The sequence below is a fragment of the Clostridium sp. DSM 17811 genome (assembly GCF_018861905.1).
Lineage (GTDB): Bacteria > Bacillota > Clostridia > Clostridiales > Clostridiaceae > Clostridium_AD > Clostridium_AD frigoriphilum.
This window is the reverse complement of record NZ_JAHLDU010000022.1, coordinates 1-57,671: the sequence shown is the minus strand read 5'-3', so window position 1 is coordinate 57,671 and position 57,671 is coordinate 1. Positions and strand designations below refer to the sequence as shown.

The 57,671-nt window shown below is 30.5% G+C and carries 47 protein-coding genes, 1 pseudogene, 1 riboswitch and 1 other annotated feature (1 of these 50 running past the window's edge); of the genes and pseudogenes, 37 read left to right on the top strand and 11 right to left on the bottom strand.

Features of this window, described 5'->3' with window-relative positions; translation table 11 throughout:
* A protein-coding gene (locus tag KPL44_RS19840; protein WP_216253658.1) for a MarR family winged helix-turn-helix transcriptional regulator crosses the window boundary here: on the bottom strand, window positions 1-34 show its start. Its footprint begins 383 nt before the window's first position; the window shows 34 of its 417 coding nt (coding positions 1-34); the start codon lies at window positions 32-34; the stop codon falls past the left edge of the window.
* A gap of 241 nt (window positions 35-275) precedes the next feature.
* The gene (locus KPL44_RS19835) at window positions 276-2,255 is read right to left on the bottom strand and encodes a methyl-accepting chemotaxis protein (protein ID WP_216253654.1); all 1,980 of its coding nucleotides are present in this window, start codon (window positions 2,253-2,255) and stop codon (window positions 276-278) included.
* A 326-nt stretch (window positions 2,256-2,581) separates the two neighbouring features.
* On the opposite strand from KPL44_RS19835, the gene KPL44_RS19830 reads away from it, so the two are divergent.
* Complete coding sequence (locus KPL44_RS19830) at window positions 2,582-3,310, top strand: ABC transporter ATP-binding protein (RefSeq protein ID WP_216253651.1); 729 nt, start codon at window positions 2,582-2,584, stop codon at window positions 3,308-3,310.
* Window positions 3,303-4,487 carry an ABC transporter permease gene (locus KPL44_RS19825; protein ID WP_216253649.1) on the top strand — a complete coding sequence of 395 codons (1,185 nt, stop codon included), beginning with the start codon at window positions 3,303-3,305 and terminating at the stop codon, window positions 4,485-4,487. Before KPL44_RS19830 ends, KPL44_RS19825 begins: the two co-directional genes overlap by 8 nt.
* A gap of 29 nt (window positions 4,488-4,516) precedes the next feature.
* Here the strand turns inward: KPL44_RS19825 and putP are convergent, their stop codons facing one another.
* From putP to KPL44_RS19810, 3 genes are all read right to left on the bottom strand, one after another.
* Complete coding sequence (gene putP, locus KPL44_RS19820) at window positions 4,517-6,001, bottom strand: sodium/proline symporter PutP (protein ID WP_216253647.1); 1,485 nt, start codon at window positions 5,999-6,001, stop codon at window positions 4,517-4,519.
* 153 nt (window positions 6,002-6,154) lie between these two features.
* The gene (locus KPL44_RS19815; protein ID WP_216253644.1) at window positions 6,155-6,781 is read right to left on the bottom strand and encodes an ankyrin repeat domain-containing protein; all 627 of its coding nucleotides are present in this window, start codon (window positions 6,779-6,781) and stop codon (window positions 6,155-6,157) included.
* A 104-nt stretch (window positions 6,782-6,885) separates the two neighbouring features.
* Window positions 6,886-7,758 (bottom strand): AraC family transcriptional regulator, encoded by an 873-nt coding sequence (locus KPL44_RS19810; RefSeq protein WP_216253641.1) that lies wholly within the window; start codon window positions 7,756-7,758, stop codon window positions 6,886-6,888.
* A gap of 188 nt (window positions 7,759-7,946) precedes the next feature.
* Between KPL44_RS19810 and KPL44_RS19805 the strand changes: the two genes are divergently transcribed.
* The 3 genes from KPL44_RS19805 (at window position 7,947) to KPL44_RS19795 (ending at window position 12,843) form a co-directional block, all read left to right on the top strand.
* Window positions 7,947-9,692 (top strand): ABC transporter ATP-binding protein, encoded by a 1,746-nt coding sequence (locus tag KPL44_RS19805; protein ID WP_253201859.1) that lies wholly within the window; start codon window positions 7,947-7,949, stop codon window positions 9,690-9,692.
* Between the two features lie 2 nt (window positions 9,693-9,694).
* Window positions 9,695-11,479, top strand: a complete 1,785-nt coding sequence (locus KPL44_RS19800; RefSeq protein WP_216253638.1) for an ABC transporter ATP-binding protein — start codon at window positions 9,695-9,697, stop codon at window positions 11,477-11,479.
* Window positions 11,480-11,853: 374 nt separating this feature from the next.
* Window positions 11,854-12,843, top strand: coding sequence for a 3-oxoacyl-[acyl-carrier-protein] synthase III C-terminal domain-containing protein (locus tag KPL44_RS19795; RefSeq protein ID WP_216253635.1), 990 nt, complete (start codon window positions 11,854-11,856; stop codon window positions 12,841-12,843).
* Between the two features lie 29 nt (window positions 12,844-12,872).
* Here the strand turns inward: KPL44_RS19795 and KPL44_RS19790 are convergent, their stop codons facing one another.
* Together KPL44_RS19790 and KPL44_RS19785 are read right to left on the bottom strand one after the other, a co-directional pair.
* Complete coding sequence (locus KPL44_RS19790) at window positions 12,873-13,241, bottom strand: hypothetical protein (RefSeq protein WP_216253633.1); 369 nt, start codon at window positions 13,239-13,241, stop codon at window positions 12,873-12,875.
* Window positions 13,242-13,357: 116 nt separating this feature from the next.
* A complete protein-coding gene (locus KPL44_RS19785; RefSeq protein ID WP_216253630.1) occupies window positions 13,358-14,170 on the bottom strand; it encodes a flagellin N-terminal helical domain-containing protein in 813 nt (270 codons plus the stop codon).
* 342 nt (window positions 14,171-14,512) lie between these two features.
* On the opposite strand from KPL44_RS19785, the gene KPL44_RS19780 reads away from it, so the two are divergent.
* From KPL44_RS19780 to KPL44_RS19765, 4 genes are all read left to right on the top strand, one after another.
* A complete protein-coding gene (locus tag KPL44_RS19780; protein ID WP_216253627.1) occupies window positions 14,513-14,953 on the top strand; it encodes a hypothetical protein in 441 nt (146 codons plus the stop codon).
* Window positions 14,954-14,978: 25 nt separating this feature from the next.
* Window positions 14,979-15,611, top strand: a complete 633-nt coding sequence (locus tag KPL44_RS19775; RefSeq protein ID WP_216253622.1) for a DUF1292 domain-containing protein — start codon at window positions 14,979-14,981, stop codon at window positions 15,609-15,611.
* A gap of 46 nt (window positions 15,612-15,657) precedes the next feature.
* On the top strand, window positions 15,658-16,317 hold the full coding sequence (locus KPL44_RS19770) for a PspA/IM30 family protein (RefSeq protein WP_216253620.1): 660 nt from the start codon (window positions 15,658-15,660) through the stop codon (window positions 16,315-16,317).
* Window positions 16,318-16,538: 221 nt separating this feature from the next.
* Window positions 16,539-17,045 carry a nitroreductase family protein gene (locus tag KPL44_RS19765; RefSeq protein ID WP_216253617.1) on the top strand — a complete coding sequence of 169 codons (507 nt, stop codon included), beginning with the start codon at window positions 16,539-16,541 and terminating at the stop codon, window positions 17,043-17,045.
* 88 nt (window positions 17,046-17,133) lie between these two features.
* On the opposite strand, the gene KPL44_RS19760 is transcribed toward KPL44_RS19765, so the two are convergent.
* Together KPL44_RS19760 and KPL44_RS25890 are read right to left on the bottom strand one after the other, a co-directional pair.
* Window positions 17,134-18,174 carry an AI-2E family transporter gene (locus KPL44_RS19760; RefSeq protein ID WP_216253614.1) on the bottom strand — a complete coding sequence of 347 codons (1,041 nt, stop codon included), beginning with the start codon at window positions 18,172-18,174 and terminating at the stop codon, window positions 17,134-17,136.
* Window positions 18,175-18,467: 293 nt separating this feature from the next.
* Window positions 18,468-18,590, bottom strand: a complete 123-nt coding sequence (locus KPL44_RS25890) for a hypothetical protein (protein WP_301182985.1) — start codon at window positions 18,588-18,590, stop codon at window positions 18,468-18,470.
* A 306-nt stretch (window positions 18,591-18,896) separates the two neighbouring features.
* Window positions 18,897-19,065, top strand: a riboswitch (M-box (ykoK) riboswitch).
* Window positions 19,066-19,268: 203 nt separating this feature from the next.
* On the opposite strand from KPL44_RS25890, the gene KPL44_RS19755 reads away from it, so the two are divergent.
* From KPL44_RS19755 to KPL44_RS19645, 23 genes are all read left to right on the top strand, one after another.
* Entirely contained in the window at window positions 19,269-20,495 is a 1,227-nt protein-coding gene (locus tag KPL44_RS19755) for a magnesium transporter MgtE N-terminal domain-containing protein (RefSeq protein ID WP_216253611.1), read from the top strand.
* A gap of 16 nt (window positions 20,496-20,511) precedes the next feature.
* The gene (locus tag KPL44_RS19750) at window positions 20,512-21,801 is read left to right on the top strand and encodes an NRAMP family divalent metal transporter (RefSeq protein WP_216253593.1); all 1,290 of its coding nucleotides are present in this window, start codon (window positions 20,512-20,514) and stop codon (window positions 21,799-21,801) included.
* A gap of 606 nt (window positions 21,802-22,407) precedes the next feature.
* Window positions 22,408-25,434, top strand: coding sequence for a glycoside hydrolase family 2 TIM barrel-domain containing protein (locus KPL44_RS19745; protein WP_216253590.1), 3,027 nt, complete (start codon window positions 22,408-22,410; stop codon window positions 25,432-25,434).
* A gap of 247 nt (window positions 25,435-25,681) precedes the next feature.
* Entirely contained in the window at window positions 25,682-26,467 is a 786-nt protein-coding gene (locus tag KPL44_RS19740; RefSeq protein ID WP_407935021.1) for an ABC transporter ATP-binding protein, read from the top strand.
* Window positions 26,468-26,469: 2 nt separating this feature from the next.
* Window positions 26,470-28,131, top strand: coding sequence for an ABC transporter permease (locus tag KPL44_RS19735; protein WP_216253585.1), 1,662 nt, complete (start codon window positions 26,470-26,472; stop codon window positions 28,129-28,131).
* A gap of 121 nt (window positions 28,132-28,252) precedes the next feature.
* Window positions 28,253-28,891, top strand: coding sequence for an ATP-dependent Clp protease proteolytic subunit (locus tag KPL44_RS19730; protein ID WP_216253582.1), 639 nt, complete (start codon window positions 28,253-28,255; stop codon window positions 28,889-28,891).
* 130 nt (window positions 28,892-29,021) lie between these two features.
* Entirely contained in the window at window positions 29,022-29,408 is a 387-nt protein-coding gene (gene gloA2 / locus KPL44_RS19725; RefSeq protein ID WP_216253579.1) for an SMU1112c/YaeR family gloxylase I-like metalloprotein, read from the top strand.
* Between the two features lie 291 nt (window positions 29,409-29,699).
* Window positions 29,700-30,425: a LytR/AlgR family response regulator transcription factor gene (locus KPL44_RS19720; RefSeq protein ID WP_253201858.1), complete on the top strand. Its 726-nt coding sequence runs from the start codon at window positions 29,700-29,702 to the stop codon at window positions 30,423-30,425.
* Window positions 30,426-30,460: 35 nt separating this feature from the next.
* The gene (locus KPL44_RS19715) at window positions 30,461-31,771 is read left to right on the top strand and encodes a sensor histidine kinase (RefSeq protein ID WP_216253576.1); all 1,311 of its coding nucleotides are present in this window, start codon (window positions 30,461-30,463) and stop codon (window positions 31,769-31,771) included.
* Window positions 31,772-31,916: 145 nt separating this feature from the next.
* The gene (locus tag KPL44_RS19710) at window positions 31,917-32,840 is read left to right on the top strand and encodes an ABC transporter ATP-binding protein (RefSeq protein ID WP_253201857.1); all 924 of its coding nucleotides are present in this window, start codon (window positions 31,917-31,919) and stop codon (window positions 32,838-32,840) included.
* A 1-nt stretch (window position 32,841) separates the two neighbouring features.
* Window positions 32,842-33,834, top strand: a complete 993-nt coding sequence (locus KPL44_RS19705) for an ABC transporter permease subunit (RefSeq protein WP_216253574.1) — start codon at window positions 32,842-32,844, stop codon at window positions 33,832-33,834.
* Window positions 33,835-34,189: 355 nt separating this feature from the next.
* Window positions 34,190-36,373, top strand: a complete 2,184-nt coding sequence (locus KPL44_RS19700; RefSeq protein WP_216253571.1) for a methyl-accepting chemotaxis protein — start codon at window positions 34,190-34,192, stop codon at window positions 36,371-36,373.
* Window positions 36,374-36,864: 491 nt separating this feature from the next.
* A complete protein-coding gene (locus KPL44_RS19695) occupies window positions 36,865-37,218 on the top strand; it encodes a response regulator (protein ID WP_152752073.1) in 354 nt (117 codons plus the stop codon).
* 64 nt (window positions 37,219-37,282) lie between these two features.
* Window positions 37,283-39,658 (top strand): HAMP domain-containing methyl-accepting chemotaxis protein, encoded by a 2,376-nt coding sequence (locus tag KPL44_RS19690; RefSeq protein WP_331702621.1) that lies wholly within the window; start codon window positions 37,283-37,285, stop codon window positions 39,656-39,658.
* 102 nt (window positions 39,659-39,760) lie between these two features.
* Window positions 39,761-41,845, top strand: a complete 2,085-nt coding sequence (locus KPL44_RS19685; protein WP_216253568.1) for a chemotaxis protein CheA — start codon at window positions 39,761-39,763, stop codon at window positions 41,843-41,845.
* Between the two features lie 23 nt (window positions 41,846-41,868).
* Window positions 41,869-42,363 carry a chemotaxis protein CheW gene (locus KPL44_RS19680; protein ID WP_216253564.1) on the top strand — a complete coding sequence of 165 codons (495 nt, stop codon included), beginning with the start codon at window positions 41,869-41,871 and terminating at the stop codon, window positions 42,361-42,363.
* A 14-nt stretch (window positions 42,364-42,377) separates the two neighbouring features.
* The gene (locus tag KPL44_RS19675; protein WP_216253561.1) at window positions 42,378-44,600 is read left to right on the top strand and encodes a methyl-accepting chemotaxis protein; all 2,223 of its coding nucleotides are present in this window, start codon (window positions 42,378-42,380) and stop codon (window positions 44,598-44,600) included.
* Between the two features lie 71 nt (window positions 44,601-44,671).
* Window positions 44,672-45,484: a CheR family methyltransferase gene (locus tag KPL44_RS19670; RefSeq protein ID WP_216253673.1), complete on the top strand. Its 813-nt coding sequence runs from the start codon at window positions 44,672-44,674 to the stop codon at window positions 45,482-45,484.
* Window positions 45,485-45,490: 6 nt separating this feature from the next.
* Window positions 45,491-46,528 (top strand): protein-glutamate methylesterase/protein-glutamine glutaminase, encoded by a 1,038-nt coding sequence (locus KPL44_RS19665; protein ID WP_216253557.1) that lies wholly within the window; start codon window positions 45,491-45,493, stop codon window positions 46,526-46,528.
* A gap of 122 nt (window positions 46,529-46,650) precedes the next feature.
* Window positions 46,651-46,887, top strand: a binding site (T-box leader).
* Between the two features lie 62 nt (window positions 46,888-46,949).
* Window positions 46,950-48,560 carry a biosynthetic-type acetolactate synthase large subunit gene (ilvB, locus tag KPL44_RS19660; protein ID WP_216253554.1) on the top strand — a complete coding sequence of 537 codons (1,611 nt, stop codon included), beginning with the start codon at window positions 46,950-46,952 and terminating at the stop codon, window positions 48,558-48,560.
* A gap of 15 nt (window positions 48,561-48,575) precedes the next feature.
* A complete protein-coding gene (gene ilvN, locus KPL44_RS19655) occupies window positions 48,576-49,064 on the top strand; it encodes an acetolactate synthase small subunit (protein WP_216253551.1) in 489 nt (162 codons plus the stop codon).
* 192 nt (window positions 49,065-49,256) lie between these two features.
* Entirely contained in the window at window positions 49,257-50,606 is a 1,350-nt protein-coding gene (locus KPL44_RS19650; RefSeq protein ID WP_216253536.1) for a citrate/2-methylcitrate synthase, read from the top strand.
* A 148-nt stretch (window positions 50,607-50,754) separates the two neighbouring features.
* The gene (locus KPL44_RS19645; RefSeq protein ID WP_216253532.1) at window positions 50,755-51,579 is read left to right on the top strand and encodes a metallophosphoesterase; all 825 of its coding nucleotides are present in this window, start codon (window positions 50,755-50,757) and stop codon (window positions 51,577-51,579) included.
* Between the two features lie 117 nt (window positions 51,580-51,696).
* Here KPL44_RS19645 and KPL44_RS19640 read toward each other — a convergent pair whose 3' ends face one another.
* A complete protein-coding gene (locus KPL44_RS19640) occupies window positions 51,697-52,182 on the bottom strand; it encodes a ferritin family protein (protein WP_216253529.1) in 486 nt (161 codons plus the stop codon).
* A 499-nt stretch (window positions 52,183-52,681) separates the two neighbouring features.
* On the opposite strand from KPL44_RS19640, the gene speE reads away from it, so the two are divergent.
* Together speE and KPL44_RS19630 are read left to right on the top strand one after the other, a co-directional pair.
* Window positions 52,682-53,554 carry a polyamine aminopropyltransferase gene (speE, locus tag KPL44_RS19635; protein WP_216253526.1) on the top strand — a complete coding sequence of 291 codons (873 nt, stop codon included), beginning with the start codon at window positions 52,682-52,684 and terminating at the stop codon, window positions 53,552-53,554.
* Between the two features lie 65 nt (window positions 53,555-53,619).
* A complete protein-coding gene (locus tag KPL44_RS19630; RefSeq protein ID WP_216253523.1) occupies window positions 53,620-55,011 on the top strand; it encodes an amino acid permease in 1,392 nt (463 codons plus the stop codon).
* 57 nt (window positions 55,012-55,068) lie between these two features.
* On the opposite strand, the gene KPL44_RS19625 is transcribed toward KPL44_RS19630, so the two are convergent.
* Window positions 55,069-55,971, bottom strand: coding sequence for a 3'-5' exoribonuclease YhaM family protein (locus tag KPL44_RS19625; protein WP_216253520.1), 903 nt, complete (start codon window positions 55,969-55,971; stop codon window positions 55,069-55,071).
* Between the two features lie 235 nt (window positions 55,972-56,206).
* On the opposite strand from KPL44_RS19625, the pseudogene KPL44_RS19620 reads away from it, so the two are divergent.
* The 3 genes and pseudogenes from KPL44_RS19620 to KPL44_RS19610 form a co-directional block, all read left to right on the top strand.
* Window positions 56,207-56,317: pseudogene (locus KPL44_RS19620) on the top strand (MBL fold metallo-hydrolase); the annotation flags it as partial.
* A gap of 173 nt (window positions 56,318-56,490) precedes the next feature.
* Window positions 56,491-57,378, top strand: a complete 888-nt coding sequence (thrB, locus tag KPL44_RS19615; protein WP_216253516.1) for a homoserine kinase — start codon at window positions 56,491-56,493, stop codon at window positions 57,376-57,378.
* Window positions 57,379-57,491: 113 nt separating this feature from the next.
* Window positions 57,492-57,671 (top strand): DegT/DnrJ/EryC1/StrS family aminotransferase (locus KPL44_RS19610; RefSeq protein WP_216253513.1); only part of this gene is annotated, 180 nt, incomplete at its 3' end.

Sequence of the window (57,671 nt, the reverse complement as noted above, 5' to 3'; positions counted from 1 at the left end):
AAAGCCGTAATATGTAATGCAGCTCTTTGTTCATGTTTAGTACCTCCTTTTGATTAGAAATATAACAGTTAGAAAGCTAACTATTATATTATATACCTAAATAAAAAGTGAGTCAATCTTCAAAAGCCAAAGCGACGACGCCTCGCTTTTTAATGAAGAAAAGTATAGAAAAGTTAAAATAAAAGGTGAAGACCAGAAGAAATGATAAATTACTACTTCTGGTCTTTACCTTTTATATATAAATTGTAAGATGGTTTTTTAGATGTTTCATTATATTAGACTTTAAATTTGTCCACTGCATTTTCTAGTTTATTCACTAACTGTTTCAAATCTTCTGCATGAGATTCTGCCTTATTTATTGCTGATAATTGTTCAGCAGTAACAGCTGAAACTTCTTCTGTAGCTGCGCAAGTTTCTTCAGCAGCTGCAGAGATATTAGTTATATTAGCAACTATAGCTTCTTTTTTATTTGTCATATTCTCACTAAATTTACTTATCTCATTCATCTTATCCATTAACTCTTTAAAAGATTCAGATATATCTTTAAACTGTTCTCCGGTTTGATATACAGCCTCGTTTTGTTCTTCGACTATGATTTGTGTGTTTTCCATAACTGTTACAGCAAATTTTGCGTTGGTTTGAACTTCCGTTATCAAGGTTCCAATCTGATTAGTAGCATCAGAAGATTGTTCCGCCAATTTACGAACTTCATCTGCTACAACTGCAAAACCTCTACCACTTTCTCCAGCTCTTGCAGCCTCTATAGCAGCATTTAGTGCTAGTAAGTTAGTCTGTTTAGCTATATTATCTATTGTTTCTATTATTACACCTATCTTCTGGGAGCTTTCATCAACCCTCTGAATTACTTCACTTACATCTTTGTTAGCCTTATTATTTTCATTATTTTTATCTGAAAGTAATTTAACTACAGACCTACCTTTTGTAGTGATTTTAACAGTGTGGTTAGAAATGTCCTTCATTTCACTAGCAGCTACAGAAACATGTTCAATATCTTGAGTTATACTAGAGATTTCACTTACACTGCTTTCAGTATCTTTAGCTTGCTCCGTAGCTGTTATAGCTATGTCTTCAATAGTTTTGGCAACTTCCTCTGAAGCAAGTGCAGTCTGTTTAGTTATGGCCGTAAGGGAGTTAGATGAATCTAGTAGAGTACCAGAAGAATTTTTTATTTCTCTAACTAAATCACCAATACTGCCTATCATATAATTAAATTTATTAGAAATTTGACCAAACTCGTCATTCCTTTTTAAAATATTCCCCTGTAATGTAGATTTATCTAGATGACCTTCCGACGCAAGCGAAATTTTTTCGGTTATGTTTTTAAGTGGAGTTGTAATATAAATTGAAAGGAAATTCGCTATAATTAAGGATAACAATAATGCACCTGCAATAATAACCAGCATAATCATTATAATCAAATTCAATTCATTAAAGGCCTCACTGGAATTTACTTCAACTATTACACCCCAATTAATTTTATCAATAAATTTATAGGTAGATAGTTTAGCGACATTGTTACTTGTGTATTCGATTTGTCCAGTTTGCTTTTTTATAACCTTAGCTACAGGGCTAAGCTTTGTTAAATCCGTAAGTTGGTCAGCCAATTTCTTATTACTATGGCCAATTGCTTTTCCAGTTCCATCAACTAAATAAACTTGTCCTGATTTTCCGTAACTTTCTTTTATAACTAAATCACTAAAAACACCCAATGAAAGGTTAGCTGCGAATACACCTACAACCTTTCCATTTTTTAAAATAGGGGTAAAACATATTATTATTGGTTTCTTTGTAGTACCAGACAGCAATACATTAGAAAAACCAGATTCACCTTTCATTCCCATTTTATAATAATCTCTATTAGACCTATCTGCTAGCTTATTTTTCCCCATAGAACTATAAAACATCATACCTTTTGGGTCTAATGCTGTAAAATCTAAAATCATTGGGAATTGTGTTCTAAATGTTTTACATATACTATCAAGTTTGTTGAAATTCATAGATTGAACTTCATCCGTAGAGACTAGACCAGTCATCAAACTTTGAATATCATTTAGTGTTAATTTTATTTCTTTTTCAACAGCATTTGCCTTATCCATTTGTTGAGTATAAGCATTTTTCTTCATAATGCTTGAATTCTTTACTCCAATAATTGCAGTAGATATAATAAGTGGTATTATAATAATAATTACGATAATAATTGAGATTTTAAATTTAAAACCTCTTATAGCTTTCATTTCAATCACTCCCAGTAAAATATTTTCAGTAGAATTTATGATTATCTTTCATTTTTATAAGCTTACAGAATAGCTTATAAATACAAATTCGACATAATATTGTAAAATCCTTTTAAAATTTTACGGCTAATAAAGAAATAAATAGTTGTCTATCATATTTATTTCTTTATTTTCTTCATTAATAAGTCTACATTCCTTAAAACTATTTTAAAGGAATGTGGACTTATTATGTGGAATGTATTAAGAATGAGTTAATGGTATATTAATAATTTGTCAAGATACTATTTAAATACATATTACAATGTTTTACAGGAGGGGGAATTAAATTGTTAGAGGTAAAAAAACTTACTAAAAAGTTTAAAAATTTTACTGCAGTGGATGGAGTTTCTTTTGAAGTTAATGGGGGAGAAATACTAGGGCTTATCGGAGAAAATGGAGCTGGAAAGACCACTATAATGAGAATGCTTGCAACTATGCTTAACGTAACCGCGGGAGAAGGAAAGATTTCAGGACATGATTTGGTGAATGAGCCTGAAAATATTAGAGGAGAAATCGGGATTTTGTTTGGTGGAGAGGTTGGTCTATATGACAGGCTTACAGCAAGAGAAAATATAATGTATTTTGCCCAATTGAATGGGATGAGTGAAGGCGATGCAAAAAAAAGCATAGAAGAACTTACACGAGAACTTGAAATGAGTGAATTTATAGATAAAAGGGTAGGTAAATTCTCAAGAGGTATGAAACAAAAGGTAGCGATTGCAAGAAGTATTGTTCATAAGCCTTCCGTTATGTTATTTGATGAACCAAGCACTGGCCTTGATGTTTCTGCCACAAGACTTATCCAAGATTTTATATTTAAATGCAAGTCAGAGGGCAAGGCTATAGTTTTCTCAAGTCATAGTATGAGTGAAATTGAAAGGCTTTGTGATAGAGTTGTAATAATACATAAGGGTAAAGTCGTGGAACACGGGATAATAAGCGAGCTTAAGGTTAAATATGATAATGAAGATATGGAAGAAATTTTTGTAAATCTTATTGGAGGTAATCATGAATAAATTAGTTAGTGTAATATTACTAAAAGAACTTAAGGATATGCTAAGAGATAAAAAGACAATAATAGTAAGTTTGCTTATTCCTCTTTTGTTAATGCCAGTACTTAGTTTTTTTATGGGAAAAACTATGAATAGTGCTAAGGATGATGTTAATCAAAATACCAAGATTGTAATGGTGGATAAGGGGAATAGTAGCCTTGGTAAAATATTAAAAAAAGATAAGTCTATAAAATTTATAAGTGGCACTGATGGACAAGGAGCAGTAAAGGATGGAAAGGCACTACTGTACATCGAAATACCAAAGGATTTTGACTCATTTATTTCAAAGGGTAATAATTCTGGTATAAAGATTTTTTACGATAATACAAGTCAAAAGTCATCAATTGCACTCAGCAAGGTAACTGGTATAATAGATGAATTAAGCAAGGAAATAGTGGGAAGTAGATTAACAAAAAGAAATATCGATATAAGGATATTAACACCTATAACAGTTGCTAAAACAAGTTTTCAAAAGGAAGAAAATGCAGCGGGACAGATAGTTTTAGGAATGCTTATTCCTGCATTCGTGCTCCTTTATAGTGCAACAGGGACTATTGCATCGGCTACAGACCTAGGGGCGGGTGAGAAGGAACGTGGAACGCTTGAACCACTTTTAACTACCAAAGCTGGAAGGCATTACATATTAACAGGAAAACTTTATGCAATAACAATAATGGGATTTATAGTATCAGTATGTTCTATGATTGGTATTCTAGTTTCCATGAAAATTCCTGGTGGGATGTTCGGAAATGGAAGTTCAGCAATTACTCTAGGGTATAAAGCAATTGCCTTAATTGGAGTAATATCAATAATAACAACAATGTTTTTTGGTGCTCTTGAACTAGCGGTAAGTGTATATGCTCGTTCTTTCAAGGAAGCTCAAACTTATTTGACACCATTTTCAATTGTTCCTATACTCGCTATTTATGGAACTATGTATATGGATGCAAAAAATATACCTTTTATTTATTTCAACATACCACTACTTAGTGTAAGCTCTGTGATTAAGGAAATTACAAGTGGAGTTTACAATTATGGTCATATAGGAATAACAATAGGATGGTCCATAGTTTATACTATATTAGCTATTATTTTTGCAAGACATATGTTTAATAAGGAAAGTGTAATATTTAGGTCTTAGAATTTAAATATAGATATAACAAAAGCACCCTAGGGTGCCTTTGTTATATCTATTAAGTTTTTTTCCATAGTATTAAATTCACATATTACTGATTCATCAGGCTGTTTTGTTAAAAGGCTTCCAACGATAACAGCTATAAGAGATAGACTAAAGCCTGGAATCATTTCGTACAAATGGGCTGATAGTCCAGTAAGAATCCATATAATAACGGTTAAACCACCTACAACCATACCTGATAATGCACCCCACTTAGTCATTCTCTTCCAGTAAAGACTAAGTAAAAGCATTGGTCCAAAAGCAGAACCAAAGCCGGCCCATGCTTGACCTACTATATTAAGAATAGTTTTGTTTGGAACATATGCAAATATAACTGCAAAAGCTGCAATTATAAGGACTGATATTCTTCCAACAAACATTTGAGTTTTCTCTGTGGCTTCTTTATTAAGAAACGTAAGATAAAAATCCTTTGTTATAGAGCTTGAACAAACCAAAAGTTGAGAAGAAATAGTACTCATAATGGCAGCAAGTACTGCTGAGAGTATTATCCCAGTAACAAAGGGATGGAATAGTACATCACCAAGGCGAAGAAAAACCATTTCAGGATCTTTTAAGGGTTGACTTATAGATGTAAAATATACAAGCCCTATAAGTCCACTTGCCATAGATCCGAGAAGTCCAATGGCCATCCAGCCTATGCCTATTCTTCTTGCTGATTTAAGTTCTTTTGCGGATTTAATAGCCATAAAACGAACTATAATATGAGGTTGACCAAAGTAACCAAGGCCCCAGGCTAAAAATCCTATTATTGTAGATAAACTTGTTCCGCGAAGTACATCAAATAATGCAGGATCAATATGTTTTACCTTATTAACAAAAGTACCAGGATCTATTCCTAGATTAGTATAGGCTACAATAGGCACGATAACTAGTACAATAAACATAAGACTGCCTTGAAAAAAATCTGTTAAAGTTACAGCTAAAAAGCCTCCAAAATATGTATATATTACAACTATAGATAATGTCACTACTACACCAGAAGTATATGTGAATCCAAATAAGTCCCTAAATAATTTTCCACCAGCGACAATACCAGAGGAAACGTATAATGTAAAGAAAACAAGTATTATTATGCCGGATACAATTCTTAGCATTTTAGAGTTATCTTTGAATCTATTTTCAAGATAATCTGGTACAGTTAAAGAATCACTAGCAACTTCAGTATATATTCTAAACCTTGGAGCAAGCAAGCGATAATTAAAATAGGCACCTATAGTTAATCCGACACTAAGCCAAATGCTTGAAATGCCTGTAGCATATACAGCTCCAGGTAGACCCATAAGCATCCATCCACTCATATCACTGGCACCAGCAGATAAGGCTGTAACCATAGGCCCTAAACTTCTTCCTCCAATCATATAATCAGAAATATTATTGGTTTTTCTGTAGGAATAGTATCCTATTACAAGTAAGATGATTAAATATAAAACTATTGCTAAAAGCGAGTAAAATTTCATTCAGAATCTCCTTTATTCTAATTTAGGTTTTTTAATGTGCATAAAATGTAGAAATATATAAATATATTATCATATTTATGGAAAAATTGGAACAATAATAGTAATATAATCAGAAAATCACCTGTAAAATGTACAGGTGATTTTCTGATTATATTACTTGCTCCCATTATATTTTATTAAAATATCTGCAATTTTTTTATTCTCACAAAGATCTAAGGGAGTGTAGCCTGTGGAATTTGTTGAATTTATGTCAAAGCCTAACTTTATTAGTGACTTTAAAAATTCTTCGAAATGTTCATCAAAACAGTTGATATAATCATCGTGAAGAAGAGTGTTTTTATATTTATCCCGCATATTTATATCTGCTCCATACTCTACAAGTAAATTCAGAAGTTCCACAGAATAATTAAAGCTACAGTAAAATACAGGAGTTTTACCAGATATGTTGATGGCATTAACTTTAGCACCTTTTTTAAGTATCATAGTTATTACATCTATATGAGGTTTTATCCTTGCACAAAGTTTATGAAGAGGGGTTTCTAAAAGTTCACTATTATGAGCGTTAATATCGGCACCGTTATTTATCAGAAGTTCAATTGTTTTAAAATAATTATTTTGGCAATTATCAATAGCATAATAAAGTATGTTTTCAAGTTTAAGATCAGGATTTAAATCTTTAGCTTTATTCAAATAATCTTTTATGGCATCTACGTTGCCCTCATCTATAAATCTATAAACTGATTTAGGTTTTGCCGCAAATAAACCTTCGAATATTTTCATGTTGCACCTCCTGTTAATTTTATAGCTAATATTATTTTAACATAGCAAGGCTTAAATGAAAATTAATATAATTAGAACGACATTTTTGCCATAAAAGTCCTAATTTATGTATTTAATTTGATAAGTTGATTATCATCTGATTTACGTTTTAATTTTGACGGAGGATAGCCATAATATTTTTTAAAAAGTTTGCTAAAGTGATACATGTCAGGATAACCGACTGATAAAGCTATTTTTTTTATAGATTGGTCTCCAATTTCAAGGGAGTGTTTTGCTTTTGAAAGTCTGAGTTTTATTAGATAATTTATTGGTGAAGTACCTGTACTTTCTTTAAAAAGCTTAGAAATATAAGCGGGACTAAGGTACATGTTTTGCGAGATTACTTCTAAAGAAAGACTATGCATAAAATTTTCGTTTATAAACTCTAAAACTGTATTTACTATAGCAGTGTTATCATAGTTATCAAGATTTAATATTCCTTTTTGTTTTAGAGTCGAACTTTCAAAAGTTGCGTTAAAAAGAATGGAAAGAAGTTTAATACCCAGACCTTTTAGAGATAACTGTAGGGCTGGTTGGTTTTTACTTTGCTCTGAAATAACGTCTGAACAGAGTTTTAGAAGTTCAGTTTCATATTTTGATACATTAATAATAGGTGATACATGGTTTTCGAGAAAATGATCTGGCAAAAGTCCTTTTATGTGAAGGTTTTCATAACCTACGTGAAATTCATGAATTTCACTACCCATGGGAAGAATTTTTCCATGATATGCATGAGGATTGAAAACAAGCAGGTCGCCTTTTTTAACAATGTGTGGAACACTGCTAATATTGTAAGTACATGTGCCTGCTAAAACATATATTATGGATAGGAAATCATGGCAATGATAGGTTACATCACTTTTATGATTGAATTTTTTTGTGAAAGTATATAACATTTTCGGGTTGAAATCATCTAAATCAATTTTCAAATTGCACATAATCTACCTCTGTAAAATTATTCTATATCTTAAGTATATTATAAGTCATTACATACAAATAATCAAAGCATAATTAAATCTTTATTCTATAAAATGAGAATTGACATTAAATTAGTATGGATAGTACATTTTATTATATAAGCATATACATGATAATAGTATAGAGAAAAAAATAGGGGGTGGTAATTATGGCTTTTAGATGGGTGTGGAAGTATGCAAAAAAATACAATATTAAAATAATAATAGGTTTTATACTAGTTATTATATGTTCTGCTATGAATATGGTGGCACCATATTTATCTGGAACAATTGTAGATAAGGTTATTATGGGAAAAGAAAGTAATATATTAATTCCGCTATTAGGAGTTATTACAGCAGTAATATTGCTTAGGTCTATATTAAGGTATATTTTTTTGATCCTACTCGAAAATATGTCTCAAGATTCTATATTTGATATTAGAAATGATATTTATAGTAATCTTCAGAAACTTGATTTTGACTTTTTTGATAAAACTAGTACGGGCGATATAATGAATAAAATGACTGGTGATATCGATGCAGTGAGACATTTTCTTGCCTGGGTAGGCTATAACGTTTTAGAGAATTCATTTATATTTTTGTTTGGAATAGCAATTATGTTTTCAATTAATTATAAACTTACATTGATTTTACTTATGTTTACACCTCCAATAGCTTATTTTGCAAGAAAGCTAGCAATAGATGTAAAACCAACTTTTTTTAATGTAAGGCAGCAGTTCTCAAAACTTAACTCAGTAGCACAAGAAAACATAAGTGGTAATAGAGTAGTAAAGGCTTTTGCTAAGGAAGAATTTGAAATTGGAAAATTTGGAAAAGAGAATGATGAATTTAGAAAAAGAAATATCGATTCTGCAAAAGTTTGGGGAAAATACCTTCCTATTATAGATTCGTTATCTATAAGTCTTAATATAGTAATTATTCTTGTAGGTGGCATTATGGTAATTAACCAAAGCATAACCATAGGAAATTTGGTTACTTTTAATGCTATGATATTTACAATAAATAACCCAATGAGAATGGCAGGTTGGTTAATTAATGATATTCAAAGGTTTTCAGCGTCCGGTGAGAAAATAATTGAGCTTATGAATACTAAACCTAAAATTAAAAACTCGGAAAATCAAGTGGAGGAAGATAGGATAAAGGGTAATATAGAGTTTAAAAATGTAAACTTTAATTATGGGGATGAAGAAGTACTTGAGAATATAAATTTGAAAGTAAGCCCTGGGCAAACCATTGCAATAATAGGACATACGGGTTCTGGTAAGTCTACTTTCGTAAGTTTGTTATGTAGATTTTATGAATGCACAAAAGGAGAAATATTAATTGATGGTTATGATATAAAAGATTTTAATTTAAGGCGGCTACGCAAAAACATAGCGGTAGCGATGCAAGATATATTTCTTTTTTCAGATACTATCGAAGGAAATATAGCCTATGGGTTACCTACAGCATCAATGGATGAAGTTAGATGGGCAGCTAGCATTGCTGGCGCTGATGATTTCATAAACAAGATGGAGGAAGGATATGATACGATTGTTGGTGAGAGAGGAGTGGGACTTTCTGGAGGGCAAAAGCAAAGGATTTCACTTGCGAGAGCTCTACTAAAAAATCCATCTATAATAATACTTGATGATACTACCTCTAGCCTTGATATACAAACAGAAAATAATATAAGACATTCACTGGACAAATATTTTAAGGATAAGACTACATTTATTATTGCGCATAGAATATCTTCGGTAAAAAATGCAGATATGATATTAGTACTCAATAATGGAAGAATTGTAGAAAGAGGAACTCATAGTGAATTGCTCGTAAAGAAGGGTGAATATTATAATGTGTATATTAACCAATTTGGTAATTTTGATGATGCAAAGGGGAAGGAGGTAGGTTGAAAATGGCTAGAAACAAGTATGATGTAGATGAAAAATTAGAATCAGAATTTAATATGGGACACGTTAAAAGACTTATGAGATATGTTATACCTTATAAGAAAAAAATGGTTATAACTATAATAATTATGCTAATAGCATCAGTTGCAAATCTCATTGGGCCATACCTTATTAAGGTAGCGCTGGATAGTAAGATACCCAATAAAGATGTAACAGGGCTTATAATACTTAGTTTAATATATTTAGTTACAGTAATTGTTAATGGAGTTTGTTTAAAGATAAAAATAAAGTCGATGACAGATATAGGACAAAGTGTAATTTTAAACATAAGAAAAGATTTATTTAGACACCTGCAAAAACTTCCATTTAGTTATTATGATAGTAGGCCACATGGCAAGATATTAGTAAGAGTGGTTAATTATGTAAATTCGTTAAGTGATCTTTTATCAAATGGTATCATTAATTTAATTACAGATAGTTTTAGTTTGATTGTAATTATTGTATTTATGTTTTTAATAGATGTTAAACTTACAATGATTGGTCTTGTGGGACTTCCAATACTCGTAGGAGCTGCTTTTACTATTAAGTCACTTCAAAGAAAAGCATTTCAGGTTTTAAGTAGTAAATCATCAAACGTAAATGCGTATATTCATGAAAGTATATGTGGTATGAAGGTTACTCAATCTTTTTCTAGAGAGAAAGAAAATTTAAAAATATTTAATGAACTTAGTGATAATTACAGGAAAGCTTGGATGCATGCCATAAAAATTCAATTCTTAATGGGACCTTTTGTTGATAACATTGGAAATTTAGTTGTGGTTGCAGTTTACATTATGGGAGTGGCATGGATTGCAAATGGGGCTATAACAATAGGTGTACTTATTGCTTTTATAGCATATATAGGAAGGTTCTGGGGACCGATAAATAATATTGCAAACACATATAATGCTATTATAAATAACATGGCTTATTTGGAAAGAATATTTGAAACTATGGATGAGGAACCTAATGTTAAGGATTTACAAGATGCATACGAAATGCCTGAAATAAAGGGATTGGTAGAATTCAAGAATGTTAATTTTTGTTATGATGATGGGCAAAGAATATTAAATGATGTAAACTTTAAAGCAAATAAAGGAGAGTCCATAGCATTAGTAGGTCCTACGGGGGCAGGTAAAACCACTATAATTAATCTTATAAGCAGATTTTATGATCTCGAGAGTGGAGCGGTGCTTATAGATGGAGTAAATGTTCGGGATGTATTACTTAATTCATTAAGAAAACAGATGGGTATTATGCTTCAAGATTCATTTATATTCTCAGGTACTATAATGGACAATATAAGATATGGCAAGCTTTATGCAACGGATAAAGAAGTTGTTGCTGCTGCAAAAGTAGTTAGAGCTCATGAATTTATATCTACATTAAGTGAAGGATACAATACCCAGGTAAATGAAAGAGGGTCAAGACTATCAGCTGGTCAAAGGCAACTAATATCTTTTGCAAGAGCATTACTTGCAGACCCAAGAATTTTAATTTTAGATGAGGCAACTTCAAGCATAGATACAGAGACAGAAATGTTACTTCAAAAAGGGCTTGAAGAACTTTTAAAAGGAAGAACTTCATTTATAATAGCTCATAGGCTTTCTACTATAAAAAATTCAGATAGAATAATGTATATTGATCATGGAAGCATTGTTGAATCGGGAAGTCATGATGAACTTATGAAATATAAAGGTGAATATTATGATCTTTATATGAGTCAATATAGGATGCTTGAAGCTATATAAAAAGGTTTATAATTGAAATAGACATAGCTTTAAATATTATAATTTAGAGAGCGAAGTAAATTTATTTGATAGGAAAGTAAAATGGGATTGAAGTTAACTTCAACCCCATTTTACTTTGTATAATACAGTTTAATGACTTATAGGAAAGTGGTACTATTAAATTTAATTTAGCATTTTTAAATGTTTACATTTTAATATATTATAAGTAAATCTACTATAAAATTCAATTTTATAGTAAATTTTAAAGTACTTTAACCGATAGTAGAAAGTGGGCAAAGATATAACTTTGAAAAAGCAAAGAAACATCGCAAGTTAATTATTTTTAATATCAAAACAAAAGATATATTTAGTTACACTAAGGAGGAATTACATAAATGGAAAATGTAAGAATTTTAACGGTAGAAATTTATCATCCTGAGAATGAGGTATATAATAGTTTCTATTTGAAGCATTTTAAATCTCAGGGAAAAGATATCAAAGGCTTGTTAAAAGCGTTTGGGCGAGATAAGAGATATATAATCGATGATGATAATGAAAATACTGTTACTATGGGCATAAAAGTAGCTAATAAAGTATTGAAAAGTGCAGGTCTAGAAGGAAAGGATATTGATATGGTTATGTTTTCATCTCAATTTCCTGAATATACATTTCCAAGTCAATCGCTAATAGTACATAATGCAATAAATGGGAAAGAAGATTGTATGTGTATGGATACAAATACAAATTGTGCAGGAATGCTTGTTACCGTTGAGCAGACTATAAGAGCTATGATGGGCAATCCTCATGTAAAACGAGCTTTAGTGATAGGGTCTGATTATACTTCAATACATTGTAGGGACGACGATGAACTAACTTACCCTAATTTTGCAGATGGGGCTGCCGCTATTATTTTAGAAAAGACAGAAGAGGGCGGGTTTATAGATAGTATGTGCAAAAGTAATGGTGATACATGGGAGGCAGTTAAATATCCAGCTTGTGGTATGTCAAAGGTATATAAAGAAGAATTATCAGTTAGAGATAGAAGATTACAATGGACACCTTTTGAAGGTTTATTTATAATTGACAAAGCAGTAACTTCAATTCATGACTTACTAAATAGGAATAGTTTAAAAATAGAAGAAATAAATAGCTATTGCTTTTCTCAATATTCAAAAGCATTTTCAAACCTTGGTTCAGAAAAATTAGGTGTAGATATAAACAAGTTTATTTATATAGGCGATGTATATGGATATACAGGAACAAGCAGTCCATTTATATCATTTTATGAGGGAATTAAAACTGGTAGGATAAAAAGAGGAGACATTGTTTGCCTCTGGACAGTTGCAATTAATTGGACTATTTGTACTATGCTTATAAGATATTAAAAGAACGTGGGATTCCCACGTTCTTTTAATTATTTTACTGTAGCAGTTGAAAGGCCAGCTTCCTTACAGAGCCTTTGAAGTTGCATTTTTAGTACTATATTTTTTGTACAATCAAATATAATATTCTTAAATCCCTCTTTTTTATACATTTCTAAACAACCTTTTAACATATTTGTCATATCGACACCTGATTTAGTATCTTTTCCTGAAACTTTTAGCTCTTTGCAATCAAATTGAAGTTCATATTCTTTTGCATTAACAGGTTTAAGAATTATTGTGTAATCGCGTACAAAGTCATCAGCATCGGAAGGACCGAATGAACCCAAAGCCTTTGCAAATAGTATTTGCTTTGTTTTGTCTAATTTCAATTCATATTTCTTATCGTTAGCTGTTGTCATATAAAACACATCCTTATTATATAGTTATAAACTTAAGTTAGTAATCATTTACTCTATTTATAATAATATTCTATTTTAGTACAATTTTCAACAAAAATATACTTTTTATACTAAAATTATTTCAATAATCGTAATACATTTTGGGCTTGTTGATTAGATTGCGATAGCATAGCTTGGGCTACTTGATATAGAATACTATTTTTTGAGTATTCCATCATTTCCTTTGCAATATCTACGTCTCTTATTCTAGATTCCGCAGACTGTAGATTTTCAGCAGTAATATCATTTATTGAGATTACGTGTTCTAATCTATTTGTGTATGCGCCTAACGTTCCCCTAAAAGAAGAAGTCTTTTCAATTGCATTCTGTACAGTTTTTATTGCATTAGAAGCATTTTCTAGAGTTGATATATTAACATCATCTAAATTTAATGCAGTTCCAGTCATAGATTCTAGATTTATAGTCAGTGATTGATTTGAGTTAGCACCTATTTGTAGTATAAGTTCATTATCATCTTTACCCAATAAAGGTATAGTATTAAATTCAGTTTGATTCGCACTTCTTGTAATTTCTTCTTTTAATTGCCCAAACTCTTTATTTAATTGAAGTCTATCATCATCAGAGTTTGTACCTGTAGCTGCTTGAACAGCTAATTCATTCATTCTTTGAAGCATAGAATGTGTTTCATTTAGGGCTCCCTCAGCTGTCTGAAGTAATGAAATACCGTCCTCGGCATTTCTAGAGGCCTGCCCTAAACCTCTAATTTGACCTCTCATCTTTTCAGAAATAGCAAGACCGGCGGGATCATCTGCTGCCCTATTTATTCTTAGACCCGAAGATAATCTTTCCATAGACCTACCCATTTTATTTTGAAGAATAGACATTTGTCTACATGCAAACATTGCGCTAATATTATGAGCAATTATCATAATGAATTCCTCCCTAAAATTCTCGTCTCCTTTTATTATAGGTTTGTATTGATAAACAGTTATATTACAAATAAAGCTTTAATTAAAAAGAAAAATATTTATGCAAGAATTATATATTGGTTTTATTATACAATTTTTATAGCGAATTGGATACAGTGTTATGTTTGTATTTTATAACATATTTATTAATATTTTAGACTTAAATAATATTATATATGGCAAAGTAATAAATGCAGTTAATTTAACTTAGCTTAGCTATTAATAATACTTTATTCATGTTATCATATAATTATAAATATATTAGTGATAAAGAATTTTCGCTAAATGGGGGATGAGATAAGCTTGAAGAAGTTATCAAAGATATTATCGATACTACTGATGGTGGCATTACTTGTAACAATTAATTTCGATGTATATGCTAAATCAAGGTCTGGTGGATTTAAATCAAGTGGTAGTCATAGTAGTTCAAGTAGTAAAAGTTCGAGTAGTAGCAGTAGTGGAGGATTTAAATCAAGCAATAGTTATACAAAACCTTCGACTGCAACAACGGATAAAACATCAACATCGACTGATAAATCAACAAGTACAAATAGTAATAGTGCAACCCAAACACCGATTGTAGGTAGTAATAATAATTATAGTAACAACAATCATAGAAGTTTTATACCAATGATGTTTTTTGGAAATTCATTTGGTAGTTCGATATTTAGGTATGCAGGTTTAATTATTATTTTATTAATAATGTTTTATGCGTATAGATTTATTAAAAGAAAACGTAAATAAAAGGTAAGGGTGGGTTAAAAAAATAATGGGTAATGAAAAAGAATACTTAAGTAAAATGAGTGATACTTATGTAAAAGCTCATGGTGATTTATTTTTAAAGATATATTCTAATGAGTTTCGTGATGATACATTAAAGAATAAAGTTAAAGCCTTAAAATTCGAGAAAATATCAGAGGAGTTTATTGATATAATAGACAAATCTATTAAAGCGTCTAATAAGTTAATGCATTTTGCTGTAGATGACACTAAAGAAGTCAGTCAATATTATAATAAGTATAGAAGTCAATTAGATCAAGTTCAAAATTGTTCTAAGTGCGAATGTATAGATTGTGCATACGAGTGTAACTTTAGTTCTTGTGGTAATTGTTTATCAGGATGCAGAGTTAAGACTTGTGATAAAAAAGAAAATTGCATAATAGAAAGCACTAAGACACTTGAATTGTACGATGATAATAAAGAAAGAAATGTTGAATTTGAGATATTAGCAATAGTAGAAAGCAAATCATATGATAAAAAGTATATATTACTACAAGAAAAAGAAAATGAGGATAATAAACAAATGTATATTATGACTGATGGACTATCAGATACTGAGTATATAAATATAGAGAATGAGGAAGAACTGGAAAATATAGCTGGACTATTCATGGAGAGCTAGTATACAATGTATATAATCATTAAAGATACGAGGAGGAATATAAACAATGGGAATATTTGATAGATTAGGAAATAGCCTAAAAGCAGGAGTTAACAAGATAATAGATGCAAATGAGGATACAGCAGCGCTTATAGACCAAGCCATAAGAGATAAAGATGCATCTTTAAATGAAGCAAAGACTAAATCAGCTGTAGTTTTTGGAAATGTAAAAAGACTTGAAAGAGAAATGAATTCAGCTAAAGAAGATATGACTAATTGGGAATCTAAAATAAAACTAGCTATAGAAAAAGGTAATGATGAATTAGCTAGTAAAGCAATTGCTAAACAAAAGGAATGCGAAGCTACTAGCGTCTCATTATCAAAATCTTATAATTCAGCTAAAATTACTGCAGATAGCTTGAAGAAAAGCTTAGTAGATTTAGAAGATGACTTAAAAGATTTAAGAGGTAAGAGAGATGGTTTAATAGCTAGACTTAAAACCGCAGAGGCTGCAGAGCAAGTTAATGCAATTACAGCTAATATTAAAACAAAAGGTAATAGTATTGATTTAGATAGATTAGAACGTAAGATAGAGGAAAAAGAATGCTTAGCAGAAGGCTTAGAGGAACTTAAAGTTGATTCTTTAGAGGATGAATTTGAGGCACTCGAAAAAACATCTGTAAGTGATGATTTAGCAGCTTATAAAGCTAAATATGCTAAACAGTAATTAACAGTAAACAAAGACATGACAATATTTCTAATAAAAATGTTGTCATGTCTTTTTTATTTTTTGATTTATAAAGTGAAAGGTATCATTTTAGTTACTATGTAATAAAAAAAGTGCGTACTTGTAATTAAGATATAATGAAGTAAAATAGTAACATAGAGAGAATGATAATCAATATAATGAATTATCGAAATAATCTTAATTAATATGGAGGTAACAAAATGGAAGCAATATTTAATAGAAGAAGCATAAGAAAATATGAGGATAGACCTATTGAAAAGGAAAAAATAGAAAAACTTCTAAGAGCTGCAATGCAAGCACCATCAGCAGCGAATCAACAACCTTGGGAATTCTTGGTTGTTGAAGATAAAGAAGTATTAAAAAAATTATCAGGAGTAAGCCCTTATTCAAAGATGGTTGCTACTTCAGCTGTAACATTTGTTCTTTTATCTAGAAAAGATGGGTTATTAGCACCGGGTTGTGTACCCCAAGATATGGGAGCGGCATCAGAAAATCTTCTTTTACAAGCAGTAGAACTAGGGCTTGGAGCAGTTTGGCTTGGTGTAGCATCTATTGATGAAAGAATGAGTTATATAAAAGATTTGTTTAACTTACCTGATAATATAGAAGCCTTCGCGTTAATACCAGTAGGATATCCAGATGGTCAGCAAAATAAGTTTGTAGATAGATTTGATAAGGCAAGAGTTCATTATGAAAGTTATAAATAAATAAATAAATAAATAAATAAATAAATAAATAAATAAATAAATAAATAAATAAATAAACCTTCGATTAATTAGTTGAAGGTTTATTTATTTAGTTTCCTTCATACAATTTAGAAAAAATTGTTTTAATAATAGCGTAAGTAGGGACAATAGTAAAGGCTGCTAAAGGTCCACCAACCGCAACTGCACCTATTACCAAGAAGATGTCAGTTAAAGGGTGGATATTCATTGCCTTAGACATAATTGAGGGAACAACAACTCTTCCTTTTAAGGTTTGTATAATGATAAACACAATTACAAGTTTTCCGAACATGAAAAACCCCATGCTTAAAGCAAGAATAGTTGGGATAATCATGGAAATAAAAAAACCTATAAAAGGAATGAAAGCTAAAATGAAAGTTATTGAGGAGAAAAGAAGAGCATTTGGAATTCCTATTATTTTGTAAGCAACAAATATCATAATGGACAAACAAATAGCTACTTTTGCTTGACCTGTAACATAAGCATCCAATATTCTATCACTATCTATTAAGGCTTTTAATACAAATTCTTTATATTTTTTAGGGACTGTATATATGATTTTATCTTTGAATTTATGACCATCCTTAAGTAAATAAAATAATATTATTAAAACAAGAAATAGAGTCGAAAATGTATATATTGTATAATTTACGGCTAACAGTAGATTTTGAACCAAGTTTTGCATATAAGTATTGGCCATTTTAGTAAAGGTTCTATAAATACCTAGAGTTGGTATAACGCTATTAATTTTATTTAGAATGTTATTCATAGAATCTTGGTTTTTGACAATATCGGTTAGTTCTTTTATTATCCCATTAAACTCAATTGCTATATAATTACTAAAAAAAGTGATAACACCTATGGTGATGGATAATCCAAGGGTTAATGTTAATAAAGCTGAAGCGGTTGCTTTTAACCCGTTTTTTACAAAGAGTGTATTTAATGGTTTTATAATATAAAATAAAAAGACCGAAAATACCAAAGGTATTAAAAATGACTTAGAAATTATTTTTATAAGTTTATGAATAAAAAGCATTTTGCCAAAAAGAATTATGCCTAAAAAAACTAAGTTAATAATTAGTAAATTTCTTAGTATGTTGTTTTTAAACATAGCTAGTCACTTCCTTCTTCAAACTACATAAAATATAGTTTGAGCATATAGCTATGAACTTATTCAGAACTAACAAACTTTAAAAGAAACTAAAAGTATTTTTTACTTCTCTGTTGGTATTGCATAAAATAAGCATACTAAGCCTCCTATAACAATTAATAAACCTAAAATTGAGGACAGCTTCATAATTTTCACCCCTTTTTATTTTAATTTTATCTACCTATTGTTATCATATATTTTATTGATATAAGAAATATCTTAATTGATAATAATCGAAAAGGTATAATGACGAGTTACATAGTAGTTAACAGTATTTTAATTCCAACGAGTGCTAGAATTGGAGTTGTAACACAAAGAGAAATTAAGATAGCTTGAATCCAGGATATTTCAGGACTGTTTTTGTATTTAGATTCCATGATAAATTGACCCCATTTCTTCATTAAATACTATATTTTTATAACTGTTTTGTAATGATATAAATTTTATTTACTATATATACCATTTAGTAAAAAGAATACCATAAAATCAACTCCATTGCAATAAAACATTTTTATACTATTTTTTATTCTAATCTTATAGGATTAAATTTGTATTAAATTTAAATTAAGAAAACATTAAAATAGAAGTAGTTATGTTTTGACTAGTTCATAAAAATTATTGACAATATTGGACTTGATGCATATTATGGTATTATAAGAATAATATTAATTAAAAATACAATTTAATATTCTTGTTAGGTGAGGTTACTGTATAAGACACACGCTACTGCCCAGAAATGTCGAGAGACGCCAATGGGTCAGCAGGTATTACCGGATTAAGGTTTTACTTAATGTAGCTGAGTATCAAATCTCTAAGCTGTACAGTGCTAAAACTCAACGAGTGGGGATGATCTATTTTTTGCGGCTTTATTTATTACGCACTTTAATCTCTTCACTTCGTTGTGGAGAGTTTTTTTTAGTCTAAGTTTAGGAGAGTGATTATTTAATGGATAGTGGTCCCGAACATGTAAAAAATTTAATATACTGGAAGGGATGTCACTTTATTATACTGTTTTATAGTTGGTACAACATCCCTTTCTAAAAGGAGGATGTAATATGAAAAATAATTTTTATTTAAGTAGAATCTTAGGAAATAAAGTATATACATCAGATATGAAAGTTATTGGAAGGTTAAATGATCTGGGGGTTATAAATGAATTAAAAAGTCCTCATGTTACAACTGCAAAAGTAAAAACTAATAGTGGAATTAAAGATTATGACTTTAAATACTTTTCAGTTACAAAACAAAAGGGTCAGTATGTTATAGTATGTAACAAAATAGAGGAATATACTTCAACTAATACCTTGTTTTTAAGAAAGCATATTTTGGATCAACAGATTATAGATGTTAATGGAAGAAAAGTAGTTCGTGTAAATGATATTTCATTATCATATTTAGCAAAAGGGGCTTTTGTAGTTGCGGTAGATATAGGTGTAGATGGACTTTTAAGGAGAATTGGAATAGCTAAACTACTTAAGATGATAGGGCTTAAAGTTCCTGCTAGGCTAATGTTATGGAATGATGTAGAGGCTATTATAACTTCTAATGAAAATATTGTTCTATCGAAAACCTATGATTCTTTATCCATTCTTCATCCATCTGATTTAGCTGATATTATTGAAGATTTTGATGCTAAAACGGGTCTTACCATTTTTTCATCACTAGATAATGCAAAGGCTGCGGATGTTTTAGAACAAATGGAAGAAGATGCACAAGTTAGTTTTATTGAAAGCCTATCCGCAGATAAAGCTGCAGATGTTTTAGAAAACATGCCTGCGGATGAAGCGGCAGATATTCTTGATGATATGGAAAAAGAAAAGGTAGAAGAACTGCTTAATAACATGGAAAAAGAAGCTTCGGATGAAATTAGAGAATTATTAGAATATGATTCTAAAGCAGTCGGTAGTCTTATGAGCACGGATTTCGTATCATTTAAAAACAATGAAACTATAGATTATGTAATTGAAACTCTAAGGAAATTAAAACCGGAAGAAGATGAAATTTTAAATCTTTATGTAGTAGATAAAAATTATAAATTGATAGGAACCATTTCCCTTCGGGATCTTATTATATCTGATCCAACTAGCAAAATAGGTGACATTATGAATAAAAAATTCAAATCAATGTTTGATACAGATAATATTAATGACCTTATAAAAAATGTTTCGAAATATAATCTTGTAGCTATTCCTGTTACGGATCATGAAATGAAGTTACTCGGCAATGTTATTATAAATGATATTATTTATGAATTACTTAAAAATAAAAGAAAGATTAGTTAGATAAGGAGGTGTTAATATGTATGAAAAAACAATTTCAAATAAAAAACCTTGGATGGTAGGATTAATGCTGTTTCTATCAGTTGTGGGTCCAGGCTTAATAACAGGAAGCGTGGATAATGATGCTGGTGGTATTTCAGCCTACTCAGTGGCCGGAGCTCACTATGGATACCTTTTACTTTGGACATTGATTCCCTGCTTCATTGCATTACTTGTAGTACAGGAAATGAATGCAAGAATGGGCATCGTTACTCAAAAGGGTTTAGCTGATTTAATAAGAGAAAATTTTGGTGTAAAGATAACTTTCTTTATATTCCTAGGATTATTAGTAGCAGATATAGGTAATACTGCCACTGAATTTGCGGGTATTGCTGGAAGTTTGCAGGTGTTTAATCTTTCAAAATATATAACAGTGCCAATTGCAGTGGTTTTAGTATGGTTACTGGTTGTAAAAGGAACCTATAGATCAGTGGAAAAAATATTCTTGGTATTTAGTGTATTTTTACTTTCTTATGTTTTTTCTGCACTCCTCGCTCACCCAGACTGGCATCAAATTGGAACTTCATTAATTAATCCTATACCTTCATTTAAAGGTGCTCATGGGGAAGGGATAGATGCTGGGTGGATTAGTACTGTAATTGGTTTAATAGGTACTACTATTGCTCCTTGGATGCAATTTTATATGCAGTCTTCGGTAATAGAAAAAGGTATTAAAATCTCTGAGTATAAATATGAACTTATGGATGTTATCCTTGGATGTACAGTAACAGTTGTAGTAGCTTTCTTTATTATTGTAGCTTGCGCTGCTACTTTAAATAAACAAGGTATTTCTATAAATGAGGCAAAGGATGCGGCAATTGCATTAAAGCCTTTAGCTGGAGATTTAGCATCAAGTATCTTTGCCTTTGGTCTCTTGGTTGCTTCCGTATTTTCAGCAACAATTCTCCCACTAGCAACTGCATTTTACATATGCGAAGCCTTTGGGTTTGAAGCTGGTATAGATAAAGCGATGAAAGAAGCACCAGAATTTTACTGGTTGTTTACAGCAATAATAATTATAGGCGCTGCAATTATTCTAATCCCAGGTGCACCCTTACTTCAGATTTCTCTTGGATCTCAAGTGATTAATGGAATGCTTTTACCGGTAGTTTTAATCTGTATGATGATAATGGTAAATAAAAAGGATCTTATGGGGGAATATACAAACAATAAATTTAAAAATTGGGTTGGTTGGGTTACTATAGTTATTTTAATAGCATTAACTATGGTGTTATTATTCCAGTCTTTAATTAGAATATTGGGTTTTTAATTAAACGGACTATATTAAAGGCAAATAAACATCAATTCTATTGTCTACATTTTTAATTCCTATTCTATAAAATGTATTTATTAATAATCATTGTAATATCATCCCTTTATTAAAATTATAAGTATAATATTTTCTATACTATGTTTAAACAATTGAAATTTATTCCAAGTTTATTTTATATAGTTATCAATAATTTTATAATCGGCAATCAAGATTTTTAGCATGCTTCATGCAATAGAGTTTCAATGGTTTATCTGTTAACATTATGTTTTTTTGAAATCTTGGACAGTTTATCTTGAAAGTACAAACGTGTTAAAAAACATTGCATTTCTACATAATATTTGATAGTATGTAATTAATGTATAGAAAACCTTTTCTTATTCTATATATTAAATAAGAAAAAAGTCATCTAGTAATATAGACATCTATATAGAATCAGTAACAAGATAGGGAAATATTTTTATTTACAATGTATGTAAAGGTTTTTATAAAGATAAGCTTAAAATGTTTTATCTGTTCTGTAGTAGAATTTTAATGATGTTAATAGCTTATTATTTCATCAAGCTATTAATATGTATTTATCAATAGAAAGTAGGGGATGAAATTATGAATTTTAAAATACCAAGTTTAGATTGGCTTTCTGATACATCAGTTTTTGCTGTTAACAGAATTGAGGCTCATTCAGATCATAAATATTATTTGACAAAAGAAGAAGAGTCAATTGGTGAAATGAATCTTCGTCAAAGTTTGAATGGAAATTGGAAGTTTAGTTTTGCGGTAAATCCAAGCTCTAGAATTAAAGATTTTTATGAACCTGAATTTGATTGTCATTGCTTTAAGGATATAGAAGTTCCTGCACATATACAACTTCAAGGTTATGATAAACCCCAATATATAAATACCATGTACCCTTGGGATGGGCATAGTGAGTTATTACCACCAAAGGTATCTAAAGAATATAATCCAGTGGGAAGTTACGTAAAGTATTTTGATATTGATGAAAATATTAAAGGGGGACCTGTATATATTTCTTTTCAAGGAGTGGAAAATGCATTTTATCTTTGGTTAAATGGTGAATTTATAGGGTATAGCGAGGATAGCTTTACTCCAGCAGAGTTTAATTTAACTAAGTTTATTAAAGAAGGAGAAAATAAGCTGGCTGTGGAGGTGTATAAGAGATCTACTGGAAGTTGGCTAGAAGATCAAGACTTTTGGCGTTTTTCGGGAATATTTAGAGATGTGTACTTATATTCTGTTCCAGAAACTCATATTCAAGATTTATTTGTGAAAACAAACTTAGACAAGTCTTATAAAAATGCAGTTTTAAATCTAGATTTAAAAATAAAGGGAGAAATTAATTCTACCATAGATTTAGAACTTATGGATAAAGATGGAATAGTGGTAGCAAAAGAAATAGGAACATCTTTAACAACGAGCATATCATTATCTTTAAATGTTAATAACGTAGAGCTTTGGAGCGCTGAAAATCCATATCTTTATACATTATTTGCTTTAATTCGAGGAACTGATGGAAAAGTAGTGGAAGTGGTCAGCCAAAAGGTTGGATTTAGAAGTTTTGAAATGATAAATAAGATTATGACCATAAATGGCAAACGTATAGTGTTTAAGGGCATAAATCGTCATGAATTTAACTGTAGAAAAGGTAGAGCTATTACTAAAGAAGATATGTTATGGGATATAAAATTCTTAAAGCAAAATAATATAAATGCTGTGAGAACTTCTCATTATCCTAATCAAACACATTGGTATAATCTTTGTGATGAATATGGAATATATTTAATAGATGAAACAAACCTCGAAACTCATGGATCTTGGCAAAAAATGGGTAAAATCAAACCTGATTGGGTTATTCCTGGCAGTAAAAAACAGTGGTTAGACATTGTAATTGATAGGGCTACGTCTATGCTTGAAAGGGATAAAAATCATCCGTCCATTTTAATATGGTCTTGTGGGAATGAATCCTTTGGTGGAGAAAATATATATAAGATGTCAAAGTATTTTAGAGAAAAAGATCCTTCAAGATTAGTTCATTATGAAGGTATATTTTGGGATAGGAGCTTTAACGAAACTAGCGATATGGAAAGCAGAATGTATGCTAAGGTTTTTGAAATTGAAGAGTACTTAAATAATGCTCCAGAAAAACCATATATAAGCTGCGAATACATGCACGCTATGGGAAATTCCTGTGGAGCACTGCATAAATATGTGGAGTTAGAAAACAAATATCAGCTTTACCAAGGTGGTTTTATTTGGGATTATATTGATCAGTTTTTAATTAAAAAGGATAAGTTTAATCAGGAAGTTATGGCTTATGGAGGCGATTTTGATGATAGACCAACGGATTACAACTTCTGTGGAGATGGTATAGTTTATGCAGATAGAAAACCATCTCCAAAGGTTAGCGAAGTAAAAAAGCTTTATCAAAATATAAAATTAATTACTGGCAGAGATGGAGTTTTGGTTAAAAATGAAAATCTGTTTATAGATACTTCAGATTACATTTTAGAGTACTGCCTAGATCTTAATGGAAAAGAAATCTACAAGGACTTTATAACAGTTATTGTTAAACCTTGTGAAGAAAAATATGTAAGGTTTAAACTTCCGCAGGTGAAAACTTCCGGGGAATATGCTTTGAATGTTTCATTTAAGCTTAAGAATAATAATATTTGGGCAGAGGCTTTGCATGTGGTAGCATTTGATCAGTATGTATTTGATGTGGAGGGAACTATTGACACTAAAAAGTTAACTAAGATTGAAGTTGTCAATGGAGATGTAAATATTGGAGTTAAAAATGATGATTTTAGTGTCTTATTTTCAAAACAAGAAGGTGGAATGGTATCTCTTAGATATGATGGCATAGAAATGATAACTAGGGCCCCAATGCCTATTTATTGGAGAGCTATGACGGATAATGATAAGGGAACTAATCATGGATTTAGGTGTGGACAATGGCTTCAAGCAAGTATGTTCCAAAGTTGCATCGATGTACAGGTAATTCAAGATGATTATAGCATTATCGTAGAATATACATACGCACTTCTAGCAACAACACAGGCTGAAGTTAAGATAGCCTATACTGTATATTCTAATGGTGAAATTAAAGTAAGCTGCGATTATAAAGGTATTAAAGGAATGCCTGAGCTTCCTATATTTGGAATGGCATTTAAATTATCCTCGGATTATGATAAATTCAAGTGGTATGGTAAGGGACCAGAAGAAAATTATGTGGATAGGCTTCATGGAGCAACACTTGGAATTTTCGAGAAATCAGTAAAAGAAAATGTTTCTGGGTACATAGTACCTCAGGAAAGTGGAAACCATACTGGAGTTAGATGGGCTAAGATAAAAGATGAAAATGGATTTGGTATTGAGTTTGAAGCAAGCAAGGTACCATTTGAATTAGGAGTATCTCCATATACAGCATGCGAGCTTCAAAATGCATATCATCACAATGAACTACCAAAAGTTAACTATACAGTAGTTACAATTGCAGCAAAGCAAATGGGAGTTGGTGGGGATGATAGCTGGGGAGCACCAGTTCATAAAGAATATCTTATAGATTCTTCAAAGGATATTAACTTTGAATTTGTAATGAGAAAATGTTTAGAATAGTGAATGTAAACAACAAATTTAATTGATTCATTTAAAAACCTCTTATACTGTTAGGCTTTGATACTTAACATTGTATAGGGGTTTTTTATTTTTTTATAGTATTACAATAAAATGTTTTCAAATATAATAATTTGACTATAAATGCAAAAGAATTTGCATATTATAAAAAGTTCTTATATTTAAGTTACAAAATTATGTAGTATAATAAGGAACATAAACATATAAAACATTTTAAGGGGTGGGAATGATGGAAAATTCGGAAAGTATAATATCAATAAAAAATTTACAGATGAGATATGGTAACAAGTTAGTGCTTAATGGTATAAATTTGGAGATTCCTCGCGGCCAGATTATAGGATATATAGGGACTAATGGTGCTGGTAAAAGCACTACTATAAAAATAATGTTAGGTATATTAGAAGGATACTCTGGAACGGTTGAAATACTCGGACAAGATATTAGTAATGGAAGTATAGAGTATAAAAAGAAAATAGGTTATGTACCAGAACTTGCTGATATATATGAAAATTTAACTGCTTATGAGTATATAAGCTTTTTAGGCGGAATATATGGTCTAGAAGAGAAAAAACTTATAGAGAGATCGGAAAAGCTAATGGGACTATTTGCAATGGACAATGTTATAAATTCTAGAATATCCTCATATTCAAAAGGCATGAAGCAAAAACTACTTATAATATGTAGTTTAATTCATAACCCTGATATATTATTTTTTGATGAACCGTTAAGTGGACTGGATGCTAATAGTGTTATGGTGTTTAAAGAGGTTATGAAAACTCTTGCAAAGGGAGGGAAAACAATATTTTATTCATCGCATATAATGGATGTTGTAGAAAAGGTAAGTGATAGAATAATACTATTAAATGCTGGACTAATAGTTGCTGATGGTAGTTTTGAGGAACTAAATAATAATCAAATGGAGGGTTCACTTGAGGAGATATTTAATCAGTTAACAGGGTTTAATGAGCATACAGCGATTGCTGAAGAATTTGTTTCTTTGGTTGAAGAGGTGTAGGTATGAAAAATTTCACGGTTCTTAAGATATTGGATAAATTCCAATTTATATATGTAAAATTAGGAGTTAACTATAAAGTTATGAGAATGATTCTAAAGGTAAAATTAACAATGGATGGCAGGCGGGTAAGCAATGTCATGGGAAAAAACAAAAAGAGTGGCGAGAGCCGCGATAAAAATAATTATTTGAGTTTGCTTATGTTTAATGCTTTCATAAGTGTTTTTATTGGTCTAATAATGAATAGTGATATGCCTGCAATGAAAGCTACAAATATTGTAATAGGTATAAATTTATTTATGATGATTTCACTTATGATATCTGACTTTTCAGCAGTATTATTAGATGTAACCGAGAAAAGTATATTATTACCAAAACCTATTGATAATAAAACCTTTAATGCAGCAAAAACCACTCATATATGTATATATTTAGCAGGCCTCTCGCTGTCATTAAATTTAATCCCCCTTGTTATTGGTACAATAAAATATGGGGCTTTATTTTTCGTAATATTTTTTATAGAAAATATTCTTTCGGTTTTAATAGTTATAACTTTAACATCTTTATTATATACCATAGTTTTAAAGCTTTTTGATGGAGAAAAACTAAAGGATATAATAAACTATTTCCAAATATTATTAGCTTTTGTATTTGCATTTGGATATCAATTAGTTGCTAGAGTTTTTAATGTTTCTAATATGAATAGTGAATATATACCTAAGCTCTGGCATGTAATATTACCATCCATGTGGTTTGCAGCACCATTTGGAATATTGATAGATGGTAATAAGCAACCTATATTAATGTACTTACTAGTACTTGCGGTAGTGGGGCCAATTGTTTTAATTGTGCTTTATTTAAAAAAGGTAGTACCATATTTTGAAAAGAACCTTCAAAAATTAAATGCTAAAGGAGGAACTGTAAGCAGAAGGAGTGAAAATAGAAAAGAATTTATAGCAGGGATTGTATGCAAGGATAATATTGAAAAGAGTATGTTTAAATTCACTCAAAATATGATAGCTACAGAACGAAGCCTAAAGCTGAAGGTATATCCAACCCTTGCAATGGCAGTGTTTATGCCAGTTCTATTTGTATTTATGGACAGAAATGATAAATCGCTTCTGGATAATATTCAAAATGGTTTTGGTGGAAAGATTCATTTATTAATATATATAAGTATATTCTTATTATGTTTTTGTACAGCATTTATAAATAATAGTGATAGTTTTAAGGGAGCTTTTATATACAAGGTATTACCAATAAAGAATCCGGGAGTAATATTAAAAGGAGCAGTAAAAGGAACTATATTTAAACTTATAATACCACTTTATTTATTGGATTCTATTGTTTTCTTAATACTAAAAGGTCCATTGATAATTATAGACTTAGTTGTAATGTTTTTAGTTCTATTAATATTATCATTAGTGTATTTTAAATTATCAAATAAGGCAATGCCGTTTAGTGTAAAATTTGCAACAACAGATAGTGGAAAACTTATATTGCCATCGATAGTAACTAGCTTGCTACTTGGCATATTTGCTGGAATTCATATAGCTATTAGAAATAATATAATATTTATATGTGTCTATGGAATAGTGCTTTTAATAGCTAATGTAATTCTCTGGAAAACTAGTTTTAATGTAAGTTGGAAGGATATAGAAATGTAAAATTGTAAGAGGAGACTAATAAAAATAAAATATATTTATATGAGGTTGAATGTGGAAAAGAATATCCGCATACATATAATATAATATACGATTTAATAATATGAAGGAAGCAGGGGGAATTATGAGCGCAAATAAAAACTGGGATATATTTTTTGATGATGAGGTTAAGGAATTAACAAAAATGAATCTACCAGACCCAGAAACCTTAGATTATTATGAGAGGACTAGAAATAGAGAAATTTTTTGGAATTTTGATATTGATGATAGTTTGGTTGATTTTTCATTAATGATTATAAAGTGGAATAAACAAGATAAAGGTAAATCGCCTGAGGAGAGAACTCCAATTAAGATCTTTATAAATTCTAATGGAGGTGAATTACCTGCGGTGCTCAATTTCATAAATGTTATACAACTTTCTAAAACACCAGTGTATACAATAGGCCTCGGAAAGACGTACAGTTCGGGTGGATTAATGTTACTTGCTGGTTCAAAAGGCCACAGATATGTGTTTCAGGATACAACAGCACTAATCCATTCTGGTAGTACAGGGGCTATGGGTAATACGGATAAAGTTTTAGATAATTTTGAATTTACTCAAAGACAAGAGAAAAGAGTTAAAGATTTTATTGTCGCAAATACAAATATTACAGATAAGCTCTATGCAAAAAATTATAGAAAAGATTGGTGGTTAATGTCTGATGAAATCATTACACTCGGACTTGCGGATAAAATTGTAACGGATTTAGAAGAGATATTTTAGCTACATTATATTGAAAATATTTATAACTAGGGGATGCTCGACTATTGGGTATTTCAGAGTTATAAATATAATGGGACAAGCTATTATTTAAAGTATAAGAAAAGTATTATAGAAAAAAGGAGGTTTAATAATGAAGTTAAATAAAATTCATCATATAGCTATTATTTGTTCGAATTATGAAAGGTCTAAAAAATTCTATGTTAATATTTTAGGGTTAGATATAATTAAAGAGGTATACAGAAAAGATAGAGAGTCATATAAACTTGACCTATGTGTTTCTGGGAATTATCAAATAGAATTATTTTCTTTTAAGCAATCACCAAGAAGGCCTAGTTACCCTGAAGCAAGAGGATTAAGGCATCTTGCTTTTGAGGTAGACAATATAGATGAGAGTATAAAAGAACTAAATGATAAAAATGTTATTACTGAGGATATTAGAATTGATGAAATTACGGGGAAAAGATTTACTTTTTTTAGTGATCCAGATGATTTACCTATAGAATTATATGAAAAATAGAAATAAAAGATTAAAATAGCTAATTAGGTTACATGTACAAATAAAAAGATCCCTAAAAATAAAAATTTAGGGATCTTTTTAATAAATGATAAACAATAAGTTATGAAACATATTAATCATCTCTATTATATAAGAGCATTTTTAATTGGTAATGTGACAATATATATCTAATTTAGCAAAAGTTTATGATATAATGATATTGTTATAAAATAAGACTATGGTGAGTATTAAGTTTTAAATTTCGACTTGCCACTTGCCACATGGGTGGCACCATGATTAAAGGGGATACCAATGAATGTGTTAATAGTAGAGGATGATATGCTGCAGAGAAAAAGTTTGAAAATGATGATACAGCAAATAGATAAAGGTATAAATATATATGAATCTGCTGATAAAGATGAGGCTTTGGAAATTACAAGCATCTATAGTATAGATGTTTTTTATGTGGATATATGTTTAAACAGTTCATCTGGAGTAGATTTCGCAATAGAGATTAGGAAGATACCAAAATATGAGTTTAGTTTTATTATTTTCTTAACAACTCATGTCGAATATTTAACTAAGGCATTTAAAGAAGTGCATTGTTATGATTATATTCTAAAACCATATAATATGTCAGATGTAGTAAACATGACAAAACACTTTAAAGCGCATATTGAAAAAACAAATGAAAAGTCCGAAGTAAAAAGATATGTAATAATTGAAGTTAAAAGTGGTGTCAATGTAAAAATATATGTTGATGAGACTATTTTTATAGAGGTGTATCTTCGTAAATGTATGATACATACAGTAAATGGCATTTTTAAAGTTAATAACTTACCGCTTAGTAAAATTCTTAAAATTATAAATTGTAATAATATAGTTCAGTGTCATAAATCTTTTGCGGTGAACGTTAACTATATAAAGAAGATAGAGAATGTGGATAGTAAATTGAGTGCAATTTATTTCGAAAATTATGATGAAAATGCTCCTTTAGGTTACAAATTCAAAAATACGATAATGGAACAATTTCAGTAATTAAATTGAATTTGTTATGAAAAGGAGAGTATGGTATGATAGTTGTGCTACAATATGCCTTAGTTAGTTTTATTGAATTGTTTATATTTATGTTATTATGGTCGCAATTTTGTCTTAAGGACAAAAATAATTTGTTAAAGAATTTATCTGTAATACTAATAGAAATAATTATACTTATCATAATAAACAAAACAAATGTTTATGTGGATTTTTTTATTAGGTATATGAGTATGGTAATTTTAATAAAGATTATTTATAAGAGATCATATATGAGGACAATAGTAGAATTGATTGTATTATCGTGTATAAATATGATTTTACAAATAATTATAATTAGTTGTGCAAATTTAATTGGATTTCCGTATTCTGGAAAATATGTAATGAGAATCGTTTTTCTTTTGATAGAATTAGTTTGTGCCATTATTATAACGAGATGTAACTTTAGTAAAATAGCAAAGAAAATTATGAAAGTGGATTCTAAGATACTATATTATTTTGCAATTAATTTAGGGTTATATATTATCTTTTCTAAATTTATATGGGAATATAATAAAAACATAATATTAGATAATCTCTTAGTATACATTTTTATTATAGTATCGATGATATCGTTAAATATATTTTTATATTATTATATTATTAAAATAAGTGAGGATAAAAAGGTTTTAGAAGTTCAAAACATGTACAAGCCTATATTACTTGATATAGTAGAGGAGACAAGGCGAAGACAACATGATTTTAAAAATCATTTGAACACTATAAATGCAATAGTAGAAGTAAGTAGTGAAAAGGAAGTTAAAAATGAATTAAGAAAGTATATTATGTCACTTAAATATTCAAATGATATTATAGAAGATATCATATATATAGACAATATTATAATAAAAGCTATAATATACAATAAACTCTGTGATGCAGATAGATTAAATGTAAAATTCTTATTTAATGTTACAAATAATTCATTGGATAATAGTCTGAATGATTATGAAATTTCAGATATACTAAATAATCTGCTTGATAATGCTTTTCAAGCTGTTAAAAATGGTACGAAGGATAAGACTGTTATATTAAATATATGTGAAGAAGGAAATGATAATATTGTAGAGGTTAAGAATAGTGGAAGAACAATAAAACCAGATAATATAGAAAATATATTTAAAAGAGGATTTTCAACTAAAAAAGGTGATAATAGAGGTTATGGTCTTTTCAATATTAAAGAAATAGCTAAAAAAAAGGGTAGTGATATTCAACTATCATTTGAAGATGATTATACTGTTTTTAAAATGTCATTTAACCAAATATCTAAAAGAAGTAAAAACTCGAAGATAAGTAAAATAAGTTCTTGATTTTCAACTCGCCATTTGGGTGGCACTGTTTTTTTTGCTTTTTTATTCCGTTTATGAGGAAAAATGTACGTTACGGGAATTTTATCTTGTTTTATATAAAAAGTATAGTAAAATTTAAAGGTGAAGTTACAAAAGGAGGCATATTATGATTAATGAAGTATTAAAAATCGATAATCTTAAAAAAATAATTGGCAAGCGTACAATAGTTTCAGATATTTGTTTTGAACTTAAAAAGGGAGAAATATTTGGGTTTCTAGGACCTAATGGAGCTGGAAAATCTACTACTATCAAGATGATTGTTGGGTTATCAAAAATTACTGAGGGAAGTATTTACGTTGGCGGATGCTCGGTGAAAGATGATTTTAAAGGAGCAATGCGCAATATTGGGTGCATAGTTGAAAATCCAGACATGTATAAATATATGTCTGGTATGGATAATCTTAAGATATTCGCTAAAATATATGAAGGTGTAGATGAATCACGAATCAATGAAGTAGTAAAAATTGTGGACCTTGAGAGAGCGATAAATGACAAAGTAAAAACTTACTCGTTAGGTATGAAGCAACGTTTAGGAATTGCCCAAGCACTACTACATAGTCCTAAACTTCTTATACTTGATGAACCTACAAATGGGCTTGATCCAGCAGGGATTAAGGAAATGCGTGTGCTACTTCGAAAGCTGGCATCAGAGACTGGACTTACAGTACTTGTATCTAGTCATATTTTAGGAGAAATGCAGCAGATGTGTGACCGGGTTGGAATAATCAATAAAGGTAAAATTATAACTATAAAATCAGTTGAAGAACTCCTTAACATGACTAAAGAAGATGATAAAACAATTATTGTATTAGAATCTGATGATAATGATAGGGCAGTTTCACTTCTAACAAGCATTAATATAAATAGTAGTCTATTAGGTGATGGAGTACATATTGAAACAACCAAGGAGCGTATACCTGAAATAGTTACAACATTAACAACTGCTGGTATTGCTATTTTGGGTATGGATAAACAAGAGACACAATCACTTGAAGATGTATTTATGAAGCTTACAGGGGAGGGCAAATAAAATGGGTAGTTTTTTTACACTTGTTTCAATAGAAAATACAAAATTGTGGAAAAGAGTTTCTGCGAAAGTAATGTTTTTAATAATGATTATACTTATATTGGCAGCAGCGGGTATTTATAAATATTATACTGTATCTCAGAAGGTTCCAAATGAAGTAAAGGTTTCGCAAAATTGGAAACAAGAATTGCAAGCTAATGTGGTACTTCAAAAAGTTCAGTTAAAACAGGCTGAGGATGGTAAGAAAAATGTGGAAAAAGCATTTACGGGATCACTTAAAAAGGGGATCGCTGAAGGTGAGTACAGAATTAGTAATAATATAAAACCAGAATCACAAAAGAGTGTTTGGACAAGAAGTACAGAGTTTTCTGCTAATGCTGGTTATAGTGGACTTATTGCGCTTTTTGTAATAATAGCGTGTTCAGCCTTAGTTGCAGGCGAATTTTCAGAAGGTACAATGAAAATGATGATATCAAGGCCTTATAAACGTTATGAAATTCTTTCTGCAAAATTAGTAGCTACAATAATTTATGGCCTTGAACTTTTGGTAGCAACATTTTTATTGAACTTTATAATGATGGGAGTATTATTTGGGTTCAATGGAATAGGTGCTAAGGAAATGTTATGGACAAGTAGTAGTATAATGTATATTCCGGCCGCATTAAAAACAATTATTGTATTTTTACTTGATTATGTTCAAGTACTTGTATATGTAATAATAGCGTTCGCAATTTCAGCAATATCTCGTTCTCGATCAATAGCTACAGGATTTTCACTGTTTTTGCTTTTCGTTGGTAGTTCTATAATAAATATGGTAGCTATGTATTTTAGTTGGGGTAAATATCTTCCACTTGGAATGTCTAATTTCTCTAGATATGTTACTTTAGGCTCATCTATTGGTGGAACAACACTTGCTTTTGCTTTAGGTTTATCCATTATATATTCCATAATATTCGCTTTTGTGGGTTATTATGTTTTTGAAAAACGAGACATTTAAATATTTTAAGAAAAATGATTGAATCCTTAAGGATGAAATGGTAAGTATAGATATTTTAAAAGATAATAATGAAAAATTAAAAAGAAGGATAACAAATTGCCATAAGGGCAAAGATGTTATTCTTCTTTTTATTAAGTTTTATATTTGCTAATAAACTTTTGAGTCCTGTAGATACCTCCATATGTTTTTTTTGCAATTACTACACCTAAACTGGATATATGTACAATATTAAACATATTAATCATATTAATGAGTAAATATAAGGACTTATTGGAAATTTTTATTGATGAATTTTACATTTTATTGTACAATTAGAAACATATATAATTTAAACTAAAGATTATGGGGGGATATTATGATTTTTTCAAATTTTCACAATAAAAGATTGAGAATAAATTCAGAAAAAATATTCGAAGGGATTGCTAAAGGAAGGAAAAAAGCTTTGGAAACTTGGTTTAAAGATACTTGGATTGCGCTTGAACTTACAAGGGACTCCCTTTTGGCTTATTTTGATGAAAATGAAATTGATTTTAAGGAATTAACAAAATTATTAGAGAAAAAAAGGTTGCGATTTCAAGATTTTTCAGAATTATTCATCCTTAATAAGGATGGAGTTAATATTATATCTACGTCAACATTGAATCTGAAAAAAGAAATGAAATCTCTTCCTAATTTTATTGAGGGAATGGAAAATAAACCTCTGATGTATGGTCCCTACATTGACATTGATACTCAGCAAATTGGAAACTTTAATTCTGAATTTTCTGATGAGGTTACTTTAATGTTCTCCTTGCCTTTTGAGAATAAACATAATGGTAGAAAAGGTGTACTTTGTGGTAGAATTCCTAATGATGTAATGTCGGATGTTATACAAGATGAGGATACACATATCTATAAGGAATCCGGAGATAATTACATTTTTATGCTGAAATCAAATAGAAAAGTTCCAATGGGTACAGCGATTTCTAGAAGTCGTTTTGAAGACGATACTTTTACTTTAGGAGAGAACTTAAAGCAAGGTATAAAAACAAAAAAGTGGGGTAGTATAAAAATAGAAAAACACACAGAATTTGAAATTATTTTTAATGATCCTGAAAGTTCAGAATTACATCTTGGAGTTAAAAATACTGTTGAAAATGGAGAAAATCTAAATACATGGCCAGGCTATCCTGATTATAGACATATATTAGTTGGTGGAAAAGGTATAATTATAGAACCTCCTAATTGTGGTGAAACGTGGGGTATGATGTGTGAAGGTGATATTTCTGAAATTTATAACTTTAAGAGCTTAAACTTTAAGTTACCACTGTTATCAGGACTTGTAAGTGCAGTATTTATATTTGGAAATTATTTATTGTCATTATCTAATAATTCATATGCACTGCCAAGATTAGTATTGGTATGGATTCTTATCTCTTTATTTTTAAGTTACACTATAAAAAAATTAGTAGTTAAACCATTAAATTCAACCATTTCTATTTTGAAAGAAATAGCTGAAGGTGAGGGGGATCTAACGCTTAGAGTTGGTAAACTATCAAATGATGAAATTGGAGATCTTGCGACATGGTTTAATAAATTCGTTAATAATCAGATGACAATTATTAAGAGAATGGGAAGAGCTTCAAAAGATTCATCTGGGTCTGCTTATTCACTGCTTGCATTGTCTGAAAATGTTCAAAAAAATACGAGTACCATAGAAAAATCTATATCTCATTTTTTATCTTCATCAAAGAAACAAAATGAAATCTTCAAAGGTACAAATGATAATTTTAACCATATTTCAGACTCAATTAATGATATGAATGAATTAATTACAAATGTAAGTGTTAAAATACAAGACACTAATGATTATGCTAATTCAAGTACGCAGGTGTCTAAAGATGTTATTATTAGCATGAAGGATTTAGAAGCTGGTATGAAAGATACACTTAAGAGTATAAGCGTTTTACAAAAATATTCAGAGGAAATTACAGAAGTAACTAGTGTAATAAGTGGTATTAGTAACCAAACGCATATGTTAGCATTAAATGCATCCATAGAATCTGCTCGTGCAGGTGAAGCTGGCAAAGGGTTTAATGTTGTTGCACAAGAGGTATCAAAACTTGCAAGTGGATCCGCAGAAGCTGTAGTATCCATTGGAAGACTTATCTCCTCACTTCAAAAAGAAACAGAAATTACAATAAATAATGTGCGTAGCATAGGCACAAAGATAGAGGAAGAAAGTGGGAATGTCTCTGAATCTATGAAAGCTTTTAACAAGATTCAAAGCGAAATTACACTTGTAACTATTGATGTTCAGTCAATTACAAAGCTAATTAAACTTCAAGCAGATGAAATAAGTGTGATAAAAGAAAATATTGGTGAATTTGCAGCTAAGATTGATAAGGATACTTCTAAAAATAGTGATAGGAGTGAAATAGTTTCAGAATTAATAAGTTCTACTTTAAAACAAACAAAACAAGTTGAACAAGCATCAAAAATACTTTCGCATTCAGCTGGCAATCTAAATGAAATTGTAAATGCATTTAATATAAAATAAGCAGAAAATTTAAACTGGTACCTATAGCTAATATACTTTTTAAAGTGTTTAGTCTGTAGGTGCCATTTTAATTAACTTGCTTATTTTTTATTATAATATTTCAGCACTACAGAGGGGGATTTAACAAAAGTTCCTATATATATTAGTAAATGCAATCGGTTTAAAACGATTACATGCATTATAATGGAAAACACTTTCAAACATAAATTAGGAACAAATGTAAAAAAATATAAAAATAATTATAATTTTCAATATATTTTACTGAATAAGTGAATATGATGATGGTAAATCATTATAAGAAGTTGTAAACAAATGATGAATTATAAAGGAATTTAGGTTTGGATATATGTTGAAATATGTCAGTATAACTATATAATAAGAGTAATAGTAGTTAATTGCAATTAATATGGATGTATTTTGTGTAGAAATATATACAATAAAAAGGAAAAAATGTTGAAAGTATAATAAATATTTAGTGGGGGATGGATTTTATGAAGAGAGTTTTAATTACAGATGATGCAACATTTATGAGGATGTCATTGAAAAGTATGCTTGAAAAGTGTGGATTCGAAATAGTTGGAGAGGCTGAAAATGGATTAGTAGCGATAGAAAAATATAAGATTCTTAAACCGGATATCATAACTCTTGATATTACAATGCCAATAATGGATGGGCTTGCCGCATTAAAGAATATAAAGGCGTTTGATAAAAATGCTAAAGTTATTATGATATCTGCTATGGGGCAAGAGTCGATTGTTAGAGAAGCTATAATTTCAGGTGCAATGGGGTTTGTAATAAAACCTTTTACTCAGGAAACAATTACAAAAGCTTTTAGTAAATTCTAATAGAATTATCAGCCTTTAAAAGTGAAAAATTTCACAAACATGGATAATTGAGGGGGAATAGACTGTGCAGTGGTTTTATAATATGAAACTTAGTAAAAAGTTAACGTTTGGATTTATTATAGTTGCAGTACTTGCGGGTTCAATAGGGATAGTTGGTATTTTTAGCCTTAAGGCAACACAAGCAAAATCGGAAAATATCATAACTAATTATGGGAATTCACAAGGTGAATTAGGGTTTATATCTGAAGCATTTCAAAAAACTAGAACAGTTGCAAGGGACCTTATAATAGAAACTAAGGATACTAATTATAAAAAATATCAAGATCAAATAGTTGTAAATGATGAAATAATAGTGAAATATATGACGGAGTTTAAAAAAACTGAAAAAACTCAAGATGAACTTTTAAACTATGCTAAATTAGAAAAATCAATAAGTGATTATAACACTTCTCGGGATAAGGTTATAACATTAGCTATTAATAATAAAAATGCAGAAGCCTATATATTATTAAAGAGTGAAGCTGGAACACTCGGGGAAATAGCAGCAAAAAATATTGATGACAATATAGAGCAGAATTTAACAATTGGAAGTCAACTAACTAAGGATGCACAAAATTCTTCTAATCGAATAATAGTAATACTTATTATTAGCGTTGCATTGTCAGTGATTTTATCGTTATTACTTGGGCATTTTATATCAAGGATAATAGGAAATTCAATTAAAAAACTACTAATAGCTGCAGATAATATTTCAGAAGGTAACCTAAATGTTGAGGTAGATATAAATACTAAGGATGAAGTGGGGGATTTAGCAAAAGTATTTGAAAAAATAATTGTAGCTATAAAATCACTTACAAGTGATGCAAATATGCTAGCAGATGCAGCAGTAGCGGGTAATTTAGATACAAGAGCGGACATATCTAAACACAGTGGGGATTACAGAAAAATAGTAGAAGGAGTAAATAGTACTCTTGATACAATTACTGAGCCAATTAATGAATCTAGAAGAGTACTAGCAAAGATGGCATTAAATGATCATACTTTGAGTATGACGGGCTCTTATAAAGGCGCTATGAAGGACTTTGCAGAAGATATTAATTCTGTTCATGCTAGGATTTCAGCTGTAGTAAAATTGTTAGTGGAAATATCTGTTGGCGATATAAAAGGGCTTGAAGGACTTATAAGTGTTGGCAAAAGGTCTGAGAACGATGAATTAATGCCTTCAATGATAGTAATGATGTCAACAATTCAAGATCTTGTAGCAGAAGCAGGTATGATAGCAGACTGCGCATCAAGAGGTGATCTTGAGACAAGAGGGGATTCCTCAAAATTTAAGGGTGGATATCGTGAAGTTATAGATGGATTTAATAAGGCACTGGATGCTATGGAAGAGCCAATTAATGAGGCTGCCGGTGTATTGGAAAAAATGGCAAATGGAGACTTAGCTGTTAATATGAATGGTAATTATCAAGGTAGTTATTTAGTTATAAAGGATTCTCTGAACCATACTTTAGAGGCTTTTAATGAACTATTAGGAAGTATTACTGACGCATCTGATGAGGTTTTATCTGGATCTAACCAAGTATCTGATGGTAGTCAGGCCTTATCACAGGGAACCACAGAACAAGCAAGCTCAATAGAAGAATTAACTGCTTCAATAACACAAGTAGCAGCTCAGACTAAACAAAATGCAGTTAATGCTAGTCAAGCAAATGAATTGGCACTTAATGCTAAAGAAGGAGCAGTACTTGGAAATTCTCATATGAAAGAGCTGCTTAAATCTATGGGGGATATAAATGAGTCATCCTCTAATATTTCAAAAATTATTAAAGTTATTGATGATATTGCTTTTCAAACTAATATGTTAGCATTAAACGCTGCAGTTGAAGCAGCAAGAGCAGGACAACATGGTAAAGGGTTTGCGGTAGTAGCAGAGGAAGTAAGAAATCTTGCAGCAAGAAGTACTAATGCAGCTAAGGAAACTGCAGATTTAATTGAAGGGTCTATTAAGAAAGTGGAGAATGGAACAAAAATTGCTAATGATACTGCAGAATCTCTTGATGAAATAGTTGTAGGTGTATCTAAGGCGGCTACTTTAGTTGGGGAAATAGCAGCGGCTTCAAATGAGCAAGCAACTGCGATATATCAGATAAATAAGGGCATAGAGCAAGTTTCAGATGTTGTTCAAACTAATTCAGCAACTGCAGAGGAAAGCGCCGCATCTAGTGAGGAGCTATCAAGCCAAGCTTCATTACTTAAGAGCATGGTAGGGAAATTTAATCTAAAAAGAGGAATGGCTTCAAATTATAATGAAGTATCTTTAGGATCACGAAAGAATCAAACTCGTTTTAAAAATAAATCACTTGCTTATGATGAGGTGGCAGTAGCTAAAAACAAACCCAAAATATCATTGAGTAATGAAGAGTTTGGAAAATATTAAAACAATTATTATTAATCTATTATGAAGGATGAAGAAAAAAATTGAAAAGGTTAATTAAAAAGAATGTAATAATTCGACGCAAGGCAGGGGGGGGGGATATTTATGTCAGATGATGGAACAACTAGAGAACCAATGCTTGAAATATATCTTTTTGAAGCCACGCAACTAATGGAACAACTTGAGGAAATTAGTATTGAGTGTGAAAAAAATAAAAGCATTGATACAGAATCAATAAATGAAATTTTCAGAATAATGCATACCATAAAGAGTTCATCAGCTATGATGATGTTCAATAATATATCTGTTTTAGCACATTCGGTTGAGGATTTATTTTACTTTATTAGAGAAAATAAAGCAGTAAATATAGATTTTGAAAGCTTATTTGATTTAGTACTCTTAGGTATTGACTTTATAAAAGATGAGGTTTCAAAAATTGAAAATGATGAGAATGCTGACGGATCTAGTGAAGAATTAGTGCTAAAAAGTTCAAATCTTCTAATTACTATGAAAGAAGTTAATAGTGTTCCTTTAGAGGAAGTAGCACCACAGCCAAAGGAAGACACTAAATTTTATATAAGTACTTATGCAAATCAGGATTTAGAGGCTAGACAGAAATACACTGTAAGAATTTTTTATGAAGATGGTTGTGAGATGGAAAATGTACGCGCATATACTGTAATTCATAATCTTAAGGATATAGTATCAGAAATGTACTACATTCCTGAAGATATAATAGAGAGTAATGAAAGTGTAGAGGCTATCCGTAAAAATGGTTTTTTAATAGGATTTGCTACCTCTATAGAGCAGGAAAAAATTGCAGAAAAACTAAATGAAATTATTTTCTTAAGAGATTTGGAACTTCTTCAAGTGGAAGAATATCCAGAAGAAATTAAAAAGGTAAAGGCAAAAAGCATAATTCAACTTGAAGGGCCTTTAGAGAATGTAGAGCTTTTGGGGGATAAAGAATCAATTCAAATAGAACAAATAGATACAAATAAAGAAGTTGAGCATATTACTAAAGTATCAAAACAACAAAGTATAATAAGTGTAAATATTTCTAAATTAGATATGCTTTTAGATTTAGTAGGTGAAATTGTTATATCAGAGGCAATGGTTACAAAAAATCCGGATTTAGAGGGCCTTTCCCTAGATAGTTTTAATAAAGCCTCTAGGCAACTTAGAAAACTTACTAATGAATTACAAGATGTTGTAATGTCTATTAGAATGGTGCCAGTCTCTATGACTTTTCACAAAATGAATAGAATAGTAAGAGATATGAGTAAAAAGCTAAATAAAGATGTTGAACTTGAGATTATAGGTGAGGAGACAGAGGTAGATAAAAATATAATTGATCATATATCAGATCCACTTATGCATTTAGTCCGGAATTCATTAGATCATGGTATAGAAGACAAAGAGGAGAGAATAGCTTCCGGCAAACCTCCAATTGGAAAAATTACCTTGGAGGCGAAAAATGCTGGCGGTGATGTATTTATAATTGTTAGTGATGATGGACGTGGTCTTGATAAAAGCAAAATATATGAAAAGGCTAAACTTCAAGGATTAGTTACAAGACCTGAGGAGGAACTAACGGATAAAGAAATTTTCTCGAATATTTTATTACCTGGATTTTCTACTAATGAAAGTGTTACAGAATACTCAGGACGTGGAGTTGGGATGGATGTTGTTAAAAAAAACATTGATAGTATTGGCGGATCCATTTCAATTGAAAGCGTGATGGGACGCGGAAGTATAATATCTATCAAGATCCCCTTAACACTCGCAATAATTGATGGACTTGAGGTAGCTGTTGGAATGTCTAAATATACAATACCTATTACATCAATTAAGGAGTCATTTAAACCAAAAGAGAATGAAGTGATTGCAGATAGTGATGGAAATGAAATGATAATGATAAGAGGAGAAGCATACCCCATATATAGACTTCATCGAATATTTGATATAAATACAAAAGTGACATCATCAACTAATGGGATCATGATTTTAATTGAGGATAATACAAAATCAGCATGTTTATTTGTAGATTCATTAATTGGAGAACAACAGGTTGTAGTTAAGGCTCTACCTACTTACATTAAAAAAGCCAAGGGAATTGCTGGATGCACAATTCTTGGAGATGGTAATATAAGTCTTATTATAGATGTAAATGGAATTTTAGATAGATAAAACAAAAAAAGGTGGTTAAAAAAATGGCAGAAATTTTAGAAGAAATTATGGAAACAGCTGAGGATACTCAAAGGGGAAAATTTTTAACATTTTCTGTTGGTAAAGAGTCTTACGGTATTGAAATTAAGTTTGTAACAGAAATAATTGGTATACAGGAGATAACAGAGGTACCTGAATTACCTGATTATGTAAAAGGGATTATAAATCTTCGTGGAAAAATTATACCAGTTATTGATGTAAGACTTAGATTTAGAAAAGAGCCAAAAGATTATAATGATAGGACATGCATAGTTGTAATTAACATTAAGGAAACAACTGTTGGACTCATTGTGGACAATGTTGCTGAAGTAATTAATATAGACGATAGTAATATTGTTCCACCACCACAAATGAAAACAGGTTTTCATAATCGTTATGTTAGGGGAATAGGGAAAGTAGGAAATGAAGTTAAGCTTTTGCTTGATTGTGACAAGTTACTTAATGATGAAGAATTAGATAAAATTATTGAAACAGTATAAAAGGGGGAATAATAATGAAGTTATTTAACAATTTTAAAATAGGCACAAAAATATTATGTGGATTTTTTATGGTGGCAATTATTGCTATAATAATTGGAATAACAGGGATTATTAATTTAAATACTATATTGAACAAGGATACTGAAATGTATGAAAAAATGACAGTTCCAATGAGTAATCTTTACAATATGAATCATGTTTTTCAAAATACTAGGTCAAATTTGAGAGATATGATTATGTCGTCTAATGAAAAAGAGATGCTGGAGTATGAGAGACAAATAAACGATAATAATGCAAGTTTCACTAAAGAATCTAATGAATTTAAAACAACTACTCTAACTGTAGCAGGTAAAGAACTTATAAAAAATACTGATGATTCTGTACTCGCTTATGAGAAAGTAGCAGCTGATGTAATATTACTTGCAAAACAAAACAAGGATGCCCAGGCAATAGTTTTGATGAATAGTGAAGGTGTAAAAACAAATGATTTACTTGCACAAAATATGAAAAAGCTGTCAGAAGCAAAGATTGCTCTTGCAAAAACAGCTTCGGCTTCAAATACAGCGACTGCAGCAAATTCAATAAAATTGATGTTAATACTTATAATACTTGGAGCGACACTTGCCATTGGTTTAGGAGTAATAATAGCAAGAACTATTACTAAACCAATAAAGAAGTTAGTTGATTATGCGGATAGAATTGCAATTGGTGATGTTGATATAGTAATTACTGAATCGTCAAAGGATGAGACAGGAACCTTAATGGCTGCGTTTAAGAAAATGGTTGAGAATATACGTGAAAATGCAGCATCGGCAGAGAGTATATCTAAAGGAGATTTTAATGTAGAGATAAATCCTAAATCTGATAAGGATGTACTTGCAAAAAGCTTAATTCTCGTTGTATCTGCGGTTAACAATCTTGAAAAAGAAACAAATATGTTAACAAAGTCATGTGTTAACGGGAAATTGTCTACAAGAGGAGATGCTCAGAAATTTAACGGAGGATATAAAAACATAGTCGAAGGTATAAATAATATATTAGATGCTGTTATTGAACCTATTAAAGAGGCATCATCAGTACTTCAGGCAATGGCAAATGGTAACCTAAAGGTAAGTATGAATGGAGATTACAAAGGGGATCATGCAGATATTAAAAATGCATTAAATGATACTATAAATTCTTTATCTTCTTATGTAACTGAAATTTCAGAGGTATTAGATGAAATGTCTAATTCTAATCTTAAATTGTCAATAAACAATGAATATAAAGGAGATTTCGCACAAATTAAGGATGCATTAAACCTTATAGTTCAATCTTTTAATGAAGTATTTACGGAAATAAATAATGCTGCAGACCAAGTATCAGCAGGCTCAAACCAAGTTTCAGATGGAAGCCAGGCATTGTCTCAGGGAACAACAGAGCAAGCAAGTTCTATAGAAGAATTAACTGCATCAATAACGCAGGTAGCAGCTCAGACTAAGCAAAACGCAGTCAATGCTAGCCAAGCAAATGAACTTGCACTTAATGCTAAGAATGGAGCTGTGCTTGGAAATTCTCACATGAAAGAGATGCTTAAATCTATGGAGGATATAAATGAGTCATCTTCTAATATATCCAAAATAATTAAGGTTATTGATGATATTGCATTCCAGACCAATATGTTAGCGTTAAACGCTGCAGTGGAAGCTGCAAGAGCAGGGCAGCATGGTAAAGGATTTGCGGTAGTTGCTGAGGAAGTAAGAAATCTAGCAGCAAGAAGCACTAATGCAGCTAAGCAAACTGCAGATTTAATTGAAGGGTCTATTAAGAAAGTTGAGTTTGGAACGAAAATTGCAAATAATACTGCGGAATCTCTTAATGAAATAGTTATAGGGGTATCGAAAGCTGCAACTTTAGTTGGAGAGATTGCGGCAGCTTCAAATGAACAGGCGACTGCAATATACCAAATTAATAAGGGCATAGAGCAAGTTTCAGATGTTGTTCAAACTAATTCTGCAACTGCAGAGCAAAGTGCAGCAGCTAGTGAAGAACTTTCAAGTCAAGCATCTATGCTTAAAAATATGGTAGGAAAGTTTAGATTAAAAAGAAGTGACATGACATCTTATAGTGAAGTAGCTTTAAAATCTCAGAAAAATATAAATTCGTCTAAAAACAAATCCCTAGCACATTCTGAGGCAGCAGCAACTAAAGATAAACCTAGAATATCACTTAGCAATAGTGATTTTGGTAAATACTAAAAAATATATTAAGACCATGGTTCGAAGTTCTAATATAGACCATGGTTTTTAATAAAAATAAAGGTGATATGATGATAAAATTAAAGGAAAGCGAATTTAAAGAACTTACAGGTTATATGAAAGCAAATTATGGAATCAACCTTACAGAAAAAAAGCTTCTTATAGAGGGTCGCCTTAGCAATATGATTATAGAAAAAGGATTTACTAATTTTTCGGATTACCTAAAATTCGTTTTTAATGATCCTTCAGGAAATGAAATTAGTCTACTTATAAACAAGTTAACTACTAATCATACTTATTTTATGAGAGAAGTTGAGCATTTTAATTATTTTAGGGATACTGTTATGCATTACTTAGAGTCAACCTGTAAAAATAAAGATTTAAGAATATGGAGCGCAGGATGTTCTAGTGGTGAGGAACCATATACCCTAGCCATGATAATTGCAGATTATTTTGGAAATCAAAAGCCTATGTGGAATACTAAAGTGCTGGCTACAGATATATCCCAAAAGGTACTAGAAGTAGCACAAATGGGTGCTTATTCAAGCGAGGCTGTAGATACAATACCTAAATATTGGAGACTTAAATATTTTAGTAAAGTCGATGATGAAAATTATCAGATTGGCCAGGAAATAAAGAATGAAGTAATATATAGAAATTTTAATCTGATGACTGAAATTTTTCCTTTTAAAAAAAAGTTCCATGTTATATTTTGTAGAAATGTAATGATATATTTTGAGCCAAAAACAAAGATGGAATTAATAAAGAAATTTTATGACATGACTGAAATAGGCGGTTATCTTTTTTTAGGTCATTCTGAGTCCGTAAATAAAAATGAAACTAATTATAAATATATTATGCCAGCTGTTTATAGGAAAGGATAGGGAATAATGAGTATATTAAAAAAAATAAGGGTGTTAGTTGTCGATGATTCACTGCTTTTTAGAGAAACGATAGCTAGAGGAATAGGGGCAGATAGGGGTATAGAAGTAGTTGGAACTGCAGGGGATGCATTCCAGGCAAGGGATAAAATAATAGAGCTTGAGCCGGATGTTATGACTTTAGATGTAGAAATGCCAAAGATGAATGGTATTGAATTTTTGAAAAGGCTTATACCTCAATATCCTATACCAGTTGTGGTAGTAAGTGCCGTAAGTGATAATGTTTTTGATGCTTTGAATGCTGGTGCAGTAGATTTTGTTACAAAAATTAATTCAATAAATGGTAGCAGCAAGGAAGTTTTTATAAATGAATTAATTATAAAAATAAAAATCGCTTCAATGGCTAAGGTGGGAAATATCAAAAAAGACATTATAAATAAGAGGCGTACTGATAAAATAAGATCAAGAAGCGGTGATACAATAATTGCTATTGGTGCATCCACAGGTGGAACACAAGCTATTCTTGAAGTAGTTAAGGGATTTCCTATAGATATGCCTGGTATTTTAATAACACAACATATGCCTCCTGTATTTACAAAAATGTATGCTGATAGGTTAAATAATCTTTGCCTAATGGATGTGAAGGAAGCTGAAACTGGTGATATAGTTCTTCCAGGGAAAATTCTTATTGCACCAGGAGATAGACATATGGAATTAATGCGTCGTGGAAATAATTATTACGTGGAATGTTCTACTGGTGATAAGGTGAATGGACATTGCCCATCAGTAGATGTACTATTCAATTCAGTTGCAGAGAAAGCAGGAAGTGCAGCCATTGGAGTTATTCTAACGGGAATGGGCTATGATGGGGCAAAAGGTCTTATGAAAATGAAGCAAAGAGGGGCTTATACTATAGGTCAAGATGAAAAGTCAAGTGTTGTATACGGAATGCCAAAGGTAGCCTATGACATTGGTGGGGTTATTAAACAGGCATCTTTAAAAAATATACCTCAGTTAATTTATTCAATTATAGAAAATGGAAGGTAATAGAGTAAAGAGAATATATAGATGATTGTTTACATAAACTTTAGAATACTTTAAAAAAAATATTGACAAAAAAAAGGTCATAAAGTATACTAATCTAAAACATGGAAATAAATTTGAAAATTGTGAAAACTTTGATAGGGAAAGTAGACATTCTTCATATTCTTAGAGAGTGGGGACGGTGTAAACCCATAAATGGTTAATGTTGAAACTCACCCTTGAGTTGTAAGCTGAAATTATATGGTTTATATATAATATATAAACCATATAGGGTAAGCCGTGCCGGTGTATATTAATTATACACCGTTATAAAATGAAGATATAAAAATGGGTGGTACCGCGATAGACTTTTCGCCCCAATGGGAAGAGGTCTTTTTTTTATACTCAAAATTCTAATTTATATAAAATTGAAGGAGGTACAAAAATGAAAGCTGCGGAGGCAATAATTCAATGTTTACAAGAAGAAAAGGTGAAAATAGTGTTTGGTTATCCGGGAGTTCCAGTTGGTCCGTTATATGAAGCATTAAGGAAGTCTGATATAGAACATATACTGGTAAGACATGAACAGGCGGCAGGACATAGTGCTAGTGGGTATGCTAGGGCAACAAGGTCTATAGGAGTATGTATTGCAACTTCAGGACCTGGTGCTATTAATCTTATAACAGGCATTGCAACTGCCTATGCAGATTCTATACCAATGCTTGCAATAACTGGGCAAGTTAGAACAGACCTAATTGGAAAAGATGTTTTTCAAGAAGCAGATATAATTGGAGCAACAGACTCTTTCACAAAACATAGTTATTTAGTTAAAGATGCAAAAGATATACCAAGAATCATGAAAGAGGCGTTTTATATAGCAAGAACTGGGAGACCGGGTCCGGTACTTGTTGATATACCATTAGATATTCAGAACACAGAAATTGAATTTGAATATCCAAGTGAAATTAGTATAAGAGGTTACAAACCTACAGTGAATGGAAATAAAAGGCAAATAAAAAAAGCATTAGAAAAGATTAAAAATAGCCGGAAACCTCTTATTTGTGTGGGAGGGGGAGTTATGTCCGCCAAGGCTGAACAGGAGTTAATAAAATTTATAGAAAAATCTAAGATCCCCATGGTACACACATTAATGGGTAAGGATGGAATTCCATCAAAATATCCTTATAATGTTGGATTAATTGGGTCACATGGTTTTAAATATGCCAATAAAGCAGTAGCCCAGGCCGATGTTCTAATTCTTGTTGGTACAAGAGTTGCAGATAGAGCAACAGGTGGATCTAAGAGTTTTGGAAAAATGGCGGATATTATCCATATTGATGTTGATCCAGCAGAGATAGGTAAAAATCTTAGTGCTCTTATTCCAGTAGTTGGAGATTGTAAAAAAATATTACAAGAACTTACTGATGGAGTAACGCAAATCGATACAAAAATGTGGATGGATCAAATTACAACGTGGAAAAAAGAATATGTTAAAATTAGGGAAACTGGCGCAAAAGTAAATCCACAATATGCTTTAGAGCTTTTATCACAAATGATAGAAGAAGATGCCTTGATTACTGCAGACGTAGGGCAAAATCAAATTTGGACCTCACATTATCTTGATATGGTTGGTAACAGAAGATTTTTAACTAGTGGGGGACTTGGAACAATGGGGTATTCGATTCCGGCCTCAGTTGGCTGTAAGTTTGCTTTCCCAAAGAGACGTGTTGTTGCGGTAATGGGAGATGGAAGTTTTCAAATGAGTATGTCTGAGCTTGGAACTATAAAACAAAATCATTTGAATATAATATTCTTATTATTTAACAATTCAAATCTTGGTATGGTTCGGGAGTATCAAAGCAATGTATATAAAAATACTTACGGTGTGAGTTTATGTGAAAATCCTGATTTTGTGAAGCTTGTAGAATCTTATGGACTTTGTGGAAAAAGAGTTAACTCTAATTCAGAATTAAAAGTAGTTCTTGAAGAAGCGATGGCAAGTAATAAAGCTTTTTTGATAGAATGTATTGTAAGCGAAGAAGAGAGTACCTTATAGAAGGGAGTGTAAATTATGAATAAATACATTTTATCTATTTTAGTTGAAAATCATTCAGGGGTTTTAAGCAAAATGGCCGGTTTATTCACACGTAGAGGTTATAATATTGATAGTTTAACTGTTAGTATTACAGATGATCCTACTATTTCGCGTATGACAATTGTAGTAAGTGGGGATGAACAAATCACTGAACAGATTGTAAAACAATTGAATAAACTTATAGATGTAATAAAAATATTAGAGTTAAGTCCTGAGAAATCTGTCTCTAGAGAAGTGGCACTTATAAAAATGGCGCTTGATCAAGGTACTAGATCTTTTATTATAGAAACGGTAAATATATTCAAATGTAATATTGTAGAGATGAATGCAAAGAGTATTATAATTGAGATAACTGGAAATGAAGAAAAGGTATCTTCATTCATTGAGTTAATGCGGCCTTATGGAATTAAGGAAGTTGTCCGTACAGGACTTGCAGTGTTACAAAGACGATCAGAAACAGATTAGTAATAATTTATAAAAAACTTGTGATCGCTCCATTCTCATGATAACCTAATATAAAATTTCTCGCATTTTATGTATTAAGACGTAATGTGGTGTAAGATAGTATAGAGTGTTATTGAATAATTTTCAATTGAGAATTAAATTTATAAAAATATAGTAGAAAGTTTTTGTGACTACTTTGTGAGAGGTGATATTTTGGATAATAACAAATTGATTCAGTTTAAAAAAACAATTCCTAAAAAATTAAGCAGTTTTATAGATCCAGAGCTATTTGTTAAATATGAAGTTAAGCGAGGGCTTAGAGATATTGATGGGCGTGGGGTACTTGTGGGTTTAACAGAAATCAGTCAAGTGAATTCTTCTATAGTTAAAAATAATAAGACAATCCCTTCCCCAGGCGTTTTAAAATATAGAGGCATAAATATTGAAAGTTTAGTGGATGGCTTTCTGAAAGACGGTCGTTTTGGATTTGAAGAGACTTGTTATTTATTGCTTTTTAGTGATCTTCCGAGTAAAGGGGAACTTAAAAATTTTACGGATTTGCTTTCTAAATATCGAAATCTTCCTGATGATTTTGTAAGAGATATGATACTGAAAATGCCGAGTAAAAATATAATGAACTCACTAGCAAGAAGTATATTAGCACTTTATAGTATAGACGATAAAGCAGAAGATACTTCTCCAAGTAATGTTTTGGAGCAGTGCATGAGGCTTATTGCATGTTTCCCGCTTATGGTGGTTTATGGTTATCAGGCGTTATCACATTATCATAACAATAATAATTTAATTATTCGTAGCCCGCTTGATGATTTAAGTACGGCTGAGAATATTTTGTACATGCTTCGTGATGATAGTAAATACACAAAACTTGAAGCTACAATACTTGACCTTGCATTAGTTCTTCACGCTGAGCATGGTGGTGGTAATAACTCCACATTTGTTACACATGTAATAACATCATCTGGCTCTGATACTTATTCAGTAATAGCTGCTGCACTTGGTTCTTTAAAAGGGCCAAGACATGGTGGTGCTAATATAAAAGTTGTTCAAATGTTTGAAGATATGAAAGAAAAAGTAAGCGATTGGAAAGATGACGCAGAGATTGAAAAATATCTATTAAAGATATTAACTAAAGAGGCTTTTGATAAATCGGGACTAATTTATGGAATGGGGCATGCTGTTTATTCTATATCTGATCCAAGGGCTGTTATTTTTAAAAAATATGTTGGAAGACTTGCAAAGGCAAAAGGTTTAGAGGATGAATATAACCTTTATGCAAGGGTAGAAGAACTAGCACCTATTGTAATCGCAAGTGTTCGAAAGATTTATAAAGGTGTAAGTGCTAACGTAGATTTTTACTCAGGGTTTGTATACAGAATGCTTGGTATACCAGATGAGATGTTTACCCCTATCTTTGCTGTAGCAAGAATAGCTGGCTGGAGTGCTCATAGGCTTGAGGAAATAATAAACAATGGTAAAATTATTAGACCTGCATATAAATGTGTTGCGGGAAGTAGTACTTATGTTCCATTAAATGATAGATAATAATACTTCTTAACTATCTAAACAATAAAAAGAAGGACAACCAAACTGTTATAGTGGCAGAGGAGTTATCCTTCTTTTATTGAGTTGTAACTATTGGTACATAATATTTTAACGTGATTGAAATATAGAATTCTAAGGGAGAAAATTTATGACTAATGTATTTAATATTTTAATAGGATTATTTGTTTTTTTTATATTGTGGGCTTTAATTGAAGCTCAAGTTTATAGAGTACGAAGAATTAAAATTAAAAATAGTAAGATACCAAAAGGATTTAATAATTTTAAAATAATTTTTATATCTGATATTCACTATGGAAGAGGCTTTAGCAGCAAAAGATTAATAAATATAGTTAATAAAATCAATAAAATAGAGCCAGATATTATAATAATAGGAGGTGATTATTTAGATATTTCAGTAAAAAGTAAGAGGGATGTAAGTAGGTATTTAGATAAAGAGCTACAAGTACTAAAAAAACTAAAAGCTAAATTAAAGATTTTTACTGTCCTCGGAAATCATGACTATTTTAAAGGGAAAGATTATTTACTAAAGAAACTTAATTCTAATTCATTTAAGATACTTAAAAATGAGAAAGAATTGATAAGTAAAGGAGAAGATACTATAGAACTAATAGGCGTGGATGATTTACTTGAAGGAAATCCGGAAGCTAATTTATTAAAACAAACGAGCGATAATTTTACTATTGCTATATCACATAACCCAGATTTTTTCAGTGATTATAAAAATGTTATTAATTATGACTTAGGGTTTGCAGGACATACTCATGGAGGGCAAGTAACTATTTTTGGATTATATGCGCCGTATGCATCTTCTAAATATGGTCAAATGTATTGCAAGAAAATAATTAATGAGGCAAATAGGGACATAGTATTAACTAATGGCATAGGTAATGGAATGTTACCTATAAGATTTTTTGCTATTCCAGAAATCGTAGAAATTGATTTAGAAGTCTAGGATATTAGAAAGTGTGTAAAAAAACCTATAGCATAAACATTTTTTCAAATTATTATACTATAGGGAACAGTTTGAATATTTACATTTATTAATAAATGTAAACACGTATTTCTTTGACTATGCTACTATTTCTTTAAGTAATTTTGAAAAGTATGCTGCATGTGATTTTTCTTCTTCAAGTATAGTGGATAATATTCCTGTAACATCATTTTGAGATACTTTCTCGTACATTTGTGTATAAATACTTATTGTGAGTTGTTCTGTTTTAAGTGAATAAGTGAGGGCTGCTTTTAAATCTTTGAAAGCATCTTTTGGTTGATCTTTTTTATTAAAGACTTGATTTTCAATTAAATTTTTCAAGTATTTTGTTACTTCGATATCAAAGAGATAGGTAGAATCCATTTCGTTACTAGTACTTAAATCATTAAAAAGTTTTGTAAACCTTTCTTTATGAATAAATTCTTGACCGGCAGCAGCTAATAAAAATTCCTTGGTTTTTCCTTTAGTATAATTAGCTCCATTGATGTAAAAATCATATCCTTCTTCTTCCATTAATATGGCAATTTTCAACATTTCAAGACCACTAAAAGTAGTATTTGTCATAATATCGCTCCCTTTCTATTTTGCTTAATAGTATATTGAACATAATGTTCTTTAGGTTAATATTGACTTTCATCTAATATTAACTTTCTTATAATAAATATTCAAGACTATTTTGTAAATTTATTTTTAATTTATCGTTTTAGGTTAAAATAAAATGATTGTTATATTTGTACATTTTTCTTATGTATTTTTATAGGCATATATAATTTATAAAAATCAGCCGCCGTAAGGATTAAAGGTGGCCAATAATAGTTAATTATATCAATTATAATAAAAACCCCCTCATATAGATTTTACTTTATTATTAATATAGTATTATTAGTGCAGTAGTGTGTTACTATAAGTAAAATTTAATTAAATGCAAGTTGAACTCTTTAATTTTTATGATATACTTGAAGCTGTAACTTTACGAGGCTCAAAAGTAAGAAGCAAAAAGTCTAAGTAGAATTTATTAATAAACTAAAAAGATAGTTATACTTATTATAATGGAGGAATTATTATGAAAACGAATGAATTGCCAAAGTATTTTAAGAATATTGATGATGAACTGTGGTTTGAAGAAGTTGAAGTTGAAAAAAAAGATTTGAAAATTAGTTATAAGGTCAATAAATGTTTTTCTTATTCAAAATCCCCTTATCAAGAGGTAGCATTAATTGATACCAATGCATTTGGTCCTTGCCTTGTTCTTGATGGTGTAATGCAGACTACATCTGCTGATGGATTTATATATAATGAAATGATTACACATATTCCAGTACTTACTCATAAAAACCCGAAAAATGTTTTGGTAATTGGTGGAGGCGACTGTGGAGCGGTAAGAGAACTATCAAAGTATGAGGAGCTTGAGACAATTGATATGGTAGAGCTTGACGAATTAGTAACAGAGGAATGCATAAAATTTCTTCCAGAAATAAGTGGAGGTCCAAGTTTCGATAAAAGAATTAATTTTAAGTTCGGAGATGGAGTTGAATATGTGAAGAAGACTGATATTAAATATGATATAGTAATGGTTGACTCACCAGACCCTGAGGGCCCTGCTAAAGATTTGTTTGGAGAAGAATTTTATAAAAATGTAAAAAGAACATTAAAAACTGATGGAGTAATGGTGTGTCAAAGTGAATCTCCAATGATTCATCGTAACATAATAGAGAATACAAGAAAAATATTAAAGAACAATTTTAAAATAGTAAAAACATATATTGCTTTTGTTCCAACTTATCCAGGTGGTATATGGAGTTTTACAATGGCATCAGATGTGTATGATCCTAGTAATATGGACGTAAATAGATTACCAATAGAAACTCGTTATTTAACAAAAAAAATTGTAAAATCTTGTTTTGATCTTCCAAATTTCATAAGTGATCTTAAATAAATTATTTAATAGGTTATTGCATTAAGTATATAGAGGTTAAAATGACAATATGAAGGTGGGCAAAAATGAATATTTTTAAGAAGAAATCTTTTGAGCAGATGCAGGACGGAATACAAAAGTCTGGTTTAAAGAAAGATCTTACAGCAAAAGATATAGCAGCTTTAGGTATAGGGGCTGTTATTGGAGTAGGAATATTTGTTGCAACAGGCGCAGGAGCACATATTGCAGGGCCAGCAGTTATTATATCGTTTGTGTTAGCAGGAATTGTTGCTTGCTTATGTGGACTCTGTTATTGTGAACTTGCAACTATGTTTCCCGTAGCTGGTAGTACATATTCCTATGCTTATATAGCATTTGGAGAAATAGTTGCAATGTTAATAGGGTGGTGTTTAACCGCCGAATATTTAGTTGCGTGTAGTGCTGTAGCATCAGGGTGGTCTGGGGCGTTTGTCGGTCTTTTAAAGACATCAAGTATTAATTTGCCTAGTATTATTACTTCATCACCAAGTAATGGTGGTATAGTAGATCTACCCGCAATACTAATAGTATTATGTTTAACTGTACTTTTGTGTTTTGGTATGGAGGAAAGTTCTAAAATCAATAATATAATTGTAAGTATAAAAATAGGTATAATACTTATTTTTGTAATAGTCGGAGTAGGACATATTAATGTTGCAAACTATAAACCATTTGCACCATTTGGGTTCAAGGGAGTTTTTACAGCAACAGCATCAATATTCTTTTCTTACCTTGGATTCGATGCAATTGCAACTAGTGCTGAAGAAGCTAAAGATCCAAAGAAAGGCGTAGCTATCGGGCTTATATCATGTTTAGCTATAGTTAGTATATTGTATATTGCCGTTGCATTTGTACTTACTGGAATTGTTCCGTATAATTCTATAGATTTACAAAATGCACTTCCTGCTGCACTGGCAACAATAGGAATAAACTGGGGTTCTATTTTAGTTGGGGTAGGTTGTATAGTTGGAATGATATCTACAATTTTAGTTGTGCTTTATGGACAGGTAAGAATATTTATGGTAATGTCTAGAGATGGATTATTACCAAAGTTATTTTCAAAAATCCATAAAAAGTATAAAACACCATACATCGCAACAATTATTACAGGTGTCATTGCTGCAATAATAGCAGGATTTTTACCATTAGATATTATTGTCCAATTTTTGAGTATTGGAACTCTTTTAGGATTTATAGTTGTAGCCTTAAGTGTGATAGTACTTAGAAAAAAGATGCCAGACTTCAATAGAACTTTTATGTGTCCACTTGTACCAGTAACACCAATACTTGCTATAATTTGTTGTTTGGTTTTATTAAGTAGACTTGGAATAAAAACATGGATAGGATTTATAGTTTGGTTAATAATTGGAATTATTACATACATAGTGTATGGTAGAAAACATAGTGTTATTCAAAATGAAAATAGTTCAATACAGTAAAATATGACGAATAAATAAGCTTACCATTTAAAATAAATGGTAAGCTTATTTGTTTTATTATAAGTATAATTTAGTATCAATTCGTCTATCGTAGTCTGACCAATTACCAGGTTCTGTTTTATCCTTCATTTGAGAAATTTTATTCATAGTAGCATCTGTGGAATCAGCAAAATTAACTATAAATGATTCTTCCATTTTCATTCCTCTTGGAGAACCAAATTCAGGCTTTCCGTGATGCTGAACTAAACATCCCTTTATCCTAGTAATAAAATCTTCAGAATAAAGTGATTCATTCTCTCGAATAGCTCTATCTAATAACTCTACTCCAATAACGATATGACCTTCCATTTCTCCTCTAAGGGTATATTTAAAAGGACCATCATAATATAATTCATAAATCTTACCAATATCATGAAGTTTTGCTGCAAGTACCGCTATCTCAGTTCGCTTACATTCATATCTTTCACAAAGTGTAGCAGTTAAATACATAACATTTAATGTATGTTCTGCAAGGCCGCCTATATAATTATGATGCATAGATACTCCACCTATTCCTCTTTGAAATTTATCTAAGAATAGTTCATCCTTAAAGAAATAGTCATTTAAGGCTTTACCCTCATTTGAAATAATGTACTTATTTGTAAGAGTGTCCATTTCATGCATAATATCTTCAATAGGTCTCTTTACAGTTGGTAGATAATCTGATAAATTATAATCTAAAATAAATTTATATTTTTTGACATCCAAGTTCTTATCCTTAAATCCTTCAATTTCTATGACGCAACCTTCTACAATATCACCATTTTTGCTAGGTATATTAGCTTTTACTTCTCCACTCTTATCTACCAATATGCAGACAAATTTAGAAGCATCTTTGAACATTATTTTCATTACCATTAATGAAATTTTTATATTAGTTCCACTTTTTATATCGTTTAAAAAATTCTCTTTTGCAATCATATGATCCTCCAAATTAAATTTATTTTTCTAATAAAGTAAGTGTTAAAATCTATTCGCGCTTATTACTGTACCATATTTATTTGTATCTGACTAATTTTCATTAGGCACTTACTATTTTTATAGACAGATTACAATAATAACTGTAGAAAAAAGGTATTAATTTCATAATTCATAGCAAAATAAAGGGAAAAAATATTATTTATATAAATAAAGGAGAGGATTTAATGGAGAACCAGAAAAGGTAAAAGGAATTTTCTTAACTCATGGACATGAAGATCATATAGGTTCGTTGCCATTCATTCTAAAACAATTGAATGTACCTATTTATGGTACTAAGCTAACATTATATCAGGGCTTAATACTTTTTGTTTAGATTAAATGGTCAAACTAGGTGAATATACTTGAAATTTTAGTCATAAAAGTATAAAATGAATGACATAATAATAAATACTGTCGGATTAGGGGGCAACTATATGAATTTTTTTTATGTAAGAGATAAAGAAACAGTTGTAAATAGTTATGTTTGAAATTAAAGTACCTGCCACAAGTGCAAATATGGGGCCAGGACTTGATACTCTCGGGGTTGCGTTTAAACTATATAATAGTTTTATAGTTGAAGAGATAGAATCTGGGCTTGAAATTTTTGGGTGTAATAAGGAATTTGCAAACAATAATAACTTAGTTTATACTTCAATGTTAAAAACCTTTAAAAAACTCCAAAAGGATCCCAAAGGTGTTAGATTAACTTTTAAAACGGAAATACCTGTTAGTGGAGGGCTTGGAAGTAGTGCTACATGTATATTGGCAGGGATTACAGCTGCTAATAGGTTATGTGGGGATGTTTTAACAAAACAAGAGGTTCTAGATTATGCTTGCGAAATTGAAGGACATCCGGATAATATTACTCCTGCAATGATTGGTGGCATGACTGTTTCAATTATGAATGAGGGAGCTAACCATTATAATAAAATTCCAATTAATGGAGGCATAAAATTTTGTGCACTAATCCCTAAACTACAGTTATCAACTAAGTCTTCAAGAGCAGTGCTACCAGAAACAATACCTTTTAAAGATGCTGTGTATAATGTAGGTATGGTTTCGATGCTTATTGTATCACTTGTTAATGGTGATTATGAAGGTGTAAAGCTTGCTTGCAAAGATAAACTTCACCAGCCATATCGAATGGGGTTAATAAAAAATTATTCGCAAATTTCAAGTTTTGTTAAAAAAAGTGAAGCTTTAGGCGTATTTCTTAGTGGTGCGGGACCAACGATTATGGTAATGCTTAAAAAAGATGATAGTAATACTGAAAGAAAACTAAAAGAATTTTTAAATGGCTTATCAGGAAATTGGGAAACTCTGAATTTAGAAATTGATGAGGATGGTTTGAATATAGAAAATATTTAAATAATAATTTTATTACATAATAATTCACTTGCAACTTACGTTACGTAATGATGTATATTTACCTTATACAATTTATAATTTATAGAATGTACAAAAAGTAGGAGGTTTTTATAATGATACCTTTATGTATACCAGAAATTAGAGGCAATGAATTAAAATACGTTAAAGACTGTATAGATACCAATTGGGTATCTTCAGTAGGAAGTTATGTTAATTTATTTGAGAAAAAATTTAGTGAATACGTAGGCAGCAAAAGTGCTGTAGTTACAATGAATGGTACAGCTGCGCTTCAA

Excerpts from the sequence above, each read along its gene's own strand:
- KPL44_RS19720 (WP_253201858.1), top strand. The coding sequence starts at position 29,700 with ATGAATGTGTTAATAGTAGAGGATGATATGCTGCAGAGAAAAAGTTTG.
- thrB (WP_216253516.1), top strand. The coding sequence starts at position 56,491 with ATGTTTGAAATTAAAGTACCTGCCACAAGTGCAAATATGGGGCCAGGA.
- KPL44_RS19715 (WP_216253576.1), top strand. The coding sequence starts at position 30,461 with ATGATAGTTGTGCTACAATATGCCTTAGTTAGTTTTATTGAATTGTTT.
- KPL44_RS19755 (WP_216253611.1), top strand. The coding sequence starts at position 19,269 with ATGAAAAATAATTTTTATTTAAGTAGAATCTTAGGAAATAAAGTATAT.
- KPL44_RS19680 (WP_216253564.1), top strand. The coding sequence starts at position 41,869 with ATGGCAGAAATTTTAGAAGAAATTATGGAAACAGCTGAGGATACTCAA.
- speE (WP_216253526.1), top strand. The coding sequence starts at position 52,682 with ATGAAAACGAATGAATTGCCAAAGTATTTTAAGAATATTGATGATGAA.
- KPL44_RS19835 (WP_216253654.1), bottom strand. The coding sequence starts at position 2,255 with ATGAAAGCTATAAGAGGTTTTAAATTTAAAATCTCAATTATTATCGTA.
- KPL44_RS19760 (WP_216253614.1), bottom strand. The coding sequence starts at position 18,174 with ATGTTTAAAAACAACATACTAAGAAATTTACTAATTATTAACTTAGTT.
- KPL44_RS25890 (WP_301182985.1), bottom strand. The coding sequence starts at position 18,590 with ATGGAATCTAAATACAAAAACAGTCCTGAAATATCCTGGATTCAAGCT.
- gloA2 (WP_216253579.1), top strand. The coding sequence starts at position 29,022 with ATGAAGTTAAATAAAATTCATCATATAGCTATTATTTGTTCGAATTAT.
- KPL44_RS19800 (WP_216253638.1), top strand. The coding sequence starts at position 9,695 with ATGGCTAGAAACAAGTATGATGTAGATGAAAAATTAGAATCAGAATTT.
- KPL44_RS19700 (WP_216253571.1), top strand. The coding sequence starts at position 34,190 with ATGATTTTTTCAAATTTTCACAATAAAAGATTGAGAATAAATTCAGAA.
- KPL44_RS19695 (WP_152752073.1), top strand. The coding sequence starts at position 36,865 with ATGAAGAGAGTTTTAATTACAGATGATGCAACATTTATGAGGATGTCA.
- KPL44_RS19710 (WP_253201857.1), top strand. The coding sequence starts at position 31,917 with ATGATTAATGAAGTATTAAAAATCGATAATCTTAAAAAAATAATTGGC.
- ilvN (WP_216253551.1), top strand. The coding sequence starts at position 48,576 with ATGAATAAATACATTTTATCTATTTTAGTTGAAAATCATTCAGGGGTT.
- ilvB (WP_216253554.1), top strand. The coding sequence starts at position 46,950 with ATGAAAGCTGCGGAGGCAATAATTCAATGTTTACAAGAAGAAAAGGTG.
- KPL44_RS19705 (WP_216253574.1), top strand. The coding sequence starts at position 32,842 with ATGGGTAGTTTTTTTACACTTGTTTCAATAGAAAATACAAAATTGTGG.
- KPL44_RS19770 (WP_216253620.1), top strand. The coding sequence starts at position 15,658 with ATGGGAATATTTGATAGATTAGGAAATAGCCTAAAAGCAGGAGTTAAC.
- KPL44_RS19790 (WP_216253633.1), bottom strand. The coding sequence starts at position 13,241 with ATGACAACAGCTAACGATAAGAAATATGAATTGAAATTAGACAAAACA.
- KPL44_RS19730 (WP_216253582.1), top strand. The coding sequence starts at position 28,253 with ATGAGCGCAAATAAAAACTGGGATATATTTTTTGATGATGAGGTTAAG.
- KPL44_RS19625 (WP_216253520.1), bottom strand. The coding sequence starts at position 55,971 with ATGATTGCAAAAGAGAATTTTTTAAACGATATAAAAAGTGGAACTAAT.
- KPL44_RS19825 (WP_216253649.1), top strand. The coding sequence starts at position 3,303 with ATGAATAAATTAGTTAGTGTAATATTACTAAAAGAACTTAAGGATATG.
- KPL44_RS19765 (WP_216253617.1), top strand. The coding sequence starts at position 16,539 with ATGGAAGCAATATTTAATAGAAGAAGCATAAGAAAATATGAGGATAGA.
- KPL44_RS19815 (WP_216253644.1), bottom strand. The coding sequence starts at position 6,781 with ATGAAAATATTCGAAGGTTTATTTGCGGCAAAACCTAAATCAGTTTAT.
- KPL44_RS19775 (WP_216253622.1), top strand. The coding sequence starts at position 14,979 with ATGGGTAATGAAAAAGAATACTTAAGTAAAATGAGTGATACTTATGTA.
- KPL44_RS19805 (WP_253201859.1), top strand. The coding sequence starts at position 7,947 with ATGGCTTTTAGATGGGTGTGGAAGTATGCAAAAAAATACAATATTAAA.
- KPL44_RS19685 (WP_216253568.1), top strand. The coding sequence starts at position 39,761 with ATGTCAGATGATGGAACAACTAGAGAACCAATGCTTGAAATATATCTT.
- KPL44_RS19645 (WP_216253532.1), top strand. The coding sequence starts at position 50,755 with ATGACTAATGTATTTAATATTTTAATAGGATTATTTGTTTTTTTTATA.
- putP (WP_216253647.1), bottom strand. The coding sequence starts at position 6,001 with ATGAAATTTTACTCGCTTTTAGCAATAGTTTTATATTTAATCATCTTA.
- KPL44_RS19630 (WP_216253523.1), top strand. The coding sequence starts at position 53,620 with ATGAATATTTTTAAGAAGAAATCTTTTGAGCAGATGCAGGACGGAATA.
- KPL44_RS19665 (WP_216253557.1), top strand. The coding sequence starts at position 45,491 with ATGAGTATATTAAAAAAAATAAGGGTGTTAGTTGTCGATGATTCACTG.
- KPL44_RS19675 (WP_216253561.1), top strand. The coding sequence starts at position 42,378 with ATGAAGTTATTTAACAATTTTAAAATAGGCACAAAAATATTATGTGGA.
- KPL44_RS19735 (WP_216253585.1), top strand. The coding sequence starts at position 26,470 with ATGAAAAATTTCACGGTTCTTAAGATATTGGATAAATTCCAATTTATA.
- KPL44_RS19795 (WP_216253635.1), top strand. The coding sequence starts at position 11,854 with ATGGAAAATGTAAGAATTTTAACGGTAGAAATTTATCATCCTGAGAAT.
- KPL44_RS19810 (WP_216253641.1), bottom strand. The coding sequence starts at position 7,758 with ATGTGCAATTTGAAAATTGATTTAGATGATTTCAACCCGAAAATGTTA.
- KPL44_RS19785 (WP_216253630.1), bottom strand. The coding sequence starts at position 14,170 with ATGATAATTGCTCATAATATTAGCGCAATGTTTGCATGTAGACAAATG.
- KPL44_RS19640 (WP_216253529.1), bottom strand. The coding sequence starts at position 52,182 with ATGACAAATACTACTTTTAGTGGTCTTGAAATGTTGAAAATTGCCATA.
- KPL44_RS19740 (WP_407935021.1), top strand. The coding sequence starts at position 25,682 with ATGGAAAATTCGGAAAGTATAATATCAATAAAAAATTTACAGATGAGA.
- KPL44_RS19745 (WP_216253590.1), top strand. The coding sequence starts at position 22,408 with ATGAATTTTAAAATACCAAGTTTAGATTGGCTTTCTGATACATCAGTT.
- KPL44_RS19750 (WP_216253593.1), top strand. The coding sequence starts at position 20,512 with ATGTATGAAAAAACAATTTCAAATAAAAAACCTTGGATGGTAGGATTA.
- KPL44_RS19670 (WP_216253673.1), top strand. The coding sequence starts at position 44,672 with ATGATAAAATTAAAGGAAAGCGAATTTAAAGAACTTACAGGTTATATG.